At 37.9% G+C, this 57671-nt stretch carries 66 protein-coding genes, 2 tRNA genes and 3 rRNA genes (2 of these 71 running past the window's edge); 23 read left to right on the forward strand and 48 right to left on the reverse strand.

All coding sequences use genetic code 11. From position 1 onward, the window contains the following. From LS68_RS02920 to LS68_RS02980, 13 genes are all read left to right on the forward strand, one after another. On the forward strand, window positions 1-171 hold the end of the coding sequence (locus LS68_RS02920; protein WP_241993652.1) for a GTPase. 1218 nt of this gene lie to the left of the window's left edge; only the last 171 of its 1389 coding nucleotides appear in the window; its start codon lies off the left edge, out of view; the stop codon is at window positions 169-171. Next, window positions 168-482 (forward strand): hypothetical protein, encoded by a 315-nt coding sequence (locus LS68_RS02925; protein WP_034371477.1) that lies wholly within the window; start codon window positions 168-170, stop codon window positions 480-482. The genes LS68_RS02920 and LS68_RS02925 overlap by 4 nt, the downstream gene beginning before the upstream one ends. Beyond that, window positions 482-688 carry a hypothetical protein gene (locus tag LS68_RS02930; protein ID WP_034371472.1) on the forward strand — a complete coding sequence of 69 codons (207 nt, stop codon included), beginning with the start codon at window positions 482-484 and terminating at the stop codon, window positions 686-688. The genes LS68_RS02925 and LS68_RS02930 overlap by 1 nt, the downstream gene beginning before the upstream one ends. Then, on the forward strand, window positions 688-2037 hold the full coding sequence (locus tag LS68_RS02935) for an HP0729 family protein (protein WP_138090874.1): 1350 nt from the start codon (window positions 688-690) through the stop codon (window positions 2035-2037). Before LS68_RS02930 ends, LS68_RS02935 begins: the two co-directional genes overlap by 1 nt. A gap of 47 nt (window positions 2038-2084) precedes the next feature. After that, window positions 2085-2315: a hypothetical protein gene (locus tag LS68_RS02940; protein ID WP_034371815.1), complete on the forward strand. Its 231-nt coding sequence runs from the start codon at window positions 2085-2087 to the stop codon at window positions 2313-2315. Between the two features lie 180 nt (window positions 2316-2495). Then, a complete protein-coding gene (locus LS68_RS02945) occupies window positions 2496-2708 on the forward strand; it encodes a hypothetical protein (protein ID WP_034371813.1) in 213 nt (70 codons plus the stop codon). Window positions 2709-2779: 71 nt separating this feature from the next. Beyond that, window positions 2780-3277 carry a hypothetical protein gene (locus LS68_RS02950; protein WP_138090877.1) on the forward strand — a complete coding sequence of 166 codons (498 nt, stop codon included), beginning with the start codon at window positions 2780-2782 and terminating at the stop codon, window positions 3275-3277. Beyond that, window positions 3204-4019, forward strand: coding sequence for a DUF2972 domain-containing protein (locus LS68_RS02955; RefSeq protein ID WP_138090880.1), 816 nt, complete (start codon window positions 3204-3206; stop codon window positions 4017-4019). Before LS68_RS02950 ends, LS68_RS02955 begins: the two co-directional genes overlap by 74 nt. A 76-nt stretch (window positions 4020-4095) precedes the next feature. After that, the gene (flgB, locus tag LS68_RS02960) at window positions 4096-4533 is read left to right on the forward strand and encodes a flagellar basal body rod protein FlgB (RefSeq protein ID WP_034371455.1); all 438 of its coding nucleotides are present in this window, start codon (window positions 4096-4098) and stop codon (window positions 4531-4533) included. Between the two features lie 27 nt (window positions 4534-4560). After that, window positions 4561-5052, forward strand: coding sequence for a flagellar basal body rod protein FlgC (flgC, locus tag LS68_RS02965; RefSeq protein ID WP_034371452.1), 492 nt, complete (start codon window positions 4561-4563; stop codon window positions 5050-5052). 24 nt (window positions 5053-5076) lie between these two features. Continuing rightward, a complete protein-coding gene (gene fliE / locus LS68_RS02970) occupies window positions 5077-5385 on the forward strand; it encodes a flagellar hook-basal body complex protein FliE (protein ID WP_034371450.1) in 309 nt (102 codons plus the stop codon). A gap of 8 nt (window positions 5386-5393) precedes the next feature. Continuing rightward, window positions 5394-7205 (forward strand): penicillin-binding protein 2, encoded by a 1812-nt coding sequence (locus tag LS68_RS02975; RefSeq protein ID WP_138090883.1) that lies wholly within the window; start codon window positions 5394-5396, stop codon window positions 7203-7205. A 66-nt stretch (window positions 7206-7271) separates the two neighbouring features. After that, on the forward strand, window positions 7272-7964 hold the full coding sequence (locus LS68_RS02980; RefSeq protein ID WP_034371707.1) for a thioredoxin domain-containing protein: 693 nt from the start codon (window positions 7272-7274) through the stop codon (window positions 7962-7964). A gap of 32 nt (window positions 7965-7996) precedes the next feature. Here the strand turns inward: LS68_RS02980 and trpA are convergent, their stop codons facing one another. Continuing rightward, window positions 7997-8827, reverse strand: coding sequence for a tryptophan synthase subunit alpha (trpA, locus tag LS68_RS02985; protein ID WP_052100375.1), 831 nt, complete (start codon window positions 8825-8827; stop codon window positions 7997-7999). Window positions 8828-8950: 123 nt separating this feature from the next. Here trpA and trpB point away from each other — a divergent pair, with 123 nt between their 5' ends. Further along, complete coding sequence (gene trpB / locus LS68_RS02990) at window positions 8951-10240, forward strand: tryptophan synthase subunit beta (protein WP_034371703.1); 1290 nt, start codon at window positions 8951-8953, stop codon at window positions 10238-10240. 214 nt (window positions 10241-10454) lie between these two features. Here trpB and LS68_RS02995 read toward each other — a convergent pair whose 3' ends face one another. From LS68_RS02995 to panD, 8 genes are read right to left on the reverse strand one after another with little or no spacing between them, the layout of a single operon-like run. After that, complete coding sequence (locus LS68_RS02995; protein WP_199741476.1) at window positions 10455-11327, reverse strand: carbon-nitrogen hydrolase; 873 nt, start codon at window positions 11325-11327, stop codon at window positions 10455-10457. 18 nt (window positions 11328-11345) lie between these two features. Continuing rightward, window positions 11346-11495 carry a hypothetical protein gene (locus LS68_RS09650; RefSeq protein ID WP_199741464.1) on the reverse strand — a complete coding sequence of 50 codons (150 nt, stop codon included), beginning with the start codon at window positions 11493-11495 and terminating at the stop codon, window positions 11346-11348. Next, window positions 11496-12161 carry a ThiF family adenylyltransferase gene (locus tag LS68_RS03000; protein ID WP_034371696.1) on the reverse strand — a complete coding sequence of 222 codons (666 nt, stop codon included), beginning with the start codon at window positions 12159-12161 and terminating at the stop codon, window positions 11496-11498. Window position 12162: 1 nt separating this feature from the next. Further along, window positions 12163-12963, reverse strand: a complete 801-nt coding sequence (gene surE / locus LS68_RS03005; RefSeq protein ID WP_034371693.1) for a 5'/3'-nucleotidase SurE — start codon at window positions 12961-12963, stop codon at window positions 12163-12165. Further along, window positions 12960-13841 (reverse strand): polyprenyl synthetase family protein, encoded by an 882-nt coding sequence (locus tag LS68_RS03010; RefSeq protein WP_034371690.1) that lies wholly within the window; start codon window positions 13839-13841, stop codon window positions 12960-12962. The genes surE and LS68_RS03010 overlap by 4 nt, the downstream gene beginning before the upstream one ends. A 9-nt stretch (window positions 13842-13850) precedes the next feature. Then, entirely contained in the window at window positions 13851-14903 is a 1053-nt protein-coding gene (locus tag LS68_RS03015) for a PDZ domain-containing protein (RefSeq protein ID WP_138090886.1), read from the reverse strand. Further along, on the reverse strand, window positions 14896-15210 hold the full coding sequence (locus LS68_RS03020) for a YbaB/EbfC family nucleoid-associated protein (RefSeq protein WP_034371682.1): 315 nt from the start codon (window positions 15208-15210) through the stop codon (window positions 14896-14898). Before LS68_RS03020 ends, LS68_RS03015 begins: the two co-directional genes overlap by 8 nt. Window positions 15211-15212: 2 nt before the next feature. Further along, on the reverse strand, window positions 15213-15575 hold the full coding sequence (gene panD / locus LS68_RS03025; RefSeq protein ID WP_034371680.1) for an aspartate 1-decarboxylase: 363 nt from the start codon (window positions 15573-15575) through the stop codon (window positions 15213-15215). Between the two features lie 911 nt (window positions 15576-16486). Between panD and LS68_RS03030 the strand changes: the two genes are divergently transcribed. The 5 genes from LS68_RS03030 (at window position 16487) to rrf (ending at window position 21895) form a co-directional block, all read left to right on the forward strand. Next, window positions 16487-17980 (forward strand): 16S ribosomal RNA (locus LS68_RS03030). A gap of 131 nt (window positions 17981-18111) precedes the next feature. After that, window positions 18112-18188, forward strand: a tRNA-Ile gene (locus LS68_RS03035). Between the two features lie 11 nt (window positions 18189-18199). Then, window positions 18200-18275: transfer RNA gene (locus LS68_RS03040), tRNA-Ala, on the forward strand. A 408-nt stretch (window positions 18276-18683) separates the two neighbouring features. Next, window positions 18684-21565 (forward strand): 23S ribosomal RNA (locus tag LS68_RS03045). A gap of 214 nt (window positions 21566-21779) precedes the next feature. Beyond that, window positions 21780-21895: ribosomal RNA gene (gene rrf, locus LS68_RS03050) — 5S ribosomal RNA — on the forward strand. Together the 16S, 23S and 5S rRNA genes with 2 tRNA genes alongside form the textbook arrangement of a ribosomal RNA operon. Before the next feature lie 319 nt (window positions 21896-22214). On the opposite strand, the gene LS68_RS03055 is transcribed toward rrf, so the two are convergent. From LS68_RS03055 to LS68_RS03090, 8 genes are all read right to left on the reverse strand, one after another. Next, window positions 22215-22703 (reverse strand): hypothetical protein, encoded by a 489-nt coding sequence (locus tag LS68_RS03055; RefSeq protein WP_034369698.1) that lies wholly within the window; start codon window positions 22701-22703, stop codon window positions 22215-22217. A 144-nt stretch (window positions 22704-22847) separates the two neighbouring features. After that, window positions 22848-23861: an FkbM family methyltransferase gene (locus LS68_RS03060; protein WP_138090889.1), complete on the reverse strand. Its 1014-nt coding sequence runs from the start codon at window positions 23859-23861 to the stop codon at window positions 22848-22850. Then, window positions 23806-24018, reverse strand: a complete 213-nt coding sequence (locus LS68_RS03065) for a hypothetical protein (protein WP_138090892.1) — start codon at window positions 24016-24018, stop codon at window positions 23806-23808. Before LS68_RS03065 ends, LS68_RS03060 begins: the two co-directional genes overlap by 56 nt. A 65-nt stretch (window positions 24019-24083) precedes the next feature. Next, a complete protein-coding gene (locus LS68_RS03070; RefSeq protein WP_138090894.1) occupies window positions 24084-25169 on the reverse strand; it encodes a DegT/DnrJ/EryC1/StrS family aminotransferase in 1086 nt (361 codons plus the stop codon). Further along, complete coding sequence (locus LS68_RS03075) at window positions 25166-25540, reverse strand: hypothetical protein (protein WP_052100199.1); 375 nt, start codon at window positions 25538-25540, stop codon at window positions 25166-25168. Before LS68_RS03075 ends, LS68_RS03070 begins: the two co-directional genes overlap by 4 nt. 28 nt (window positions 25541-25568) lie before the next feature. Continuing rightward, window positions 25569-26132 carry a hypothetical protein gene (locus tag LS68_RS03080; RefSeq protein ID WP_052100201.1) on the reverse strand — a complete coding sequence of 188 codons (564 nt, stop codon included), beginning with the start codon at window positions 26130-26132 and terminating at the stop codon, window positions 25569-25571. Window positions 26133-26152: 20 nt separating this feature from the next. Then, the gene (locus LS68_RS03085; RefSeq protein WP_034370070.1) at window positions 26153-27247 is read right to left on the reverse strand and encodes a glycosyltransferase family A protein; all 1095 of its coding nucleotides are present in this window, start codon (window positions 27245-27247) and stop codon (window positions 26153-26155) included. After that, a complete protein-coding gene (locus LS68_RS03090) occupies window positions 27244-28257 on the reverse strand; it encodes a glycosyltransferase (RefSeq protein ID WP_034370073.1) in 1014 nt (337 codons plus the stop codon). Before LS68_RS03090 ends, LS68_RS03085 begins: the two co-directional genes overlap by 4 nt. Before the next feature lie 151 nt (window positions 28258-28408). Between LS68_RS03090 and ispD the strand changes: the two genes are divergently transcribed. From ispD to LS68_RS03105, 4 genes are read left to right on the forward strand one after another with little or no spacing between them, the layout of a single operon-like run. Then, complete coding sequence (gene ispD / locus LS68_RS09655; RefSeq protein ID WP_199741465.1) at window positions 28409-29233, forward strand: 2-C-methyl-D-erythritol 4-phosphate cytidylyltransferase; 825 nt, start codon at window positions 28409-28411, stop codon at window positions 29231-29233. Beyond that, window positions 29193-29765 (forward strand): SDR family oxidoreductase, encoded by a 573-nt coding sequence (locus LS68_RS09755; RefSeq protein ID WP_241993676.1) that lies wholly within the window; start codon window positions 29193-29195, stop codon window positions 29763-29765. The genes ispD and LS68_RS09755 overlap by 41 nt, the downstream gene beginning before the upstream one ends. 1 nt (window position 29766) lies before the next feature. Then, window positions 29767-31080 carry a CDP-glycerol glycerophosphotransferase family protein gene (locus LS68_RS03100; protein WP_138090898.1) on the forward strand — a complete coding sequence of 438 codons (1314 nt, stop codon included), beginning with the start codon at window positions 29767-29769 and terminating at the stop codon, window positions 31078-31080. 25 nt (window positions 31081-31105) lie between these two features. Next, complete coding sequence (locus LS68_RS03105) at window positions 31106-32050, forward strand: LicD family protein (RefSeq protein ID WP_034369161.1); 945 nt, start codon at window positions 31106-31108, stop codon at window positions 32048-32050. A 42-nt stretch (window positions 32051-32092) separates the two neighbouring features. Here the strand turns inward: LS68_RS03105 and eutH are convergent, their stop codons facing one another. From eutH to LS68_RS03250, 31 genes are all read right to left on the reverse strand, one after another. Next, entirely contained in the window at window positions 32093-33262 is a 1170-nt protein-coding gene (gene eutH, locus LS68_RS03110) for an ethanolamine utilization protein EutH (protein WP_052100097.1), read from the reverse strand. Window positions 33263-33286: 24 nt separating this feature from the next. Continuing rightward, a complete protein-coding gene (locus LS68_RS03115) occupies window positions 33287-34342 on the reverse strand; it encodes an asparagine synthase C-terminal domain-containing protein (protein ID WP_034369164.1) in 1056 nt (351 codons plus the stop codon). Then, entirely contained in the window at window positions 34339-35805 is a 1467-nt protein-coding gene (locus tag LS68_RS03120) for an asparagine synthase C-terminal domain-containing protein (RefSeq protein WP_158621813.1), read from the reverse strand. Before LS68_RS03120 ends, LS68_RS03115 begins: the two co-directional genes overlap by 4 nt. Window positions 35806-35843: 38 nt before the next feature. Beyond that, window positions 35844-36872, reverse strand: coding sequence for a radical SAM protein (locus tag LS68_RS03125; protein WP_138090904.1), 1029 nt, complete (start codon window positions 36870-36872; stop codon window positions 35844-35846). 11 nt (window positions 36873-36883) lie between these two features. Beyond that, complete coding sequence (locus LS68_RS03130) at window positions 36884-37312, reverse strand: adenylyltransferase/cytidyltransferase family protein (protein ID WP_199741467.1); 429 nt, start codon at window positions 37310-37312, stop codon at window positions 36884-36886. Continuing rightward, complete coding sequence (locus tag LS68_RS03135) at window positions 37302-37727, reverse strand: CDP-glycerol glycerophosphotransferase family protein (RefSeq protein ID WP_052100437.1); 426 nt, start codon at window positions 37725-37727, stop codon at window positions 37302-37304. The genes LS68_RS03130 and LS68_RS03135 overlap by 11 nt, the downstream gene beginning before the upstream one ends. Next, the gene (locus LS68_RS03140; RefSeq protein WP_052100436.1) at window positions 37657-38751 is read right to left on the reverse strand and encodes a hypothetical protein; all 1095 of its coding nucleotides are present in this window, start codon (window positions 38749-38751) and stop codon (window positions 37657-37659) included. The genes LS68_RS03135 and LS68_RS03140 overlap by 71 nt, the downstream gene beginning before the upstream one ends. Before the next feature lie 82 nt (window positions 38752-38833). Further along, complete coding sequence (locus LS68_RS03145) at window positions 38834-40051, reverse strand: hypothetical protein (RefSeq protein WP_034372042.1); 1218 nt, start codon at window positions 40049-40051, stop codon at window positions 38834-38836. 12 nt (window positions 40052-40063) lie between these two features. Then, window positions 40064-41002 carry a glycosyltransferase family 2 protein gene (locus LS68_RS03150; protein ID WP_138090907.1) on the reverse strand — a complete coding sequence of 313 codons (939 nt, stop codon included), beginning with the start codon at window positions 41000-41002 and terminating at the stop codon, window positions 40064-40066. Then, the gene (locus LS68_RS09880; RefSeq protein WP_347232417.1) at window positions 40995-41483 is read right to left on the reverse strand and encodes a UDP-N-acetylglucosamine 2-epimerase; all 489 of its coding nucleotides are present in this window, start codon (window positions 41481-41483) and stop codon (window positions 40995-40997) included. The genes LS68_RS03150 and LS68_RS09880 overlap by 8 nt, the downstream gene beginning before the upstream one ends. Beyond that, the gene (locus LS68_RS09885) at window positions 41470-42114 is read right to left on the reverse strand and encodes a UDP-N-acetylglucosamine 2-epimerase (protein WP_052100086.1); all 645 of its coding nucleotides are present in this window, start codon (window positions 42112-42114) and stop codon (window positions 41470-41472) included. Before LS68_RS09885 ends, LS68_RS09880 begins: the two co-directional genes overlap by 14 nt. Before the next feature lie 120 nt (window positions 42115-42234). After that, on the reverse strand, window positions 42235-43098 hold the full coding sequence (locus LS68_RS03160) for a formyltransferase family protein (RefSeq protein ID WP_052100088.1): 864 nt from the start codon (window positions 43096-43098) through the stop codon (window positions 42235-42237). A gap of 171 nt (window positions 43099-43269) precedes the next feature. Continuing rightward, on the reverse strand, window positions 43270-44601 hold the full coding sequence (locus LS68_RS03165; RefSeq protein WP_138090909.1) for a fatty acid--CoA ligase family protein: 1332 nt from the start codon (window positions 44599-44601) through the stop codon (window positions 43270-43272). After that, complete coding sequence (locus LS68_RS03170; protein ID WP_034369921.1) at window positions 44594-45325, reverse strand: SDR family oxidoreductase; 732 nt, start codon at window positions 45323-45325, stop codon at window positions 44594-44596. Before LS68_RS03170 ends, LS68_RS03165 begins: the two co-directional genes overlap by 8 nt. Beyond that, entirely contained in the window at window positions 45318-45614 is a 297-nt protein-coding gene (locus tag LS68_RS03175; RefSeq protein ID WP_034369919.1) for a hypothetical protein, read from the reverse strand. The genes LS68_RS03170 and LS68_RS03175 overlap by 8 nt, the downstream gene beginning before the upstream one ends. After that, on the reverse strand, window positions 45615-46196 hold the full coding sequence (locus LS68_RS03180) for a GNAT family N-acetyltransferase (RefSeq protein ID WP_241993653.1): 582 nt from the start codon (window positions 46194-46196) through the stop codon (window positions 45615-45617). It abuts the gene before it with no gap. Continuing rightward, window positions 46193-46408, reverse strand: a complete 216-nt coding sequence (locus LS68_RS03185) for a hypothetical protein (protein ID WP_138090912.1) — start codon at window positions 46406-46408, stop codon at window positions 46193-46195. The genes LS68_RS03180 and LS68_RS03185 overlap by 4 nt, the downstream gene beginning before the upstream one ends. Further along, window positions 46368-46850, reverse strand: coding sequence for an acyltransferase (locus LS68_RS03190; protein ID WP_138091092.1), 483 nt, complete (start codon window positions 46848-46850; stop codon window positions 46368-46370). Before LS68_RS03190 ends, LS68_RS03185 begins: the two co-directional genes overlap by 41 nt. A 138-nt stretch (window positions 46851-46988) precedes the next feature. Next, window positions 46989-47939 (reverse strand): GNAT family N-acetyltransferase, encoded by a 951-nt coding sequence (locus tag LS68_RS03195; protein ID WP_138090915.1) that lies wholly within the window; start codon window positions 47937-47939, stop codon window positions 46989-46991. Continuing rightward, window positions 47932-48954: a GNAT family N-acetyltransferase gene (locus LS68_RS03200; protein WP_241993654.1), complete on the reverse strand. Its 1023-nt coding sequence runs from the start codon at window positions 48952-48954 to the stop codon at window positions 47932-47934. Before LS68_RS03200 ends, LS68_RS03195 begins: the two co-directional genes overlap by 8 nt. A 109-nt stretch (window positions 48955-49063) precedes the next feature. Next, window positions 49064-49975 carry a hypothetical protein gene (locus LS68_RS03205; protein WP_138090921.1) on the reverse strand — a complete coding sequence of 304 codons (912 nt, stop codon included), beginning with the start codon at window positions 49973-49975 and terminating at the stop codon, window positions 49064-49066. Then, window positions 49935-50897 (reverse strand): hypothetical protein, encoded by a 963-nt coding sequence (locus LS68_RS03210; protein ID WP_138090924.1) that lies wholly within the window; start codon window positions 50895-50897, stop codon window positions 49935-49937. Before LS68_RS03210 ends, LS68_RS03205 begins: the two co-directional genes overlap by 41 nt. 14 nt (window positions 50898-50911) lie before the next feature. Further along, complete coding sequence (locus LS68_RS03215; RefSeq protein ID WP_241993655.1) at window positions 50912-51466, reverse strand: acetyltransferase; 555 nt, start codon at window positions 51464-51466, stop codon at window positions 50912-50914. Then, the gene (locus tag LS68_RS09760) at window positions 51432-51596 is read right to left on the reverse strand and encodes a hypothetical protein (RefSeq protein ID WP_241993656.1); all 165 of its coding nucleotides are present in this window, start codon (window positions 51594-51596) and stop codon (window positions 51432-51434) included. The genes LS68_RS03215 and LS68_RS09760 overlap by 35 nt, the downstream gene beginning before the upstream one ends. A 574-nt stretch (window positions 51597-52170) precedes the next feature. Further along, a complete protein-coding gene (locus LS68_RS03220; protein WP_138090927.1) occupies window positions 52171-52971 on the reverse strand; it encodes a formyltransferase family protein in 801 nt (266 codons plus the stop codon). Window positions 52972-53018: 47 nt separating this feature from the next. After that, window positions 53019-53780 (reverse strand): class I SAM-dependent methyltransferase, encoded by a 762-nt coding sequence (locus tag LS68_RS03225; RefSeq protein ID WP_241993657.1) that lies wholly within the window; start codon window positions 53778-53780, stop codon window positions 53019-53021. Window positions 53781-53989: 209 nt separating this feature from the next. Next, window positions 53990-55009, reverse strand: coding sequence for a glycosyltransferase (locus LS68_RS03230; protein ID WP_138090930.1), 1020 nt, complete (start codon window positions 55007-55009; stop codon window positions 53990-53992). Window positions 55010-55012: 3 nt separating this feature from the next. Continuing rightward, the gene (locus LS68_RS03235; RefSeq protein WP_034369592.1) at window positions 55013-56395 is read right to left on the reverse strand and encodes a hypothetical protein; all 1383 of its coding nucleotides are present in this window, start codon (window positions 56393-56395) and stop codon (window positions 55013-55015) included. A gap of 122 nt (window positions 56396-56517) precedes the next feature. After that, a complete protein-coding gene (locus LS68_RS03240; RefSeq protein WP_241993658.1) occupies window positions 56518-57042 on the reverse strand; it encodes an alpha-1,2-fucosyltransferase in 525 nt (174 codons plus the stop codon). Further along, window positions 56990-57418, reverse strand: coding sequence for an alpha-1,2-fucosyltransferase (locus tag LS68_RS03245; RefSeq protein ID WP_138090933.1), 429 nt, complete (start codon window positions 57416-57418; stop codon window positions 56990-56992). Before LS68_RS03245 ends, LS68_RS03240 begins: the two co-directional genes overlap by 53 nt. A 60-nt stretch (window positions 57419-57478) precedes the next feature. Next, window positions 57479-57671, reverse strand: partial view of a GT-D fold domain-containing glycosyltransferase gene (locus LS68_RS03250; protein ID WP_347232418.1) — the end only. 1229 nt of this gene lie beyond the right edge of the window; 193 of the gene's 1422 nt are visible here — the last part of the coding sequence; the start codon falls outside the window, past its right edge; it ends in the stop codon at window positions 57479-57481.

A 57671-nucleotide genomic window follows, 5' to 3' on the forward strand; every position in this document is an offset into this window, starting at 1 on the left:
GATAAACAATATAAAGCAATTAATGAGAGAAATTTTTTCAGTGACATCATAGACTGGGTTAAAGAAAATAAGGATGAGATACTTGGATTTGTAGCTACAGCAGCAGCCCCAATAATTAAAAAAATTAAAAAAAAGGGGGTGGTTGAGTGGATTACCGGAATATTTAAATGACACATTATCTTATTATACTCAAAAAGATCGGTGGAGTGATACTAAGATATTTTATTGCTCATCCGCTGACTTTTGCACGAATCGCGCAATGCGGGATTAAAATCAAAAATCCCGCATATAACCTTACTTCTGATGACTTAGAGGTAAAGCTTGATTCAAGTGTGGAGGTCATAGAGGCGTTGCTTGAATTTAAAGCGCAAAATCCCAAAGACTTCGAGCTTATCTTGGAGATAATCGCAGAGATTGTGCGTGATTATAAAAGCAATGCAGAGTTTAAAAAGGCTTTATTAAAAATTTTAAAGGAGCGATAATGGCAATACCAACCACTTATAAGTTTGTCTGCGAAAAATGCGGATATATCAGGATAAAAACAATAGGCTGTGTCCGGACACCAGAGCTATGTCCGAAGTGTCGCTCATCAATGAGGGAAACTAAGGCATCATCATTTGACAAAATGACTGCACCCGCACAAGAAGCTATAGGCACAATAAGCTCAATCCTTAAAGGTAAGAAATAATGCCAAAAGAGAATCTGCACCTTTTGATCCTCTATAATCCCTACTATCAAAGCGATGTGATTGAATCTCATTTGGAGATTTTAAAGCGTGAGGGTAAAGTCGCCTTTGGCAAGGTCAAATCTAAGCTTCGTCAAAATGTGCAATCCCCGCATATAGAGATGAAGTCTTTGGAGGTGAGAACTTCAGATTCTATAAACGCACAAAGCACAGAATCTGCAAGTTTGGATTCTCAATACATGGAAATCAGTAGAGAATCTAAACTTGTAGATTCTCAATCGCTAAGCCTAGAATCCCTTGAGAAAAGTATTTCTCCCATAAATCCTTTGCAACTTTTTTTGAGCGATTATGCGAATTTATTTGTGTGCAAGATTACGCATATTTCGCCTACACCTAGTGCCACTGCACCGATGTATTATGCCCAAAAGGGCTTAGATGTAGAGTGGTGGTTTTGTATTGAGGATATACGCGAACTCGTGCGCAATGACTTTGTGCGTTTGAGGGATTATTTTTTGCCAAATTTCACCACGCCACACAATGGAAATCGCACCTATGCGCTCTATGGCAATGACTACACCTATCCGCTGTTTGTGCGTATGAAAGATGAGAAAGACTATTTCGAGACTTGCGAGATTGCGCATTATCATCATATCTTTAAGAGCCAAGAGCAAATCAATATGCGACACACACTCACAAACTATGTCTTTGCAGAGCGTCTCACGCATAGTATGCACCCAGATACGATGGATAATCTCATCAGCGCAGAACTAGAATATCAAGCAAACAAAGACAATCCGCTCTATGATAGCACAGGGATTATTTTGTGGTATGCAAAGAGTATGGAGCAAGAGATTGAGGCATTTGTGAGGATTCTCTTAGGTGGGCTGACACATCAGAATCCAGAGATTTTGGACATTAATCTTAAAGAGACGACACTTAGCCAATGGCTCAAAAAAGAGTGCGATTATCATCTCAACATTGGGAGTTTGGGCTTTCTTTTAAGGCACATACTTGTAAGGAAAACCTTAGAATCATGGCGTAATGATATGCCTCACAAACGCGATGAGAATCCGCACAAAGCGACTAAAACTCGCCACGAGATTTATCAATTTGTATGCTTTACCTTGCCTAGCTTTATCGAGCGTATGCAGTCTATCCGCAATCCAGCCGCACATTTGTCAAAGCCAAAGATTGCTGAAGCAAATGTGCTGCGCAAGATGATACTAGGCATCGAGGGAAGTAATATCCTTGTGGATATGCTGATTGCAAAAGAAGTCTTGCAACAAAAGGATTTTAGCTTCTTTTTACCTTGCGACAAATCCTGTCGCAAGGGTAGGGTAGAATATAAATGATTCGAAAGAGAAATTCTTTGAATGATAATTCTACTAAGGAGCAAATGATGTTCAAAAAACTAATCATAGGTGCAGCTATTATAGGGGCTGCGGGATATGGGATCAAAAAATGGCTTGATTCTCAAGATGAAAGCCTTGATGATTATTCTTTTCTAAGACAAGAGCCAGTCAATCAGGTATCTACTGATACGGGTGAGACACAAGAGGCTTTAGATAGTGAAATAGAATCTAGCACTGAAGCAGAATCTAGTAGCAAATCAAAATCTGTAGAAGCATAAGAGAAACCATTCGGAGAGAAGCCAGTCGTAGATAGCTAAAACCATCATTGAAGTATCTCAAAAGCAATTCGATAGAGTGGGGGCTAGTAGAGGCTAATATAACATAGCTGAAGTGATTCAAGGTGAGCATGGATATTAATATGTTCGTGGGCGAGTGATTTGAAGGCAAAAAGGAGAGTTATGCCATTGTTTTTAATTATTGAGGCGGTTGTGATATTTATCGGGCAGTGTGTGTCGGCTTTTTTTGCAGTGGTTACTTTAGTGTTGGTGTTTGGCTTAAATCTTTTTCTTTCTTTGCCTCAACCAATCCGCTATACTATTATAGCCATTTGTGTATTGTGCTCGGTGAGATATGTATATCGCCGACTAAGTCATAGAAATATAAAGGAATGACTCGTATGCGATGAGAGCTTTAGATTCACGCATTTTTGTTATAATGCCAAATACTTTTCAAAGGATAATCAATGAGTAAAACAAAGAGTAAAACAAAAGAAATCTTTAAAAATCAAGGTTTGCTTCCTGCCTTAAAGTATCAATACCATAAAATCAAGTATAAAATTCAATACAAAATGGTCTCCATTTTGTATTTCACTAATCGGGCATTACCGCATAAGTATCATTTTGTTTATTTGAGTTCGCATGCCACAGGGCATAATGCAATGAAGATATTTTTGGAAAAATGTGGCGTTTCTACAAACTGGCACTTTAGGCAAACAGGATATGAACGATACGAATCAATTTATAATATGCTTATTAATTCTAGTTTATATCCTGCCATTATGCAAGCTGAATGCGATTTTGAAGATTATGAGAAATTTATGCGCACGATTGATGCTAAAGTCCCCGCATTGGTATTGGTGAGAGATCCTATTTCTATTTTAAAATCATGTGTTAATTTTCCTTATCAGAGGGAATGTAAAGAAGAAGTTATTCGGGGGGGGGGGGGGTATAGAATCCCTTAAAAGCTGCCTACAATACACTGCTTACAATCCTCACACAAAAGAATCTTATAAAACTTCCACGCCAAACCTCGATCGTATGATATTTGATATTGATTGGAGAAAAAACGGCACAGGAATGCACACACTTTTCATCACCCAGCGACTTGTTCAGTCTTTGCCTAATATCACAGAAGTGCATTATGTTGATATGAGCGAGATAAGCAAGGATAGAGCCTTTGACACGATGAAAGCACTAAGTGAAAAATTTGGTTTTGCACCACCTCAAGATAGGCATTATTTTGAGGGGAAAATGTATGGCGATTTGCAGCCTTTTATGCCTATTCGTTTTCATATCGAAGAATTGGACGCTACGATTTTGATTAATCTTAAACAATGGTTTCAACGAGGGGAAATTGATAAAACAGAAGAGTTGATGCCTTTAGCCTACCAAAATCACGAAGACTTTGGGCATTTGAAGATTTATGTTGATTGCAAAGATTCTGTAAAATTTTCTTCTTCAGAATCTATTGTTTTGGCACAAGCGCAAATCACAAGGATTTTTAAGACTTTGGAGCAAGAAATAAGACATAAAAATGACATTAAAGTGAGTGAAGAAGATGTATTGGAGTATTTGAGGGTAAATCCTCATTTGGCAAAGGATCTAAAAATAATCTTAGATGAAGAATTGCAGGATTTGAAAGTCAAGCGACCCGATATTATTGCATCTTGGAAATATTATCTAGCTTTTGAGAGTTTTTGTTAATTTTATTTTTCTTTAGTTTGGAATATATTTTGCTTGAGTTTGTCTTATATTTTTCATTGAAAAAGTGAGGTATAAAATGGCTATTGCAGATATATCCAAAGCCTATTCTGTAGTGTATAAAGCACTTGATTATCGCTCCATTCGTCAAGATATGATTGCATCAAACATTGCTAATGTCGATACGCCTTTTTATCGTCCTAAAGATGTCAATTTTGAGCAATATTTATCACGAGAAAATAAAAAAATCTTTGGCAATGCAGAGCGAAGTTATAAGCTTGATATAGCAAAAACTTCTCCAAGGCATTTGGATTCTAAGCTTTTTAACAAGCCTGATAGTGCGACATTTTTTTGGCGTGATGGGCATATGGCTAAAAATGATGCTAATAGTGTGGATTTAGATGTTGAAACAAGTGAAATGGGGAAAAATAGCACGATGTATCTTGCGCTTACAAGTGCATTGAAGCGACATAAGGGAATCTTTAGCTATGCGATAGATTCAGGTAGAAATATTTAAATTTAGTGATTAAAATAAGGAGTAAAGATGTTTTTATCAAGCTTTGATATTAGCGGTTATGGGCTTTCTGCTCAACGTGTGCGTGTCAATACAATCTCTTCTAATATTGCAAATGCAAACACCACTCGCACAGATGAGGGTGGTCCTTATCGAAGACGCGAAGTCGTGTTTAAGGCGTTTGATTTTAATAAGGTTTTAAATGATAAATTGGGAAAAAACAACAATTTATTAAAATATGAAGATCCTTTGAACGAGGGAGACTTGGGAAAAGAACCAAAACCTGCTATAATGAGCGTGTATATTCAAAAAATCGCTAGAGATGACAGAGAGCCTATTATGAAATACGATCCTAGCCACCCAGATGCAAATTCTGAAGGTTATGTCGCTTATCCTAATATTAATCCTGTTGTCGAAATGGCCGATTTAATAGAAGCAACACGAGCTTATCAAGCAAATGTTGCAGCATTTCAAAGTGCGAAGAATATGGCAAGTAATGCAATTACCATGTTTCAAGCATAAGTTTTAGGATTTTAGGAGAGATTTATGGCAAATCAATTTGGTGTTATTAGAAATGACATTCAACACATCGGCTCTTCTGCTAAAGTAGATGCGACTCAACCGAAGCAAGAAGGTTTAGATTTTGTCAAGGTTCTTAAAGATTCTGTGCAAGAAGTGAATCTTGAACAACAAACTTCAGAGAAAGCTCTTGCAGATATGGCAAGCGGACAAGTAAAAGATTTGCATCAAGCAGCAATTGCTATCAATCGTGCTGAAAATAGTATGAAAGTGATGCTAGAAGTAAGAAATAAAGCGATTAATGCCTACAAAGAAATTCTAAGAACCCAGATTTAAGGGTATTTGTGGCGTATTATCCTAAAAAAACAGGTGTGATTGTATCTGTTTTTTTTCTTATGATGCTCTGTTTTGTTGTGTTTTTGAGCATCGTTTATGTGAAAATGGTTACCCCTCGCAAACTCCCATCAATCACCGCCACAAAGACAGATACTTCAGTCAGGGGTAGCCTTTATACAAGTGATGGTTTTGAGATTGCTTATAGCGATAAGCTTTATAAAGCCAGCGTGAATACTCAAAGCATTGATCCAGAAAAAAAAGAATTATTTATTACATTATTTTCTATTTACAGCGGAATACCCCAAGAGCAAATCGCTCAAAAGCTTTCACAAAAAGGCTATGTGGTTTTATCTTATACGCTTAATTCTTCTGTCGCGACTAATTTAAAGAATCTCAATTTGATTTTTATCCGATACGATGTGTTTCGAGAATACGAAGATCAAAAAGGGCGTATTATCCAAAAAATGGGTTTAAGCATTGAAGTAAGCGGAAATAATAGAATCTATGCTTACAAAAATATTCTCGAACCACTCATTGGCTATACGCGTAAGATAGAAAGTAGTAATATCACGCGGGTAGATGGTGTCAAAGGCGCGGAAAAGTATTACAATAATATTTTATCAGGCAAACAAGATGGAAAGATCGTAGGCAAGCGTGATGTAAGCTTTAATGTCATTGCAAATAAATCCGCACAGATTCAAAGTCGTCAAGATGGATTTGATGTTACCTTAAGTATTCCGTTGGGATTGCAGAGAAAAATCGAGATGATACTTGATGATGCTAAAATGCGTTATAAAGTCCGAGAAATTGTCGCAGGTGTGATGGATTCTAAAACGGGGCGGATTCTCGTGCTTGCGACTTCAAATCGCTTTGATCCTAAAAATATCCAGCAAAAAGACTATCCGCATTTGAATCTCAATGCAATTGAATATTCCTATGAGCCGGGAAGCACGATTAAGCCAATCATCTATGCGATTTTACTTGAAAAGGGAATGATTGATCCTAGCGCAAGTATCGAGCTTGACAATGGCTATTATAAGCTTAAAAGTTACACGATTCGAGATACCTATCCGATGAAAACTGCCACGATTGAAGACATTATCTTGCGTTCAAGCAATATCGGAATGGTGAAGATTTCCAAAGATCTTAAGCCTAATGAGTATCATACTGCCTTGCGTGTTTTTGGCTTTGGAGAACCAAGCGGGATTGATTTGCCTTATGAAAAAACCGGCTTAGTGCCTACTCCTAAAACCTTTCAGAATGAAGTCTATCGCGCAAGTGTGAGTTATGGTTATGGAATGAGAGCGACTTTTATCCAGCTTTTGCGCTCTTATGCGATTTTTAGCAATGGCGGATATTTGGTAACACCACGCGTAGCAGATTATGTTACCTCGCCTAGCGGAGAAAAATATTTACCTAAAAGGCTAGAACCTATAGCGATTCTTTCATCACAAACCACCCAACAAGTCCAAGATACTTTGATTAAAGTCGTTCAAAAGGTGATTAAAGTCGCACAGGTCGAAGGTGTCATCACTGGTGGCAAAACAGGCACAGCTAAAATCGCCATTAATGGCAAGTATGACAATAAATACAACGGATCATTTTTTGGTTTTGCCAAAGATAAGAAAAATGCCTACACTATTGGTGTAGTCGCTTTTGAATCAGACATTAAGGATGATTATTATGGTGGGCGCACAGCCGCTCCAATTTTTAAGCAGATTGTAGAAACGATGCTTGAAGAAGGATATTTAGAGCGATTTAATCCTGAAGATGAAGATATCGAAGAGTCTCAAGATTCTGAAAGTCAAGCCAACGAATGAGGTTTGGTTAATGATTTTAAGCTTTAAGAATGCTAAAATATTGCAATGAAAGACAAGGAGCAACAAATGAAAACTAAAATATTTTTAGCAGGAATCTTATGTGCGTGTGCGATGAATGCTGCTGATATGGCATCATTACAAAAGACACTTGATGAGAATAAACTCAAAGCCAATATCCTCGAAGTGCAAGAGCTTGGGAGCGGTTTGGATATGGTGATTGTCAATATTAATGACCAGCAAGTGCCTTTTCTCGCGACACAAGATGGTAAGTTGATGTTTCAGCCAGAAACTTTACTCGTGCAGTCTCCCGCTTTAAGAACAAGTATTGATAGTTTTTATGAAAAACTTTACAAGAAAGAAAAGGCAAAGATTGATAATAAGCTCAAAAGCGTTTTTAAAAAACAATACGACAAAGTTTTTACCTTTAAGGCAAAAAAATCCACCAATAAAACCATTTATATTGTCTCCGATCCTAATTGCCCTTATTGCAAACAAGAATTTGCGATGCTTGATAAACGTCTTGAAGATGCTAATGTCGAGCTTTTAATCGTGGGATTTTTAAGTGAAGATTCTATGCTAAGAGCTGCAAATGCGCTGAAAGAAAAAACTGCAAGCCAAGTGAGTAATTTTAAAATGTTGCAAAAGATTTACTATGCTGATTACAAAGCTCCTAAGGTCGATACAGAGAGTGCGCGAGAGCTTACAGAATCTGTAATCCAAACAGGCGCAAGAAGTGTGCCTTACATTATTGAAGAATAGGTTTGCTCATTTTCTTATAGAATCTTAGTCAATTAAGATTCTTGTGATTTTTTGGATTCTGTAGATTTTTTAGAATCTAAAGTAGGCATTTGATTCCAACCCATTAATAAACGCGTATGTGCGACAAGCTCTTGCTTGATCATTGCAGGTGTTTGGTTTTTTAACTCGCCAATTTTTTTGACGAAATAACTCCCCGCGACAATAATCTCTACTTGTTCGTTAAGCATTTGCACTTGCTCATTTGAATTGATCCCAAATCCTAGTGCAATAGGCTTCTTGCAGTGTTTTTTGACGCATTTTATCCATTTGAAGATATTTTTATCAATCGGTGTTTTATCACCGGTGATCCCAGCCCTAGCGACAACATAAACGATTTTATCACTGATTTTAGAGAGTTTATGAATGCGTGAAATGCTTGCGTGTGGGGCAATAAGTGAAATGATGTTGATATGATATTTTTTGGCAAGTTTGCGGAGATTCTCATCATTTTCAATAGGCAAGTCAGGCACGATGATTCCCCATACTTTAGATTCTCGTGCATTTTTGAGAAATTTTTTCACACCATAGTGAAAGATAATATTCGCATAAGTCATAATGATGATATGTGTGCAAGTGTTTTGTGCAAGATAAGAGGCAAGCTCAAAGCCATCTTTGATCTTAAAGCCTTGTTGAATGCTTTGATCGCATGCTTGTTCGATGATTGGTCCATCGGCATTTGGGTCTGAAAAAGGAAACTGAATCTCCAGATATTTTGCCCCAGCTTCGCAGATTCCCAAAGCGGCATTAAGACTAGCCTCCTTGTCGGGATAACCCGCAATAATATGTCCCATAAGCTTTGGAGCGTTTTTGCTGTGTTTTTGCATACTTATTTCTCCCAATGTGTGATGTGATAATTGTAGCGCAATTTGTTTGAATTTTTTTCGTTTAAAGGTAAGGCTAATATATTTTTTTTTACAATCTCTCCATAAATCACACAAAGGCAGACAATGAGACAAAAAGACAAGATATTTTTAGAATCTAAAAATGGTTATTTTGGTGAGGATAAAAACGGCAAACACGCATTTGGGGGGCAATATATCCCAGAGATTCTCTTTCCTGCACTTAAAGAGCTTGAAAAGGCATATAAGGAAATCTTCCCAAGCAAAGCGTATCAAAAAGAGCTAAAAATGTTGCTTGATACTTTTGTGGGGCGTCCTACACCGCTCATTTACGCGGCAAATGCCTCAAAAATTTTAAAAAATGATATTTACTTGAAATTTGAGGGTTTAGCAAACACAGGTGCGCACAAGATTAATAACGCTTTAGGGCAGGTATTATTAGCTAAATATATGGGCAAGAAGCGCGTGATTGCCGAAACAGGAGCAGGGCAGCATGGTCTTGCTACAGCTGCAGCCTGCGCAAAACTCGGGCTTGAATGTGAAGTCTTTATGGGTGAGATTGATGTCGCTAGGCAGCGTCCTAATGTCTTTAATATGGAGCTTTTTGGTGCAAAAGTCAGCAGTGTGAGTAGCGGGAGTAAAACGCTCAAAGATGCGGTGAATGAGGCTTTACGAGAATGGAGCAAACGGAGCGAAGATAGCTTTTATGTGCTTGGAAGTGCGCTAGGACCTTATCCTTATCCAGATTTGGTGCGTGATCTTCAAAGCATTAACAGCAAAGAGCTTAAAACCCAAACCAAACTATTCTTCAAAGGTTTGCCCGATGTAATGATTGCATGTGTGGGCGGTGGCAGTAATGCGATTGGCTTTTTTGCGCATTATTTAGAAGAAAAGGTAAGATTGATAGGCATTGAGGCGGGAGGAATAGGCGAAGGGATTGGTGAAAATGCGATTCGCATTCATTCTAAAAACGCAAGTGAGGGCATCGCACAAGGATTTAAGAGTATTTTTTTGCAAGATTCAGAAGGGCAGCTAAGCCTCACGCATTCAATTTCTGCGGGGCTTGATTATGGTGGTATCAATCCGCAACTTGCGCATTTATATGAAGTAGGACGCGTGGAGTTTGGCAGTGCTACTGATAAAGAGGCATTGGAGGCGTTACAATTTTTTGCTTCAAATGAGGGCATTATCCCCGCTTTAGAATCTAGCCACGCTCTAGCAGGTGCGATTGCGCTTTGCAAACAAGGTATAAAGGGTAAAAAAATCATTGTCAATATTTCAGGGCGGGGTGATAAGGATATTTTTATCACTGCCAAAGCCCTTACACCTAAAGCTTGGAGCGCATTTTTACGAGAAGAAATTAAGCGGATTGAGAAAGATTTAGAATCTCCTAAATGAGGAGAATTGATGTTGTTGTGATTTTATCTAGCAGAGTGTCTGATACTCTTTGTGGGAGTTTCCTTTGGCAATTTGTTTATTAGTGAAAAGCTTTTTGCTTCTTTGCTACCGCTACTCCGCTGTGTTGTGATCATTTATTTGTGAGATTCTTATATCGCTATGCAAAGGGATTATAGAATCATAAACAGACAGAATCTCTTGCTTGGTATAAGACTTAATCACAGAATCTTCGCAAAATGTCTTGATAGGATTCTATGCGTCTATCACGCAAAAATGGCCACATTCGGCGCACTTCTTCGCTTCGTGCTAAATCAATCTCTGCTAAGATGAGTTCTTCTTTATTTTCACTCGCTAGAGCAATTTGCTCACCTTGTGCCCCAAAAATAAAGCTTGAACCCCAGAATCTTATGCCTTCACCCACACCGCTACTATCAGATTCAAAACCTACGCGATTAATCGCCATTGTGGGAATGCCATTTGCCACGCTATGCCCTCTTTGCACGGCAATCCACGCTTCTTTTTGTCGTTGCTTTTCTTCCGTGCTATCTTCATCAAACCAGCCAATCGCGGTTGGATAAATCAGCATTTGCGCACCTTTAAGAGCCATAAGCCGCGCTGCTTCGGGATACCACTGATCCCAGCAGATTAGCACCCCGAGCTTTCCTAAGCTCGTTTGAATAGGCTCAAATCCTAAATCACCGGGTGTAAAATAAAATTTCTCATAAAATTGCGGGTCATCGGGAATGTGCATTTTGCGGTATTTGCCAGCGATTGTGCCATCAGTATCAAAAACTACTGCGGTATTGTGATAAATCCCAGCAGTGCGCTTTTCAAAAAGTGAGGTGATAAGGACAATACGATGAGTTTTTGCGATATTGGCAAAATACTCAACATCAGAGTTAAAGTCATTGGCATAATCAAAAAACTTTGGATTCTCACTTTGGCAAAAGTATTCTCGCGTGTGCAACTCCTGCAATGCTACAAGCTGTGCGCCAGAATTGGCGGCTTTGGCAATCATAGTGCGAGTAGATTCTATCATCTCCTGCTTTGTGCCTTTGTAGGTTTGTTGTAAAAGGGCTATTTTGATTGTTTGCATATTCAAGCCTTATTCGTCATCGTATTCGCTGTCAGGATTCTGATAGTCATCATCGTCATATCCTCCATAAGATGAGTAGTCATCTTCTTCTTCGTAGTCTTCGTAATCATCGTTGTTTAGTTCTTGTTCGTCATCATTGTAATCGTAATCTTCTTGCATTTATATCTCCTTAAGTATATCTTGTATAATTTCACTTGCAATAGTTAGTCCAAAACTTGCTGTAACAGCACTGAAACTCCCTAATTCCTTACATTTTGGCACTTCCGGGCTAAAAACGACCTTAAAAGGTTTTTTGATTCCCGCTTTTTTTAAGCCATCGCGAAATTTTCGCGCAAATTTATCGCCATAACTTTTCCACACACTATCGACTTTGATGCACAAAGGATCAAGTTTTTTGGCACTTCCTGTGGCAACAATGTATTTTCCCATAGGCTTTGTGCTAGCGCGTCTAGCAATATGGATTTTTGCATCTATATCGTCTATGGCATCGACAATATAGTCAAATGTAAGAATATCAAAAGATTCTAAAAATAAAGGTGTAATAGAATCAGCAATAGGTGTAATGCCCGGATAAAGCTTTGAGAGGACTTGCACTTTTGATTCACCGATGTGTTCAGCTCCGATTTGGCGATTCTGATTGGTAACATCAAAATGATCCTTATCGACAATCGTTATTTGTGTCAAACCACTGCGATAAAGGCAATCCACGACAAAACTCCCCACACCGCCTACACCCATTATGAGTGCGGTTTTACTTTTGATGCGCTCAAAGTTTTCGCCAAAAAGCATACGGCTACGCGTGTAGCGATCAATCACAGAATCCATCTTATGCGTCAATCCATTGTGCTAAAGACGCACAATCTTCATAGCTTGTCATGTCAAGTTTTATGGGAGTTATTGAAATATATCCGTCATGTGTCGCAAGAAAATCCGAGCCTTCAAAAGGTGTACCAATGCGTTCTTGCCAACGCAATGGGTGTAATCCTAGCCAATAGTATTCTATCCCGCGTGGGTTGCGGTGCAAATGTGCGTCATCGCCGTAGATTCTGTATCCCATTTGTGTGATTTTGAATCCTTTACACGCATCAGTGGGGATATGGGGAATATTGACATTGAGAAATTTTCGTCCTTTGAGTGGGTATCCTTTCTCAAAGATTGATTGCACAAGGATTCTAATACTTTGCTTAGCAAGGGAAAAGTCAAAGTGTTCGGAGCGATTTTTATCGCTCATTATCTGTGAAATAGCTATAGAAGGGATACCTTGAATGCAGCCCTCCATTGCTCCTGCTGCTGTGCCAGAGTAGGTAATATCTTCGCCCATATTAGAGCCGAGATTGATGCCAGAAATGATTAAATCAGGCTTATAGTCGCCTTTGTAAAGGGCATTAAGCGCAAGATAGACGCAATCACTCGGTGTGCCATCTTCAAGCTTGTAAAAATCATCATCAATGCGCACAAAACTCAATGGTCGCGTGAGTGTGAGCCCATGTCCGCAGGCTGATTTTTCGCTTGCAGGGGCGACAATGAGAATCTGTGCAATATCTTTCAGTGCGTCCCTTAATGCAAGAATCCCGCTTGATTCAAAGCCATCGTCATTGGTCAGTAAAATATTTTTCTTTGGTTTCATTCAATATCCTTAAAATAATCCTGTAAAAGTGCGTTGAGATTTGTTTGGATTGCAAGAGGGAAGGATTCTAATGCACGTGTAATATCTTGCCGCATAGTTTGGAAAGTCTTTTGTGCATCTTGTAATCCTAAAAGATTGACATAGCTGTTTTTATCTGTGTCATTGTGCGTTGTTTTACCTGCTTGCGCACTTGTCGAGCATACATCAATAATATCATCACGCAATTGAAAAAAGACACCTAGATGAATGCCAAACTGATAGAGAGTTTCTTGAAATTGAGAATCTGTATCGGCGATAATCGCGCCACTTTGGAGAGATGCAGCAATGAGTTTGGCAGTTTTGTTTGTGTGGATTGTTTTGAGTTGCTCTAAGGAAAGCTTAGTGTCTTCAAATGCGCAGTCAAGCACTTGCCCCAGCACCATACCACCAATCCCTGCATTATGAGAAAGTGTTTCTATGAGAGCGATTTTTGTGTGCGGATCAAGCTTTGATTGAGCAAGTAAGGTAAAAGCGTGGGTGTTAAGTCCATCACCGATAAGCAAGGCAAGCGTTTCGTCATATTTGGTATGCAGAGTAGGGTGTCCTCGCCTTAAAGAGGCATTATCCATACAAGGCAGGTCATCATGGATAAGTGAATAAGTGTGGATACATTCAATACTTAGGGCAGGTAAAAACGCATTTTTGATGAGATGTGGAGAGAGTGCATCGACAATACAAAAGAGCAGAGCGGGACGAAAACGCTTACCACCATTAAGCATCATCTCCCATAAAGCTGTTTCATAATGCGTATGAAAACTTGGCACATTAGGGGCTTGGTCGGTTAGGAATGTTTCAAATTGTTGTAAAATTTCTTGAATCCTTGAAGATGTTTGAGACATTGTAAATCCTTAAAGTTTGACGAAGATTTCAAGCTGATCACGCACGATGAGTAACTGCATCTTGCCATCGTAAGTATCATCGTATGGTGTTTGGCTAAGCAAAAATTTTAGTCGGTTAAAACGTTGCGCGACACTTTGCGTTGCAGGTGTGATGATGGGTTGTTTATTAATCCATAAGATTCTATCCCCTTCCCGAAGAATGCTAAAACGTCCAGCAGTAGCGGGATTGATCTTTTGTATAACCATTTCATCATCAATATATATACCAAAACGTTCTAAAAATGTTTCATTCAGTAAAAATCCTCCATGCCGTTGCGCGACTTTGGCTTGCAAGGTCAATGTCTTGCCTTGTCGTTTGATGAGAACTTTTGCGATAGAATCTTTTTTGAGATTGCTTATTATCCATTCAAGGTCGTAGCTTGATTGGATTTTTGTGCCATTGACGGAGAGAATCTCATCTTGGATTCTGAAAGGATTGTTAGGAAAAAAGGGATCGACCGCATCGACTATTGCTTTTTTGGGGTTGGGTAAAAAGCGAATGCCTAAATCCCCGTAATAAGGAGTTTTTTGATTGAGGAAGCGATCAATATATTTTTTCTCGATAAAACGATTCCCGCCTATGCCGATACCATAAATTTGATAACAAATATTGCCTAGCACGCTGTTTTGTTGCACAGGAGCAGAAAAAGTTGCATAATCAACAAAACCATTTTGTCGTTTGGTAATATGTCCTTGTTGAGGTTTGTTGCGTGAGATAAAGGCGAGATTCTTATCAGTGAGTGTGCGTGCATCAAGAGAGAGAAGATTATAGCTTTGTTTTGTGTGTGGGGCTTCTATCAAGTAAAGCCCGACAAAAGGGTCAGCCTTGATGATTTTGACATTTTTAGGAGTCGAGGGAGAATACATAATATGAATCTGTTTTTTATTGTGTTCGATACTTATTGTGTTGCTTGAGCCAACAGGTGTGCTTGCAGCATTAAAATACTTTATACAATGAGAATAGTCGTATGCAAAAATAGGTGTAGCGCATAATAATATCCAAAAAATAGAGAATCTAAGCATTATTGCTCCCGCCGAAGAGATTGAGATTGCCTAGCATACTAAGTGCTGTTGATTGACGATTTTGCTCAAGATTCTTGTAAAGATCATTGATTGCGCTCATAAGTAGAATCTGTAAAGATTCTTTATCCTCCAAAAGGCTATCGTCAATACTAATATCGATTAATTCGCCATTGCCATTGCAACTGACACTGACTAATCCTCCGCCACTTTTGGCAGTCAGTGTAGTTTGTTTGTTTTGATTTTCCATATTTTTGAAAGTATCTTGCATATTATTAAGCATTTCCCCAAATTGTTTCGGATCAAACATTTTCATACCTCGTGTGTAATAGATAAAATAGCATTATGAGAATCTACTTGGACAATAGTCGGTGTATAGGATTCTAATTCATCTTGATGATAAAGTCCATAGGCGACAATAATAATAATATCGCCGACTTGAGCTTTTCTAGCAGCCGCACCATTGAGGCAAATTTCACCTTTTTTTTCACCATAAATGACATAAGTGCTGAAACGCTCACCATTATTGATATTGAGAATCTCCACTTTCATACCAGCCAAAAGATTTGCGCTTTGAGCAAGTGAGCGTTCAATGGTAATTGAACCGACATAATTGAGATTTGCATCACTGACTGTGGCGCGGTGAATTTTTGAGTATAGCATTTCTACTTGCATTGCAACTCCTTCAATATAAGATTCTTAAATTTATGAAAGCTTAGTAAGCTGTCTTTGTGATTTTGATAATATTATAATACAAATCTCTAATGTTTAAATTCTAACATAAAACTTTTTAAAATATTTAATCTTTTTGAGGTGTATCGAGATTTCTTCGAGAAGTAATTTATTGGGTAGATTCTCTAGTAGGAGTGCGGTGTTTATTGATTGATCAAAATAAAGATATATTATTTAAATTGTTTTGTGATTAATAAAAATAATTTAAATTCCCTCTACTCCTAAGCCCACTTTAAGCTTAAAGTATGTATTATTTCACTCCCTTACCGATTGAGCTTCTAGTCTCTCTTTTAGGTTTATCTGTATTATTACATAGGGATTGTTCCTTATCTTGAGGATTAAAGATAAGACAAGTTAATAGTTTTGTCTTCATCATTAAAGTCAAATATGGACAAACAGCTATGATATGTTAAAGATTATACTTAAAAATGTGTTTTAGAAGTGCATAAGTTTGGATTGTTCTTTATATCAGAGTAATATGGTGAAACCTTGAGTATAAATTGAACTCTTAAGGGTTATGCTTAATTATTTTGGTGTATGATCTTTGACATCTAAGCAAGAACATTAAGTTGATTTATCAATACTTGATATTCATAATTGATAAATTTTTAAAGACTTAATTTCTTAGTAATATTAAATATACAACTCAAATATAACTTTGAGCAGATTCTGAAACTATGATAAATGATACTTGATATTCTTTGTCATACAGAATCTACTCTAGTCTTTGTGATATATGAGATACACTAAGAGATAGGACAAATTCACTAAAGCTATAAATCAAGATAGAGTTTCTAAGATTTTCATCTTGAAATTATATATTGAGAATAGCAAGAGAAGTAAAACTTCTCATTTTTATGGAGAGTTTGATCCTGGCTCAGAGTGAACGCTGGCGGCGTGCCTAATACATGCAAGTCGAACGATGAAGCTCTAGCTTGCTAGAGTGGATTAGTGGCGCACGGGTGAGTAACGCATAGATAACATGCCCTTTAGTCTAGGATAGCCACTGGAAACGGTGATTAATACTGGATACTCCTTACGAGGGAAAGAATTTCGCTAAAGGATTGGTCTATGTCCTATCAGCTTGTTGGTGAGGTAATGGCTTACCAAGGCTATGACGGGTATCCGGCCTGAGAGGGTGAACGGACACACTGGAACTGAGACACGGTCCAGACTCCTACGGGAGGCAGCAGTAGGGAATATTGCTCAATGGGCGAAAGCCTGAAGCAGCAACGCCGCGTGGAGGATGAAGGTTTTCGGATTGTAAACTCCTTTTGTTAGAGAAGATAATGACGGTATCTAACGAATAAGCACCGGCTAACTCCGTGCCAGCAGCCGCGGTAATACGGAGGGTGCAAGCGTTACTCGGAATCACTGGGCGTAAAGAGTGCGTAGGCGGGGTTGCAAGTCAGATGTGAAAGGCTATGGCTTAACCATAGAACTGCATTTGAAACTGCAACTCTCGAGTATGGGAGAGGTAGGTGGAATTCTTGGTGTAGGGGTAAAATCCGTAGAGATCAAGAGGAATACTCATTGCGAAGGCGACCTACTGGAACATCACTGACGCTGATGCACGAAAGCGTGGGGAGCAAACAGGATTAGATACCCTGGTAGTCCACGCCCTAAACGATGAATGCTAGTTGTTGCCCTGCTTGTCAGGGCAGTAATGCAGCTAACGCATTAAGCATTCCGCCTGGGGAGTACGGTCGCAAGATTAAAACTCAAAGGAATAGACGGGGACCCGCACAAGCGGTGGAGCATGTGGTTTAATTCGAAGATACGCGAAGAACCTTACCTAGGCTTGACATTGATAGAATCTGCTAGAGATAGCGGAGTGCCCTTCGGGGAGCTTGAAAACAGGTGCTGCACGGCTGTCGTCAGCTCGTGTCGTGAGATGTTGGGTTAAGTCCCGCAACGAGCGCAACCCTCGTCCTTAGTTGCTAGCAGCTCGGCTGAGCACTCTAAGGAGACTGCCTTCGTAAGGAGGAGGAAGGTGAGGACGACGTCAAGTCATCATGGCCCTTACGCCTAGGGCTACACACGTGCTACAATGGGGTGCACAAAGAGACGCAATACCGCGAGGTGGAGCAAATCTTTAAAACATCTCTCAGTTCGGATTGTAGTCTGCAACTCGACTACATGAAGCTGGAATCGCTAGTAATCGCAAATCAGCCATGTTGCGGTGAATACGTTCCCGGGTCTTGTACTCACCGCCCGTCACACCATGGGAGTTGTATTCGCCTTAAGTCGGAATGCCAAACTGGCTACCGCCCACGGCGGATGCAGCGACTGGGGTGAAGTCGTAACAAGGTAACCGTAGGTGAACCTGCGGTTGGATCACCTCCTTTCTAGAGATTTTATCAGTATATTCATTTATGCTGATACAGATTAGAGATAGAGAGTAGAGATAAACACTTAATGAAATTGCTTAGTTTTCAGAGATCACCCAAGATAGCAGCTTAATTACAAGAGACTTTAGGGGCTTATAGCTCAGGTGGTTAGAGCGCACCCCTGATAAGGGTGAGGTCGGAGGTTCAAGTCCTCCTAAGCCCACCATCTTTTAGAATGGGGAATTAGCTCAGCTGGGAGAGCGCCTGCTTTGCACGCAGGAGGTCAGCGGTTCGATCCCGCTATTCTCCACCACTTTTGAGTTGATGAAGTTGTATGGAAGGTTTTTACATTTATAAGACTCTATAAAGTATTCAAGGATTAAAGTGATATGATGTCTTGATTCTGAAAGCAGTGTTTAGGCAGAATCTTTTTCTTTTTTCATATTGAGATTCGTTGATTTGAAAATAAAAGTCTGTATATGCAAAGAAGAAGTAGTATTTAGAGGATAAATAATATAAGCTTTAGTATTGAAGAATACGCACACAGCATTAAGTTTAATGTAAATTTTATCGATACAGAAAGATTTACATTAGACTTTATGTCTAAATGTTATTTGAAAATTTATTGTTAATAGCCTACAAAAATAGTAATTAACTACAATTACGCGATAGTGTTTTATTGTTTGTAATCATACATTCAATAAGGCAGTAACCTTAGAAGAAATAAGCTTTTAAGGGCAGATGGTGGATGCCTTGGGTGATAGAGGCGATGAAGGACGTACTAGACTGCGATAAGCTACGGGGAGCTGTCAAGAAGCTTTGATCCGTAGATTTCCGAATGGGGCAACCCAATGCGTAGCAATGCGCATTACCTTTAATGGAGCGAACCTAGCGAAGTGAAACATCTCAGTAGCTAGAGGAAAAGAAATCAAATGAGATTCCCTAAGTAGCGGCGAGCGAACGGGGAACAGGGCAAACCAGTAGCTTGCTACTGGGGTTGTGGACTGCAATATCCACTTGAATAATGAAGCAGAAGTATTTGGAAAGATACATCACAGAGGGTGATAGTCCCGTATGCGAAACATTATTTATAGGTAGCAGTATCCAGAGTAGGTCAGGACACGTGAAATCCGGACTGAAGCAGGGGAGACCACTCTCCAACCCTAAATACTACTATCACACCGATAGCGAACAAGTACCGTGAGGGAAAGGTGAAAAGAACCGCAGTGAGCGGAGTGAAATAGAACCTGAAACCATCTGCCTACAATCATTCAGAGCCCTATTGTTTACAAGGGTGATGGACTGCCTTTTGCATAATGATCCTGCGAGTTGTGGTATCTGGCAAGGTTAAGCACATGCGAAGCCGTAGCGAAAGCGAGTCTGAAAGGGCGTTAAGTCAGATGCTGCAGACCCGAAGCGAAGTGATCTATCCATGGCCAAGTTGAAAGTGGGGTAACACCCACCGGAGGACTGAACTCGTGCCCATTGAAACGGGCTGGGATGAGCTGTGGATAGGGGTGAAAGGCCAAACAAACTTCGTGATAGCTGGTTCTCTTCGAAATATATTTAGGTATAGCCTCAAGTGATAGTCATAGGGGGTAGAGCTCTGATTGGGCTAGGGCTGCTCACCGCGGTACCAACCCCTGTCAAACTGCGAATACCTATGACCGTATCTTGGGAGTCAGGCGGTGGGTGATAAAATCAATCGTCAAGAGGGAAACAACCCAGACTACCAACTAAGGTCCCAAAGTTCTATTCTAAGTGGAAAATGATGTGGAGTTACTCAGACAACCAGGAGGTTGGCTTAGAAGCAGCCATCCTTTAAAGAAAGCGTAACAGCTCACTGGTCTAGTGATTCTGCGCAGAAAATATAACGGGGCTAAGATAGACACCGAAGTTGTAGATTGTGCTGATGCACAGTGGTAGAAGAGCGTTCGTATTGCGTTGAAGGTATACCGGTAAGGAGTGCTGGAGCGATGCGAAGTGAGCATGCAGGAATGAGTAGCGATAAAAGTGGTGAGAATCCACTTCGCCGAAAATCTAAGGTTTCCTACGCGATGCTCGTCATCGTAGGGTTAGTCGGGTCCTAAGACAAGTCCGAAAGGGGTAGTCGATGGAAAATGGGTTAATATTCCCATACCAATGCAAGTGTGCGATGGAAGGACGCATAGGGCTAAATGGTGTTAGCGGATGGAAGTGCTAATTTAAGAGTGTAGATTGGAGGATTGGCAAATCCGCCTCTGTATTCGAAACTCCAATAGCTTCAAGCGAGCTTCGGCTCAATTGGAGTACCATTGATGCCGTCGTGCCAAGAAAAGTTTCTAAGTTTAGCTTGCATTGCCCGTACCGCAAACCGACACAGGTAGATGAGATGAGTATTCTAAGGCGCGTGAAAGAACTCTGGTTAAGGAACTCTGCAAACTAGCACCGTAAGTTCGCGATAAGGTGTGCCTACGCAAGTAGGTCTCAGCAAAGAGTCCCTCCCGACTGTTTACCAAAAACACAGCACTTTGCAAACTCGTAAGAGGAAGTATAAGGTGTGACGCCTGCCCGGTGCTCGAAGGTTAAGAGGATAAGTTAGTAGCAATACGAAGCTTTGAATTGAAGCCCGAGTAAACGGCGGCCGTAACTATAACGGTCCTAAGGTAGCGAAATTCCTTGTCGGTTAAATACCGACCTGCATGAATGGCGTAACGAGATGGGAGCTGTCTCAACCAGGGATTCAGTGAAATTGTAGTGGAGGTGAAAATTCCTCCTACCCGCGGCAAGACGGAAAGACCCCGTGGACCTTTACTACAGCTTGGCACTGCCGATGGGAACATTATGCGCAGGATAGGTGGGAGGCTTTGAAATCTTCACTCCGGTGGAGATGGAGCCATCGTTGAGATACCACCCTTAATGTTTCTGTCTGCTAACTGGCTCGAGTTATCCTCGAGCAGGACAATGCCTGGTGGGTAGTTTGACTGGGGCGGTCGCCTCCTAAAAAGTAACGGAGGCTTACAAAGGTTGGCTCAAGATGGTTGGAAATCATCTGTAGAGTGTAATGGCATAAGCCAGCCTGACTGCAAGACAAACAAGTCAAGCAGAGACGAAAGTCGGTCATAGTGATCCGGTGATTCTGTGTGGAAGGGTCATCGCTCAAAGGATAAAAGGTACCCCGGGGATAACAGGCTGATCTCCCCCAAGAGCTCACATCGACGGGGAGGTTTGGCACCTCGATGTCGGCTCATCGCATCCTGGGGCTGGAGCAGGTCCCAAGGGTATGGCTGTTCGCCATTTAAAGCGGTACGCGAGCTGGGTTCAGAACGTCGTGAGACAGTTCGGTCCCTATCTGCCGTGGGCGTAGGATTGTTGAGGAGAGCTGTCCCTAGTACGAGAGGACCGGGATGGACATGCCACTGGTGTACCAGTTGTTCTGCCAAGAGCATCGCTGGGTAGCTACGCATGGATGTGATAACCGCTGAAAGCATCTAAGCGGGAAGCCAACTCCAAGATGAACAATCCCCGAAGGTCGCAGCAAGACTAGCTGCTTGATAGGGTAGATGTGTAAGCATAGTAATGTGTTTAGCTGACTACTACTAATAGACCGTTTGGCTTATTTTTTAAGGATTACTGCCTTATTGAGTGTATGGATAAAATTCTTTATTAAGAGTATCTGTATCAAGAGAAAGATAAAATATCTGCAGTGATTGTGGTTTTACTACTTTACAAGGCTTTTAACACAATGATCATGACATTTTATGAAAAATGGAAATAAGAGCAAATACTTGTTTATAAAAATAGATAAATGTATAAAAATTGCTTTTATTTCCCTTTTTCTTGTGTCTATAGAGAGAAGGCAACACCCAGCTCCATTCCGAACCTGGCAGTTAAGCTTCTCTTCGCCGATGATACTGCACTTTTCAAGTGTGGGAATGTAGGTCGATGCAGGGATAGGGGAAATTCCTCTTAAGTCTTTCTGGTATTCTTTCAATGTTTAATTGAATCTAATAATTATTTTATGCTTCTTTTAGGGCTTTAATGTAACTATACATTTTAGCATTGTTCCAATGATATTAACCATACTCGTATTCTTGTATGTATGATGGTAAGATTCTAAAGAGATATGCTAAATAGAGAATCTACAATCAATGCAATAGTTTAATTAATGAGGGTTGATTGGTATTTTGAATGATGAGATAAAAGTATTTATATTAACCTTAAGACTTAATGGGTAACTATACAAATAAGAGTCTGTAGAATATCATTCATTTTACTCAATGCTTAACATTTGTTTGTCGAAGAGTTCAAGCCGTTTGTTGAGTAAATCGCAAATGTCTATTTGGTCGCAAATCAAGCTACTATTCAATGTCTTTGGGAATCTACCATCGAGAAAATGGACATTGATAATCTTCACACCTGAAATTTTCATTATAGTGAAGATTTCGATTTCCTCAAAGGGATATACCACCCAATGTCTGAAGCAATAACGACTTTCTACGCGATCTTTGTAGATTCTCAATATGGGTTTATGTAATAAACAAAGTATCATAATATAAAGACTGATTAATAGAGCTGTGGTAGATCCTAATACACAGATTCCAAGCAATATGCGATCAAAATTTGTTTGAGCCTTGTTGAAAAAAAGCCAAATGCTCCCAACGACAAAAGCCACACTTAGGACAAGTATAATTAGGCTTTGGAGACAACTCGGACAGATGCTGATTTGCTCTTCATTTATTTTGTCTGCATTCTCACTCATTACCAAATCCTTACCTAAAATCAGACATATTTTACATCATATTTTGTCTAAATGTCTTTCTACTCTCTGAATCAATACTTTATTATATACAATTAGCCTTTGAAGCAAATAAAGGACTTAGTCTCTTTGGTTAGCCGTGCAAGGCTAATCTAACACCTCGCAAAAAAGTGCGCACTCCCGACTGATGTATTCATCAATAGGCTTATAAATTTTAAATTGATAGCCGAGATTCCATGATTCGATCATTGGCTTGATATACAAAAAATGCTCGGGATTATGATAAATGCTAATAAGCATTGCGGGTTTTTGCTCTTTAATCGTCTTTTCCGCACCCTTTAAAAACTCTAGCTCAAAGCCTTCAATATCGACTTTAATAAAACCTACTTCAAGATTATGCTCTTTTATATAAGAATCTAAAGTGATAATTTCCACTTCTTCTGTTTGCGTTGCATTTCTTTGAGATATAAGGCTAGATCCGCCTCCATAAAGGTGGATTGTCATTGTTGAATGGGTAGAGCCTAAAGCCTTTTGGACAGGAATAATGGATTTTGTGTGATTAAGCTCTAAGGTTTTTAAGAGATGTTTAAAGTTTGTCGCTGTTGCCTCAAAAGTATGAATATTTTTGTATGTAAATTCTTGAAAAATAATTGCACTATCACCGATAAAACCACCCACATCGATAATGTCTTTTGTTTTGATTTTTTCAAGTGTTTTGGGGTCAAATATTTCAAGACTATGCTTGTAGTAGAATATTGCTTCAAATTGTTTGATAGGGAGAAAGTAGCCTTTGTATTGATAAATATCATCAGTAAGTTGTGTGATATGGGGAATAAAGTCTATTTGGAGATTTTTTAGTGTGTCAAGTTCTTCTTGCGTAAGATTAAAGATTGCATTATGTCCATTTTCGTATGATTCTCTTTCGCGAGAAATGATTTGATAAACGCATTCAGTGCTTTGAGGATCAAGATTTGAGACAAGTTTTTGAATGTCGTGAAATAATTTTTCTTGGTCGGTGTTTGCAAAATATTCTCCAAATTTGAATACGCTACCAAATAGGCAGGGAAGAGTTTGTCGAGTTTTGGTCGTTTTCCTTAGAAAGGTTTTATTGAAGATTCTGTATTCTTTTCTTATCCCCCCCCCCCGTATATGTGCCTTCATAGCTAAAATAATCTGAAGATGCAGGTAGTGATGCAATGATTTTTGAAAAAAGAGGAATGTGTAGAATCTTTAAAGTGTATTTGGTGCTAGAGGGAGTTTTATCTTCGATGAGAGCTGTTCCTAAGCATTTTTTAAGTGATGTTTTTAGAGATGGCATAAGCTGTCCTTTCGATTTTGATTGAATAACTAGCACTTTACCACTCTTAGGTTAATGTCAATATCTTAAAAGGCATTTAGAATCTTGATAACCTCTTGCACTTCTTTATCACTCATGACAGGACTCATTGGTAAAGAGAGGATTTCCTCGTGGATTCTCTCTGTGATAGGCAAAGAAAAATGATGATACATAGGATAGCATTCTTGCTTGTGTGGCGGGATAGGGTAGTGTATGAGTGTTTGGATTTGATGTTGGCTTAAAAACTCTTGGAGCTTTGTGCGATTTTTGGTAAGAATAGGGAAAATATGCCACACATTGCCTTTTTCATCGTCAATATGTGGGAGTGTGATTCGTGGATTTGTGATGTGTTGAGTATAGTATTTTGCGATTTCTTTGCGTCTTTGGTTATCTGCATCAAGGGCTTTTAGCTTGATGCGTAAGATTGCAGCTTGAATCTCATCAAGTCGTGAATTTAATCCCGCATAGATATTTTCGTATTTTTTGTGTGAGCCATAGTTTGCCAAAGCACGAATCTTATGGGCTAAATTTTCATCATTGGTCGTTACACAGCCTGCATCACCTAAAGCTCCAAGATTCTTTCCCGGATAAAATGAGAATCCGCTCGCATCGCCTAGATTCCCTGCTCTTTTGTCTTGATATATCGCACCATGTGCTTGTGCGCTATCTTCAATAACTTTGAGCTGATATTTTTGCGCAAGCTCCCAAACTTTGTGCATTTCTACCGCTCTACCATACAAATGTACGACCATAATCGCCTTAGTTTTGGGGGTGATATGAGATTCTATCTTTTCGACATCAATATTATAAGTCTCTAAATTAGGTTCGACAAGCACCGGCGTGCAACCATTATCAGTAATCGCTAAAATACTTGCGATATAAGTATTTGCTGGCGCGATGATTTCATCACCTGCACCAAAACCATAAGCTTTGATAATCAGCCTTAATGCGTCCAAACCATTAGCACAGCCTACAGCGTATTTGGTGCCGCAATAAGCCGCAAATTCGCGCTCAAATGCCTTGCCTTGCTCACCCATGACATACCAACCGCTTTCAAATACTGCTTTGATAGCATTTTCAAACTCTTTATCGAATCGTTGATTGATTTTTTTTAAATCAAGGAAAGGGATCATTGGGCAAGTCCTTTTTTGAGTAATTTTTTTCTTAGGTAATTATAGCAAGATAAATAGATTTTATATCGTAAATTTACTTTGTTTGGTGTTTCTTTTGGAGGAGGAGCAGTGCGGATTTCATTCCCACAGCTAAATAGGATCGCATTATCGAATTTAAACATCAAAGGATTATAGCGAGAGAGAATCCACCAAGGATTATAAAAAGACAAGAGTTTTCCCTTCATTCCCATAGAGCCTTGCGATCCAATGATATTTTTTGCATAAGTCATAAGATACAAATCCAAATACCCCTCACTAGGTTTGTGAAAGTCGCATATTGTAAAATCTTTATCCATCATCTGCGGCACTAAATATTTTCGCACCCAATCCATATCATCACTAAAGAGATAAAATTTCAGATTATCCCCCCCCCCCGTTAATGGATTCTATAAGTTTGATTGACTGTGTGAAGTATTGTATTTGAGGTGGGATTCCATAAGCAATATGCTCATTACTCAAATCGCCCCTGCGGATATGAATCACGCAACTATTGTTATTTTTGATTTCATCTAAAATCATCTTTGCTTTTTGTCCTAGTCCCGTGGGGGTGAAGTGCTTTTTTAATACCTCGCGGAATCTATAAGTGTGATGCCTCCCCTTGTATCCACCAATGTATAAAGGCGGAGTTTTATCAATGACATTATCATCATCAATAAAGTAATTTTCTCGGTATCTTCGCGATTCTTCTTTAGTGGCAACTTTATAGGGGAGATCGGGAAAAGCTTTGGGAATATCCCAAGTAATATCGTAGGCATCATTATAGCCATTGTCGGCATTGTAGAATCCTGTGCCATGTTTTTCAAACCAGCTTAAGTCATATTTGACTTCATAGCCTTTTTCTTCAAACGCCAATCCCAGCGTGAAAAAAGCAATTTGACTGCCGATTCCTCCATCGGGATAAATGATCACAGCGTTATCTTTCATTGTAGATTCTCCATATATTTCTATAAAGCATAAATAGCAAGACTGATTGTGGAGATTAATGATACGACACAAATACCAAGAGTAATATTAAATAGCTTTTTGTATTTCTTGTATTTAGCGCGTGTTTTATCATTATGAACGCACAATAAAGCTAATTGTAAATAGTCCTTAAAGACAAAATTATAAGTATCGTGGAGCTTTTGCGCTTTTTGTGGTGTGTTGTAAGAGTGCATAATCTGCCTGTATCCCCACGATTGTCTATCCCAATCTTGTGAATAAAGAGCCATTCTTCCTAAGAAAAAGGGAATCAATCCCTCCTTAGGCTCTACACCACTTTTTTGTATTTCTTCAGCAAAGATTTTTTTGAGTAGCTCTGTATCTGTGATATTCAAAAAAGTATCTAATAATGCACTAACTTCTAGCTGAACTCTTGTAAAAAAGACAGGAGTAGGGAAGCTGATATTTGTCGCATTTTCATCAAAGCGATACCAAATCAACGCTTCTTGAAGGACAAAAATATCTCCAGCTGCTAGAATCTTCGTGTGCATCTGTGTGTCTTGATGGACGCACATTGCATTATCAAGAGGATAGAGAATCTTAGCAAATTTTTCTCTACTCATTGACATTCCGGGCGAGGTAAGGCAATTGCCCGACATAAAGATTTGATGGAGCATTTCTTCTTGACTTCTGTTTTGATTTAACCAAACAAAAACCTGCTCTTTTTCATTGTTGGCATTATCTACCATAGTAAGTAAAGGATAAATTGCGATGGCTTGAGGATTTTTTTGATGCACATCATAAAGTCTCTCTAAGGCATTAGGCTTTAGCATATCATCACCCGCGATAAAGACGATGTATTCACCCTTTGCATTTTCAAAAGCCGTATTGATAGTGGCGTTTATACCCTTGTTGAATTCATGTTTGATGAGCTTGATTCGAGAATCTTGAAATTTTTTAATCTCTTCTATATTTCTATCACTTGAGCAGTCATCGACAAGGATAAGCTCAAAATCCCTAAAAGTCTGATTTAGGCAAGATTCTATAAGAAATTTTACATATTTTTCGTGATTAAAGGTCGGGGAGAGGATGGAAAATTTAGGCTTTTCTTCTGTCATAATAATCCTTTTTTTGCTAGTTTTTTGCCTATTTTGTGATAGAGTTTGAAATAGATTCTGTATTTGAGTTTGGCTTTTTTCAGTAATCTCGTTTGTATGTCGCATTTGCTTGATTCTAATATCTGGCTTGTCTCTTGGAGTTGATATATCGGCTCTAGGTTTAGCTCATTAAGCAGCATTTGGGTTTGTGAAATAATAGAGCGATGATAAAGGATATATGCCCTTTGCAGGAGTTCAGAATATGCCTTGTCAAAAAATAACCACATATCCTTATGAAAATTACAATTCATAATGTTTTGTTTGAGAGGGCTATTTGAAGTCCAAATCCCTGTGGTAGTCAGACGATACACGCTATCGACTTCATTTTGAAAATACCCTTTGCCTTTTTGCAAAGCACAAATATTCCTAAAAGAATCTCCACGGAAAGAAGCTTCTTTGGTTGGGGGCTCGAAGTTTGCCATTTTTTCTAAAAAGGTTGGCGTAAAGATATTACGAAATATACTGCTCGAAGTATGTCCAAGAATAAAACCTTTACCTTTTAGAAAATGCGAAAAATCATAGCTCATATTCTTTTTATCAGTTGCAATATACAATTGCCCCCCCCCCATTGTATTATTTTCATCTTTTAAAAGCGTATTGGCACAATACATCGTATAATCCCGATGAGATTCTAAAAAATCCAAAGCCTTTTGAATCTTGTGTTTGTCTGTCCAAAAATCATCAGGATCTAAGACACAAAAATAATCCGTCTTCAAATCTGCATAAGCCCTTAGGATATTTTTATAGAGTTTTTGGTTGGTTTGCGAGGGGAGAATCCTAATGATTTGGGGGTGTTTTGTTTGATACTCTTGTGCGATGATAAGGGAATTATCTGTAGAGCAATCATCGGCAATGACAATCTCATAGGGATAATTTGTCTCTTGCATCAAAACAGAATCTAAAGCTTCTCTGATATAAGATTCTCTATTATAGGTAGGCATAATAATCGTGAGTTTTCTTTGATTTTCCATAGTCGGGATTATAACACAAAAAATTGTAGATTTTATTAAGATTCAAATGAGTGTAATTGATATTAAGTGATTTTAATTTTGCAGAATCTTTAATAATTTTTTAGATATAATCAATGCTATTTTTTGATAACAAAATTTAAGAGAAGAACATATGAAGAATTATGCAATTATTTTAGCTAGTGGAGTGGGTAGTAGGTATGGGGGTTCTGTTCCGAAGCAATTTAGCAAGATTGCAGGGAAAAGTATCCTAGAGCATACGATTGAAGTCTTTGAAAAAGCCACGCAAATCAATGAAATTATTCTTGTGATTTTACCAGAATCTCGATTGTTGGTTGAAGAAATCTTACTCAAAAATCATTACAAAAAAATCACTAAAATCCTTAACGGTGGGGAGACAAGAAAGGAAAGTTCATATATAGGCGTGATGTCTATTGATGATGAAGAAGCAAATGTGTTGATTCATGATTGTGCTAGACCTTTTCTTTCTCAAGATGTCATATCAAGATGTATTCAAAGTTTGGACGCACACAACGCAATAGATGTTGCTATTCCTACTGCAGATACGATTATAGAGATTTCTTCTTTGGGATTTATCCATAATATTCCCAAAAGAGATACATTAATGCGTGGGCAAACTCCCCAGTGTTTTAAGCTTTCTTTGATTAAAAAAGCACATCAAATGGCGATTAATGATGATGATTTTACTGATGATTGTGGGCTTATTCTAAAATACAATTTGGGGGAAGTTTTTGTAGTAGAGGGTGAAAGTGAGAATATCAAAATCACTTACGCTCAAGATATTGTTTTAGCCGATAAACTTTTCCAAACTAAAACTATTTTCGCGCCTGAGACAGACCTTTCCAAACTTTCGTTGGGGGGGGGGGGTATTAGTCGTTTTTGGTGGCACGAGTGGAATAGGCAAATCCATTGTCGAAATCGCTCAAAGCTACCAAACTCGTGTCTTTGCTCTTTCTAGACGTAATGGCTGCGATGTTACTTCATTAGAATCTATACAAACTTCCTTAGCAAATATTTTTCAACAATATGGCAGAATTGATTATATTGTAAATTGTGCAGGGATACTTCATTTTGGTGCGTTAGCTAATCGTGATTATTGTGATATAAGGCATGAGATTGAAGTTAATTACTTCGGTTCTATTAATATCATCAAAGCAAGCCTCCCTTATTTGCTTCGCAATCCCAAGGGAGCAAGTATAGCACTTTTCACTTCAAGCTCTTACACGAGAGGGAGAGCTTTGTATTCGATATACTCTTCTACAAAAGCCGCTATTACAAATCTTGGACAAGCTTTAGCGGAAGAATTAAGCAACGAAAATATACGTGTTAATATTATAAACCCCGCTCGCACAGCTACTCCAATGAGAACTTCTAACTTCGGCAAAGAACCTGTGGAAAGTTTATTAGACCCTGACATAGTCGCTCAAACCACGCTTTATGCTTTATTGTCTGACTTAAGCGGGCAAGTGATTGATGTGAGGAAAAATTAATATGTCAAGTTTAAGAGGTTTGGGGTTTAGTAAAGATTCTTTCCTTCGGGTGAAATGGCGAAGACTTAGGCAAAAGAAAAAAGAGATTTTGTTAATAACCAAAATAAGACTAAGATACTATTGGATTACAAGAAAAACTACAATAAAAATCAAGCAGCTTCAATCAAAAGATACAATCAAAGTCGCCTTTTTGCAAATGTATGCGGGGGAGTGCCAGAATCATATACTTTTTGAAAAACTATTAGGCGATCAATGTTTTGAACCTTATTTTATTATAAATCCAGATATTTCAAGGAGTGATGAAAATTTTAGAGTGCAATATGAACGCGCCTATAATGAGATTGCTCTTAAATACGGAAAAGAGAGAGTCTTGCATGGGTATGATTTTGTCAGTCAAACTTTTTATGATTATGTTGATAGGTTTGATTTGATGACAACAGCTAATCCCTATGATAGTATGGCTCATCAATTTTTTAAGATAAAGTATTGGGTGAAAAAATCTATCCCTGTATTTTATATTAGCTACTTCTATATGGGACGATGTATAGTAACTATAGACAATTTAAAGCTAGAAACATCAAATTATTTTTGGAAATTTTTTGTAGAGAATCAGGGCGTGATTGCATTAGCTAAAAAATGTCAAGTAATCAAGGGTAAAAATATGATATTAAGCGGGTATCCAAAGATGGATTCTTTAGCAAGCATTCCTTCTTGTCCTCAAAAAAAGCGTAAGCTTATTATTATCGCTCCACACCATTCCATTTATGAGGCTCAATCAGCTATCGGTTCATTTCTCCAATACTATGATATTTTATGGCAATGTATGCAAACACATCACGATATAGATTTTGTGTTTAGACCTCACCCATTGCTTTATCAACAGCTTGCTAGAGATGATTTTTGGGGCGAGCAAAAGACGAAAGAATACTATGATAAAGTCTGTGCTTTGAATAATGTTACTTACTCTACGCAAGGTGATTATACTGAGCTTTTTGCTCAATCTGATGGGTTAATCCATGATTGTGGCTCTTTTATGGCTGAATACCTCTATACTGGAAAACCTTGTGCGTTTCTTTATAGGGATACATTGAATCCGCAAGAAGCTTGGACAGAATTTGGGCGAAAGTGTGTAGGGGTTCATTATCCTATACACAAGAGTGATGATATTGATTGGTTTATCCAAAATGTCATTATATCAGGTAATGATTCTAAAAAAGCCCAAAGAGAATCTTTTGCTCAAAATGAAGTGATGATTAATTATCCTCACGCGACACAGACGATTTATGAGCTTTTAAAACAAACATTCTCTAAGTAGAATCTATCAAAGTAAGGAGGGGGCTATGAATCTCATGCAAGCAGAACTTTTGCAAATCTCAAAAGCGTTTAAAAAGGCATGTGAAGAGCATCAATTGCGATATTTTATGATAGGGGGGACATTACTTGGAGCAGTGCGGCATCAAGGATTTATCCCATGGGACGATGATATGGATTTTGTAATGCCAAGGGCTGATTATGAGAAACTCATAGGGCTTTTTGAACAAGGGGATTTGGGATTAGAATCCCAATATAATCTGTGTTATATCAAACCCAATGATACTTATTATTTTCCGTTTATAAAACTTGAAGATATGAATACGACTTTAATTGACAAATACGAATCTCCCACAGCAAAAGTTATCAAATTCCCCTTTTGTAAGTGTGATGATAAAGAGCCTCGTGGAAATATTGTCTATCAAACAATGGGTGTAAATATTGATATATTTCCTCTTGATTATATGAAAGGCAATTATAAAGATCATCTTACACATTATGGCATTTTTCGTTTGATGATGCAGTTTCCACATTGTGATATTGCGCGTTTAAGTAGAGGTCTGCTAAAGAAGATTTTACTTAAAGGTATTAAGGCATTACCTAGAGAGTATGTGCTAAAGAAAGTGGGTCATACCATGAGATTTGGTCCTCAAAAAGATAGTGGCAAGTATCTCTCATATTGGTATGCAATTTGGGGTTATCGTGTGCATTTTGATAAAAAAGATTTTGAAGAAAGCGTGAGTTTAGCATTTGAAGATACTTCATTTCTAGCCCCTAAAAATTTTGACAGAATCTTAAAGCTAACATTTGGGGATTATATGTCTCTTCCTCCCGAAGAGGAGAGATTTACCCATGCTAATGATGATACGATTATAGACTTGAATTCACCTTATAAAGATGCAAAATACAAAGGTTTTCTTCATCCTCGCAATGACAAAAGGAACACCCAAACAGATTCTTTGTATCATTATTAGAGCCTTTAGCCTCGTGGCACACTAATATATAAAACTACAAATCTATCGATTGTTTGTCATAAAAAAACGAGTCAAGTAGATACTTAAAATCCCACCTACTATTTTTCCAACACTCACAGCCACAATCAAACTCGGTTGAAAATTTGCACTAAACGAGAGGTGGTCTCCAAGTAAGAATCCCCCACAAACGCTAAAAGCAATCACCTTGATTCTAATATCGCTTGCCATTTGTGCAAGCATTGGATAACCCACCAAAACATTACTCGAGCATGCCATGATTCCACTGATTAATGTAACATCGATTCTAAAATGCGTGAATAATTCTCGTTTAGATTCCAAAAAGAGATTAAGAAGATAACACATCACAAATGCACCAGAAAGCATTAAGCCGGTATAGCCCGCAATTTCTAGCGCGCGCACTTGGTCTGTTGAATCTGCAAAAACCGCATCAAAAGGAAAACCACCAAAATAATGGCTAAAAAATCCACTAAAATGTTCGATGAGAAATAATGCTAGAAAAACTTTGCACCACACATCAATTATATATCCAAATCCACGAAATATTTTAATCATTATCTCTCGTGCAAAATAAAGCCCCAAAGAGATAGCAAGGGAAAAAATAAAAAGTGGCAAGAGATTATAAAGCACAAAAAGTATATCCAAAGTGAGCATGTGTGTTCCGACACCTTGTGTAGAGATTGTCTCTCGTATAGACACAGGAGACAAAATAGCAATAAGACAGCTCACAAAAACACCAAAAGGAATACTTAGAAATCCTATCATAATCCCCAATGCAAAATCTTTATGCAGTGAAACATCTAAGATTCTCAAACCCACAGGAATACTAAAAACAATTGTTGCGCCCGACATATACCCAACAAACATTGCCATTGCCAAACCTTCATAGCTTTCACATACTTGCATAGCAACTTGATAACCACCCATATCTACCGCAAGTATGCTTGTAATAGCAAGGCTAGGTTCAAGAAGTGTGCTTTTATAAAATGGCACAATAAGCTTTTCAAGCATTCCTACAAGATGAGGAATAATTGCAAAAATTCCAGCGATTGCAACAAAGATATGCCCGATAGTATATAATCCATTGAGATATTGCGTTGCCAAAGGTGAATAGGGCTTAAAAATGGACGCAACACAACCAATAATGCTACAAAAAATCATGAGATATAAAATCATCTGTCCTAAGTGTTCCAAGATTATTCCTTATTTGTGTGTTTCTTAAGAATCAAAAAGATTTAAGAATGTTTCCAAACAAAAAAGTTGCCATTTTTGGTCTCCACTAAGTTCAAGATGTGAATCTTTGATAAACTCTTTGCGGCTTGGTCCTTTCCAATCTTTTAGCCAAAAATCGACTTCACGTGGCATTGGAATCTTGTTTGGGATAGGAAGTTCTGGATAACGTCTGGCAAAGAGTTCGCGAACGATATATTTAGAATCCCCGCTTCTTATTCGTTGCAAATCAAGCGGTGTTGCTAACTTTGCTTTTTGTGAAGGGTCGAGACAACCCATATTGTGTTTTTGAAAGATATGCCAATATGAAGTGCTGGATTCTATGGCAAAGATTTCATCAAGAAAGCGTAAAAAGTCAATCTTGTTTTGATTGATTCGATAGGGTTCAAAAACTTCACGCGTATCCACCCATTCTTTTAAAACAAGCTTGGGGTCTAAGAAAGTATAGAAATTGACAAACTCATCAAACTCCCAATCTTTAGAAAGAATCTTATCCATTCCACCAAACACCAAGTCAAAGCTTTCACCCAAACACATCGTTGTAATGCCTAGATTCTTTGCTTTGTCTAAAAGAATATCGATGAGAACCTCGATAGAATGAAATGGCACACCATCAAATTGGCAAATACTTGGTATGCGTCTTAGAATCTCGTCCCAATGCACCTCGACAATGATATGTTCTAGGTGATATGCCTTTGCATAAATTTGCGCTTGAATCGTTTCATCAATGCCCGATTCGGAACCAATACATTTGAGCGTAAAAGCCTTTGCACCTTTGGGGAGATAAGACGCAACAATTGCTGAATCCATTCCACCGCTTAGCATAACTCCTGTGGTGTTTGGGTTGAGATTTTTCATCTTATCGGCAATATAATAATCCAAATGTTCCACATCAGTAATCAAATCGCTTTGCCAATTGGGCTTAAAAACTTGATGGTGGAGATTTGGAAAAAAGTTTTTGTCCTCTCTTGCAATATAACGAAAGGCAAGATAATGACTCATGCAATAGATTTTATCGGCATGGTGTAATGTACAAGATTTCATTGTCGCTCCTTAGGTAAAATGGTATGAGTGAGAATTTGTAGTGTAGATAGAAAGAGAATCAAAAAGAGGAAAGAGCGAAAAAGAAAGGCGATAAGGCACGCAATTAAACTATTCTGCCCCCCCCCCCGCAGGCGATAAGAATCAAATACATTGATAAATGTATTCAGATTATACACCATAAATTTTTCCCATGCGTTGAGTGTGCTTAAGGAATTATCTTTAAAAATATGTGCATTAAGGTTTGGCATGATTGGAGATTGTTTATCCCACAATGCAAAAGGCACAGGAAAACCCTTTTTGACACGATAGATAATCGATTCTGGGAGATACGATTTAGCAATTTCTTTGAGCAAAAATTTTGCAATACAATGCGAATCGCTAAATGCCTTGTAATCACCCTTTAAAGAGCTGATGTGTTTTTGGGCATTTTCAACTTGCAAAATATGCAGCTTAAAATCAAAAGGTAAAGAATTGACAAAAGTAAGTAAAGCAGAATCTAAAAAGACAAATCCCTCTGCAAAACCATTATAACGCAAAGCATTCATACCGCGTTCAATCAGCCCGCGAGTATGAAGCATTTGAATAAAATATAACATCACATCTTGCAAATGATGTGGCAATGTATCTTGCTCAAAAAGAGGTGCAATCATTTCACAATCATCAACAAGATATTTTTCATGAACGAGCGAGCGGATTTTATCCATAGAAAAATAGCGATATTCTTGCAGAATATGCCGAAAAAATGATTGCTTATCATTTTGATAACTTAAATACATCGCAAGATTATGCGAATATCCACCAAACACATCATCAGCCCCTTCACCACAGAGTATAATATCGCAACAATCTTTGCGCGCTTTAGTTTCTGCGATTGCTAATGGAAGCTCGTTTGGGTGCAGTGGGGCAGCCTTTTGTTTGATAAGAGAAGGCAATAACGAGTTTGTTCCAAAATAATCATCAGCATTAAGAATCTGCTTAGAATGTTTGCTTGAAAAAAGTTTTGCAACTTCGTCAGAATATTCAAATTCATCATCACCATAAAACCCCATACTATAAGTATAAATGTCTCGATTTGGAAAGATTCTTTTGCACATTGCCACAAGTAAAGAGCTATCAAGCCCACCACTTAGCAATATTCCTATACGCGCTGCATTGCCAACTTTGGAATCTAGGGATTCTAATAAGAGATATTCGGCAATATCCACCGCCTTTTGCAAAGAGAGATTGCGTGTGCTAAAGGTTAAGTGATTGTTTGGAGATTTTGCAAAATCAACCTTACGAAAAAACCCTTCAAACATTGTATATTGCAAGATAGGATAGCGAAAAACAAAAAAGCTTGTAATGCCATATTTGCTATAATCACTAAATCCATTTTGCACAATAGCTTGCGATAAATCGTTAAATGGATTATCCAAAGATTGATAAAAAGTATTATGGATTCCAAAAAATGTTTGTGTGTCCAAAAGCATTCCTTGTCTTGAATTGATGTTAGCCATTGCATTCATGATTGGTTTGCATTGGCGATTGATTTAACCTCTTCAGGGGTGAGTTGCACACCCGGGGGTATGGTTTTACCACTTGTGCCATAGCAATAATAACAAGCCTCTATAGGGGCAGGGGATTCTAAAAACCTTTTCAGTGTGGGGAAATCAAAAGAAGGCAGATAATTTTTATTCATATCCCCCCCCCCGCTGCTATAATGAGCGTAAGTTTGTGCATTATAAGTTGCAAATGCTCTTTTAGCATTAGGACGCACAAGGATTCCATCGTTTGCACCTAGGCTAAAGCCTTGAACAAGGTGCGCAATAACACCTCTTGAGCATCGTGAGATAAAACCATTTTCCATACTTAAACAATATTTTCCAAAAATACATTCTTCAAAGATTTTTTGGACAACCTTATCTTTTAATCGTGTTAATTCTTTACCTCCGCAATCCCTCCATTGGCTATCCCCATGCGCATAGCGATGCGTATAGTGCGAAATATCGTGCGCAATAAGCACAGATTCTAGCTTTTGTGCACTTTTATAATTCACCTCTCCATAATCTGAAAGTCTCACAGCAATCTTGTTGCTTTGTTTGATAATAGCCAGCAGAGAATCTTTAGGGATAATCGTTGCGTTAGTCGCAATCGTAACTTGTTGAATGCGTGGATTATTCGCAATATATTCTAGAATCTGCAAGGCGTTCGGGTGGAGAAAAAACTCACCCCCTTGTATCCCTAAGTGTAAAATGCGGCATTCTTCTGTGATAGCTTGCAAGTCCTGACAAATTTCCTCATAGGGATAAAAAGGCATCGTCTTTGCAAGATAGGGAGAAAAGTTCGCACAATTCTTACACTTAAGACTGCAATTTTGCCCGGTAATAAGAACGAGATTCGAAAGCTCATTGAGATAGGCTCTTGACAAAGGCATTTTTGAGTGTTGATGGTAAGAATTGAAAAATATTCGCAGCAATGTGAGCGCATATCTTTTGCATCTTTTTTTGAATCTTTGGCATTCTTTGTAAGCTTTTTGTAATACATTTGGCATAAGTATCCTTTTTAATTATTTCGTAGTTTCATCAGCGTTTCATTCAGCAAAGTTGAGCTTGTGCCTTTGGTATAGGGGAAATAGACCACGCGCACACCGACTGCTTTAAACTTAGCTTCCATCTCGTTCCAGCTTGGCGAGTTATACCAATCATCACCCACAAACAGCATATCAAAATGCAGCTTCTCCCACATTTTATATTTATCAATCTCTTCTTGGGCAATCGCCGCATCAACCACCTTGATATTGCGCACAATCTCAATGCGCTCACTAAAAGGAATCACCGCTCTTTTGTTTTTATAAGAAACAAGCTCATCAATCGTTACACCAACAATCAGCTTGTCGCAAAGTCCTTTAGCGTTTTTGAGCAGGTTGAGATGCCCAATATGAAACAAGTCATAGACACCGCTTGTGTAGCCTACAATTATTTTACTTGACATTGTGTCTCCTTTGGATATTTCCTAAAATGCTTTCTTTCAGCTCATCAATACAGCATTGCGTAGCGTGGGGATAGTTGATTTTGATCTTTGAGTGTGCAAAAGCAAGACGAGATTCTTTCATAGAATCTTGTTCGTTAAGGACAACAGAATCAATAAAATGAATAATGTCTTGTTGCGTAGAAACAAGATAGAGATGTTCTAGGATTTCTTTACCAAAATCTGTGAATTCTGTTGTGATGGTTTCTTGGTCTTGGATAATAAAGGCTTGAGGTTTGTCAGTGTAAAGGTATTCAGCGAGGAATGAGCCGCAGTCGTGGATTAGCGCATCAGAAGTCGCAAAGGTCTCAAAGTATTCCCCGCCTTCTTGATAGATCATATTGGGGATTTGGGCAATGGCAGAGAGATAATTTTTCACAAATTCTTCCCCCCCCCCCGTTAGATTCTATAACTTGATGCTTAATAATAGTAAGGAAAAGCAAAGGATGCGGTCGGAAGATGAAATCAATTTGAGGATAGAGACGAGGGAGTTGTAAGAAAAACTCACTCAAGCGTAAAAAGTTTGAAATATGAAGGGGAGATTCTTTAAGCACAGTGTGATGAGGGGCGATAATGATCTTTTTTCTTTTTTGCTTTTGTGCTAGATTCTCTAAAGTCGCATAAAGAGCATCCATTTTAGGATAGCCTACGATAGATAGATTATTAATATCTTTAGCTTTTTGATGCTGTTTGATAAGCGCATAGGTGCTAGGATTTTCGACATAGATTTTCCATAGTAAGCTATATTCTTGTGAAGCGTAAATATTAAGATTGTATTTTAGACCTCCTGTATAAGAATAAGGAGCGTGGATTGTCAATGTGGATTTCGACAAATGAGCAATCGTATAAAAAGTATGTGTCATACTATCATAGGGGGAGGCAAAGAAGGCAATATCTAATTTATTGGAAAAATCAATAAATGTCTTCTTATCAGCATCATAGGATTGCAAGACATTGGAATAAGAAGAGAAAGTTTGAGTAGTTTTTGCCATTTGTTGATACATATTCTCTTCACCTCTTGAAGTATCAGGAACTACAATGATAAAAGGCTCAAAAGCCGAATCTTCAAGCATACGAGTATAGATATTTTGATATGACCAAACGCTATCGTAGATGATTAAGAATCCTACCCTAATAGGCTTATTTTGCTTGGAGCGAGATTTGATTCTTTGAATAATGTTTTGATAGTGTTGATGTGTATGGGCAAAAAACAATTGATGCGCATCGCCTTTGTCTTTGATACGCAAAAAAGGTAAAACAAAGAACAATCGATATTCGACAAAATCTTTCTTGTGTCGTTTGAGCAATACAGGCAGTTTGAATCCACATAAGGAGAGATAATATTTTTCTCTGATATTGTTCTTATAAATATCTACTATATTATGGATTATTTTATTTGTCAAAGGACGACTCCCAATGGAAATATTTTATTTTGGATTAGGATTATAGATATAAATTGCTAAATTATACATTAAAGATATGTGCTTAAGTTGTTTGGTTTTTTATGGGTGAGATTAGAGTAGATATTTTTAAGAATCTTTTCCTTATTGAGTTCGTCCATTTTGCTTTTAGTTTTCCTATTTTTAACAAGACTTTTTCTTTGCGATAAGTTTTAATAGAGTAAGTGGTGGTGTTAGTGCAATCAAGAAAACTACTTATGTGCCTATTGATTAAAAAACTTTCAAAGTGTTCTCGTGCTTGTTTGGAATGCAAGGGAATATTGGTCAAAAAATCATTGAGAATCTGCCCTAAAGTCATCTTTTCATCATCGGAGATTAATCCCATTTTTTCTTCGTAACCCAAAATATAATTTTTCAGTTTGAATGTCCATAAGAAACTATTTTGAGTAGAATCTTTCAGCGTATAAAATACCATTACAGCGGGAATAGCACTTTTTTCTGCTTCTAGCATAGAAGTCCCCATTGCAAAAACCAAATCCAAATTATTTTCGATATAGGGGTTTAATTTTTTATTTTCAATCGTCCCTAGCATTATTGTTTCAAAATTTTTATATGATTTGAGAAGATGCTTAGAATCCCCCTCTCCAATGATATGTAGTTTTATTTTTTTGTCGATATGAATTTTTTCCAAATTGTCCATTAAGTTTATGAGCGCATAGATTTTATCACTGCTTAATCTCCCTACCCAGCCGATATTAATGTATTCTTCATTGATTAATTTTTGTTTTAATGGTGGAGATGGATAGTCTTCTAACATTACGGGAATGATATGCTTGTCATCTAAATCATAAGAACAGGAATTTTTACAAGCGATTTTGGTAGCTTCGTCCATAGCAATTAAAGCATCAGAATCTATCATTATTTGCCAATTTTGTGATACTTCTTTTCTAGCTCTTTGTGTTTTCCCATAGATCATCTCTTTTGTGTATATAGAACATTCAAATTCTTCTATATGCAATATCCAAAATAGAAAAAAGATATTTTTGGATTTTATCTTGGGCATTTTATAGAGACAGAATGGAGGTGCGATTATAGTTGAGTTTGCTGGCAATGTGATGGTATCACTAGCAACAATTCTTTTGCATTTACTATCTAGTATTTTATTAAGAAAGCTCTCTTCAAAGTTGATATAACCGACATCAAAGTCTTTATAATGCTGCGCGAGATAATTTAATATCCTGACAAACAGCATTTCAGCTCCACCCCAAACATTACTCGGATAATAAAAATAAATATTTCGCATTACGATTTACTTTTAGGATATGTTGCGTGATTTACAATATATCCAAAATTTTATGCGATATATTATTCCTAATTGCATGATAGAATCTAATATTTTAGTATCTTTTGTCGCAATATACATAAATCTTAAAGTTCTGTAAATATATCTTTTTTGTTTTGTTTCTTGGCATAATTTATTGAGTTCAGAGTAAGAGTTTGTTATGGCTAATGCTCGTGCTTTTAGCCTTATATCTGTATCTATATTGAGATTGTGATATTTATCCAAATACAATGGAAGGTATTCTCTCAACAGCTGTTCTGTTTTTATCGCAACCTCATTTTTTGCTTGCGTCCCTGAGAGGCTGTCTTTATGAGAGCGATAAGTGTAGAGTATTTGATGAATCGTCCCAAATTCACCTTTTAGTCCCATTTTTAAGAAATAATCATAATCTTCTACTTTGAATTTTTCTTCAGAATATCCCCCTAATGCTTTGGCTATTTCCGCTCTATACAAAAAACATGCTCCAATGCAATCATAAGAAATAATATCTTCTATTTTTTCACTGACTAATGTTCTTTTTGTTTTGCCTTCTTCTGTGAATATTCGCATATAATCCGAGCAGACTAAAATTTTATGGGTATTCTTTTCAAGATAACTCACCATTTCTTCAATGGCATTGAGTTCATAATAGTTATCATCTGAAGTCCAAGTATAATAATCCCCACGAGCAACATCAAATCCAATATTAAGAGATTTTGGGAGTTTTTGATTGGTAGCATTATGGATAATCTTCACTCTTGAATCCACTTTAGCAAATGATTCTATGATTGTCGGTGTATTATCGCTAGAACAATCATTAACAATAATCAATTCTAGGTTTTTATATGTTTGATTTAGCACACTTTCGATACTTTGCGCAAGCCATTTTTCTCCATTATAGGTAGGTAATACCACACTTACTAATTTATCCATTGAATACCTTTCTTATGATTTTTTCAATTCTTTGACTAGCTTTGCCATCTCCATAGGGATTAGCACCTGATGTTTTGATTGCGTTTTGTAGGATAAGTGAAGATTCTTGGATAATCTTATCTGTATCTGCCCCGACAAGCTTTGCAAACCCCTTTTCTACACCCTCCATTCTTTCGGTTTTGTAACGCAAGACGAGAATAGGGACATTAAAAGTAGGTGCTTCTTCTTGTATGCCCCCGCTATCTGTTAAAATAAGTTTTGCTTTTGATAAGAGTAAGACAAGTTGGGGATAATCTAAAGATTCTGTGAGGATAATATTGGATTGCTTGGATAGTCTTTGACAAACTTTAAGTTTTACATTTGGGTTAGGGTGAATGGGGAGGATAAATTGATGAGACGGGAATGCGGAAGATAATGTCTCTATAGCGTCTAAAATATGTTCTAATCTCTGTCCGTGATTTTCTCTCCTATGGACAGTAATTAATACTGTATCCCCCCCCCCCGTTAATCATATCTATGTTTTTTGTTTTCCAAAACTCTGCTGCATCTTGCAATGCTTTTTTGTCCAATAAAGAAAGCGCATCAATCCCTGTATTGCCTACTTGATAGATTTTATCTTCCTCTAAACCTTCGTTTTTTAAAGACTCGGCAGATTCTGTTGTCGGTGCAAAGTGCAGTGTCGCAATCCTGCTCACCATTTGTCTAATGGCTTCTTCTGGAAAAGGTTCAAATAAATCATAGGAGCGCAATCCCGCCTCTATATGAAAGATTTTAGTTTTAAAATAAAAAGCGACCAAGCTACCCGCAAAGACGCTCATCGTATCACCCTGAACGAACACCGCATCAATATGATGCGTGCAAAAAACCTCTTGCAATTTTACTAAGATTCTCGCATTCAACTCTGATAGAGTTTGGTTTTCTACCATTACATCTAGGCAAATATCTGCTTTTAGCCCAAAAAAGCTCAATGCTTGATGGGATAACTCTTTTTGTTGTTCTGTATTGCATACGATTACATTGTATTCTGCAGGATATTTTTTGAATTCTAAAATCAAAGGAGCTAACTTTATAGCTTCTGGTCTAGTTCCCAAGATGAATAATAAAGTTTTCAATTAATTTCCCACCATGACTTTATATTTTCTCAAACTTGTCATTTTATTATTCTTCCTTTTCTTTCGCAATGCCATCATTTGCACCTATTTTTGATATATGATAAATAAATTTAGCTTAAATTAAAATATAGAATCTTTCCTTGCTTTCCTCCCTACCACCTTAAACCCATCAATGCCCGAGAGAATGAAGCAATCACCCTTGTCTTCAAACACATTTCTCCCGATGTATTCCTCACTTAGGATACTTTGAGTAATTTGCACACCATTAAGTCTAGGCAATTGGTATTCTTTAAAAATAAAAGCGCGTAACTGATTGTGAATCTCAAAGCTCGTTTTCTTGAGATTAATCACGATATTTTTGACATCAATGTCCGTGCGTGAGAAGTAGCTACTTTGCAAAAATGATTGCTTGTAAGTGCTAAAATCCCCTCTCAACAATCTTTCAAACGCTGTCTTAAAGAGTATCAAGCCCTCTTTTAAATACTTAAAATACAAATCCCGTGCGCACGATTGAATCCCTATCTCAAAGATTCTCTGTTCGATGATTTCTCCGGTGTCGATGCCATTATTAATCGTGTGCAAGGTTACCCCGCTTGTGCGCTCACCATTAAGAATCGGCGTGATAGAAGTAAATACGCCCTTATACTTAGGCAAGGCAGAAAAATGGATATTATACAGCCGCTTACTAGCGAATCGCTCCACTCTCACAAGCCTGTCAAATTCTAAAGATATGAAAAGCACATTGGGTATTTGCTGCACTTGCTCCAAAGTGCAGATAGGGATTTTGTTTTGCATCGCATACAAGCGGAGCGAGGGTTGCCACGAATCTAGTCCATTATCATTTTGATTGGGAACGATACAGATTTCATTATGCTTAAAGCGTGTCAGCACATATTGCAAGGCATTAACCGCAATGCTATTTTTACCTGCGATACAAATTTTGATAGGGCTAGTGTCAAGGGTATGCGAGGATTCTAAGCGCATTGCTTATCTCCTACAAATGACACCTCCATAGAGGATAGGTAATGCAGATAAAGGGACGAAACGAAAGATTTCGCGCATTGTTTGGACGATACGCAAGAAAGAGAAGCAAAATCACCGCAAGAAACATAAGAAGAAGCGCAAGAAGCGTAAGAGCGAGAGTATAGATTCTTTCTACTTACCCCCCCCCCCGCTAATATTTCTTAGTTTTTTAAATCGCTCACTTACTGCTAGAGATTCTACAACTTCTACTTTTGTAGGGATTTTAAAAAGAGCGAGTTTGTCTTTACAAAAAGCACGAATAGCTTTTTTAAGCTCAATATTTGAAAGTGGCACTTCAGAATCTAGCACGACTTTCACACTCACGCTTTGTCCTGTAATAGCATTAGATTCTCCATAGACAAGGCAATCTTTAATATGTGGCATTGTCAAAAGAATATTTTCTATTTCTTGAGGCAAGACTTTCTCACCTCCGACATTAATCACCTCTTTGGTGCGTCCGATGATTTTAAGGTATTGCTCTCCATCAGATTCGATAATCTCTACCAAATCCCCTGTGGCAAAATACCCCTCTTCATCAAAGACGCTATTATCGGCGTTAAGGTAGCCTATCGCTTGTGTGGGGGATTTGATAAACAACTCATTATTTATCACTTTATAAGAAGCATTCACGATTTTAAAAAAGTCTTGCAGGTTTTTTGTTTTCATCGCATTGGTTTCACTCGTGCCAAAGCCTTGCTTGAATCGTGTGTGAGGCAATGCTTGACATAGAGATTCTAAAAGTGTCTCACTCATCGGCTCACTGCCATAAATGACTAATTTTAGGGATTTTAGTCCATAACTGCCTATATCTGCTAGGAGTAAAAGCCTAAGTAAGGTCGGTGAAGCGGGTAAAATCTCGACATTATATTGTTTGAGTGCATTTAAAATATTTTGCGGCTGCCTTTGCTTGGGGATTACCAAAGTCCCACCCCCGCTCAAAGCATTGCACATCACATCAACTCCTGCAATATGATCGGGCAAATACACACTTAAGATTCTCAAAGGATTTGGTTTTTTCTCACAATATGAGGCAAGAAAAGTATCTAAATGATGCACGATAGCCTTTGGTTTGCCTGTGCTGCCACTTGAAGATAAAATCAATCCACTTTGATGAGAATCTTTTAAAGATTGAAGCAAATCGTATTTTTTAGAATCTACGCGTTTGATTGCTCCATTGTGTGATTCTAAAATATATTCAACACCAAACTCACGCAAGTCAAAATCCATATTTCTAGGGAGCAAAGGCATAATGATACATTTTTGGCTATAAAGGGCAAAAAAGTAAGCGATTTGCTCAAAGCTAGAATCTCCCACTAATGCTACCACTGCACCTTTTGGTATGGCTAGGGCTTTACCCTTAGATTCTATACTTTGCAGTAAAGCCTCATAGGTGTAAAGAATCTCATCATCAATAATGGCGATATTATCTCTAAATCGTGTGATTTGTGCTAAAAAATCAGCCATTTACGCCCCCTAGATAAATCACTTGCCCCGTGATAAAATCGCTTTTTTTATCTAAGAAAAATTCAATGACATTAAGCACATCTTCAAAACTCCCAAATCGCTTAATGGCTTGTTGATTAAGCAAAGAATCCATCTTTGCCTTTGGGACATTTTTAATCAAATCCGTTGGCACAGGCGTGGGACCTACTGCATTGAGCGTAATGCCAAACTCGCTTAATTCCTTTGCACATACTTGCGTGAGATTGACTAATGCCGCCTTTGAAGCCGCATAAATCGCTTCTCCCTCTAGCCTTAGAGGTGTTGCCACAGTGGCAAAATTAACAATGCGATAAGGCATAGTTTTAGAATCTTTATGGTGCTTTTTGTAGTTTTGCATCATGACCTTAGCCACTTCACGCAGAAATAAAAAGCTCCCAAAAACATTTGTGCCAAAGATATTCTGCATCGTGCTAAAAGGTGTCGTAAGGATATGATTCATAGAGGCAATGCCTGCATTATTAAGCAATACATTGATTGTGCCAAATTCCTTTTTTATCGTTCGAATCATCGCTACAACCGACATTTCATCACTCACATCAAGCTCAAAATGCCGATAGTTTTGATGCTCTATGCTTCCCTTACCGCGAGAACAGCCGCAGACTATATCGCCGCATCGCAAATAATACTCGCTCAAATCCTTACCAATACCTTTTCTAGTGCCTGTTATGATAATGATTTTATTCATTGCTTTGTGCTTTTGTAAGGATATAAGAAGTGAGCGTTGAGACATCTTTAAAGGGTGAGTTTCTCCCGCTCATTGTTTTTTCGTCAGCAAGGATTACTTCAAGCTTTAAAGCCTCACTTAGCATTTCTTCTAAATCCGCGATAAAACTCACAAGTGCTAAAGAATCTAGATTCCCCCCTATGCCATAGATTTTAGTTTGTGATGTGGGGGCTTTTAGCTCATTATTTTCTAACTCATCAGCGAGATTTGCTAATGCTTCAAAAATCACACTTTGTATTTTTTCTTTCATTTATTCTCCTTTTGATAGATTTGTGAAGTATGAGAGATTTGCAGGTAAGAATCCCGCAAACACTTTTGGTATAGCCTTGAAGTCTTCTAAAGAAAGATTAAAATAATAATTGAGAGTGTCTTCATTGATGATTCTTGCGCCGAATCGTTTGTGAAATGCTACTACTTGCACATTTGCCTTTCTCACATCAAAACGCGCCATTTTAAACCCTAAGGTATAGAATCCAAAGACATACAAGCAAAGCGCAGATTCTATAGCGACATAGCTAGGTGCATCATCTTGGATAATCCAACTCCCCCAGCAGAAACTATCCTCTTGAAAGTCATAGATTCTTATCGTCCCAAAAGGTTGTCCCTCTAGGGATTGGATAATAAAATAATATTCTTTTCCCGCAGATTCTCGCTTTTTGTAGGATTCAATCCATTGTTCTTGTGCGGGGATTCCACCTGAAGTTTGCGTCAAGAATTTTGCTTTTTTATCACTGCGTAGAGTGTAGATAAACTCCGCATCACTTACTCCCACCAAGCGCAAAGAAATATGTTTGCCAATGATTGGACTTGATAAAATAGGGGCTTTTTTCACGATACTGCCTCCTGTAAAAAGAGAGATTGACAATCAAAAGTAGCAGAATAAGAGGCAGATTCAAAGGCGACATAGGGAAAAATAGGAGTGATATGAGATTTGAGATAAGATTTAGAATCTATAAGGCGATGATAGGCGCAAAAAGCGTAAGGGTGAGAGTGTAGATTCTTTCTACTTACCCCCCCCCCCGCTAGATTCTTGATTATTTGCACTCAAGATGACTTGGGATTTGCAAATCACTTTCGTATGAGGCGGGACATCTTTGACTATCACCGCTCCCGCGCCAATCATTGCGTTTTCACCAATCGTAACGCCGGGCAGAATCGTAGCATTTGCCCCGATACTCGCACCTTTTTTGATAATAGTGCTTAAAAACTCGCTCGGATAGGCTTTTGAGCGTGGGTATTTGTCATTGCAAAAGCTCACATTAGGACCGATAAAGACATTATCTTCAATCGTGATTCCGTCCCACACTTGCACACCGCATTTGATTGTTACATTATCGCCGATTTTCACATCATTTTCGATAAAGCAATGAGAGCAGATATTGCAATTCTCACCGATTTTTGCAAGTGGTAGCACCACGCAAAACTGCCAGATTCTAGTTCCTTGCCCGATATTTTGGCTTTGCACATCAGAGAGAGGGTGTATCATCATTTTATTCATACGCACCCCTTGCCATATTGCGAAAGTTTGCGCAAATAAAATGATAGAAAATAAAAAGTTGGAAAAATCGTGAGAGGGGAGTGAATCTTGCCGATAAAGACAAGAGGATAAAGGGCAAGAAAAAAGCTACATATTCCCCCCCCCCGCAGCTAATTCGTAAAAACTATGCACGATTGTGCGTCCGCCAAATCCTTCTTTTTGGGCTATCAAGCCTTGATTAAGAAATAAGCCATTGTTTTCAGTAGAGATACCAAAGTCAAAGTAGGTTTTACTTGTCGCGTAAGATTCTATCAAGGTTTTAAGGAGCAAGTCTAATGCGCCGATTTCGCGCCCTTGTTCATTGACTGCCAAATATTGCGTATGCACAAGATGAGGGTAAATAAAAAGCAAAGTCCCAGCAAGGATTGTATCTGCTTTTGTGGCGATAAAAAGCTTGATTTCATCAGGGAAAGAAGAGCGCAGTAGGGATAATTCCTCTGCATTATGCACTGCATTAGCATTGTGCCGCTGCCGCAAGACTTCATTGACAAGTGCGATAAAGCTTGTCATATCTTCACTTTCTTGCACGACCACATCGTGCTTGAGTGCTTTTTTCGCCCCGCGTTTTCTTAGTTCGCCCATTTTGAATGGATTTCTAAACTCTATCGCAGCCGAACAATCTACACGATAGAGCTTAGCCTCATTCACAAAGAGGGCATATAAATCCTCTTGCGCAGGATTTTGATGATAAATATAAGGGATTGCTTTGTAATATAGCTTAGCAAATCCGTTTTGGCGCATATACTCTCGCAAACACTCAAAACACTCACACATTTTGCCTTGTCGCATAGAATCTGTGGTGATAAATCCGCCAAAAGTAAGCCCTTGATGCGAATAAAGACTATCATCTTGCGTGTTGAGAGGCAAAAGTGCTAAAAGTTTGTCATTATCATAAAATAGCAAAGAATGATCACTAAATCTGTCTGAATGATAGTCCATATAGTTTCTATCAAACATAAAAAGCCCATTTTTAGCATTGCGATTAAAATCATTCCAAGTAGATTTGAGAGTAGGAGAGTAGGGCTTGATACTAATCATCTAGCCCCCTTTTGCTCATACGATAGGCAAGGGCAACAAAAAGCAAGAAAGAGGAGAAAATTACATAATATTCCCCCCCCCCCGCAGCTAATTCGTAAAAGCTATGCACGATAGTGCGTCCGCCAAATCCTTCTTTTTGGGCTATCAAGCCTTGATTGAGAATCCAGCCATTGTTTTCAGTAGAGATACCAAAGTCAAAGTAGGTTTTACTTGTCGCGTAAGATTCTATCAAGGTTTTAAGGAGCAAATCCAACGCGCCGATTTCGCGCCCTTGTTCATTAGTAGCAAGGTATTGTGTGTGAATGAGATTCTCATAAACAAACAACAATGCAGCCGCAAGCATTTCACCTGATTTTTGTGCGATAAAAAGTTGGATAGATTCGGGGAATCTCGCGCTTAAAAGCTCTAGTTCTTGCGCACTATGCACGGCTTTTGTATGGTGTCGGCTTGATAAGACGCTATTAAGCAATGTGATAAAATGTGAAAAATTATGCGAAGATTCTATCTGCACATTCTCTCTTTTGGCGCGTGAGATTTGTGCCTTGCGCCCTTTGGGCAAAGCAATCCTATCGTTTAAAGCAATCGTTGAGGAGCAATCCACGCGATAAAGATGCGCATTGTGCGTGAAAAGTGCGTATAAGTCTTCTTGTGCGGGGAGTTTGTGATAAATGTATGGGATAGGCTTATAAATGAGACGCGCAATATGGTGTGCGGACATATATTCGCGTAAGATTCTGAAGCATTCGCACATTTTTTCTTGCTTCATCGTGGTGCTTGTGATAAACCCGCCAAAGGTTAGCCCCTGATGAGAATACAAGACATCATCTTTGAGATTGAGCGGAAGCAAGGCAAGGAGCTTTTCGTCCTCATAAAATAGCAAAGAATGGTCTTTGAATCGGTCTGAATGATAGTCCATATAGTTTCTATCAAACATAAAAAGCCCATTTTTGGCTGACGCATTAAAGTCATTCCATAGGGTTTTAGAATCTTTGCAATATTGCCGGATATGAATCACTCTTTGTTCCTTGTAAAATTTCATTATCATTTGTGAATCTCTCTACTTTTAGCCACAATTCTGTCGCGATAATACCCAATTAAAATTTAAAGTTTAATTTATAAAGTTATCACTGCACAAGCTCTGCATACCCAAATCCGCCCTTGCCCATACCATTGCCACCATAGAAGCAATAAGTCTTCTCGCCCACTTCTAAAAGCGTAGGATAGCAAGCCATTTGAGAATCAAATCCATTTTGTGAGGGCTCTAAACCACATTGCTTATCTTTGCGCTCCCAAGTGATTCCATCTAGGCTTGTCGCATAGCCCGACTTGTATTCTTTGGCGGTGCTATCCGAAGTATAAAACATAGCATAGCCTCCCTTGCTTTTATAGACTTTTGGGCGTCCGATTCTGTATTCACTCCCCACACATTGCACACAAGTTTTCCCCTCATTTCCAAAAGTAATGCCATCTTTGGATTCTATATATTTGATAAAATAAGTCGGATAAGGGATATTCTCAATCCAAGTCCATTGGTGAATCACCGAATACCATACCCTAAAAATCCCATTTTCATATATCACACTATGGATACACCGCCCGAAAATCCCCTCATTGCTCCTATCAAGCACAGGCGTTTTTTGAATCCTCGCAAAAGATTCTCCATTATCTTCGCTCACCGCCAAGCCGGAAAAAGCAAAGAATTTCGCCTTTTGTGGAATCTGAAAAGCGACATAATACATATAGATTTTATCCTTGATGCGCAACACATCGCCGAGTATGATTCCATTATCATCAAAGCAGCCATTTTCCCCGATGTCTAGCACAGGGCTTTGTGAGATTTTTAAAATATTTTTGGGATTCTTAGCGTCCAAATCCACATAACCAATCCGACCTACGCCCTTTGCGTCTCGAAAAGAAGCGTAGATTCTGATTGTATCAGCATTAAGCAAAAAGGGTTGAGGAGTAAGTGCGGTATTGTCTATCCAGTGGTTTTCTTTATTGGGGCAATAGATGAGCCCCTTTTTCTCCCATTTCATGATGCTTTAGCTCCGCGTAGCCAAAGCCGCTCTTGCCGCAACCATTGCCATTGTAAAGCATATAATGCCCCCCCCCCGCTGCATTTATCAGATAGGGATAACTTAGATTCTCACTATCCCAGCCTGTTTGCGAGAGTTCTATCCCAGCTTTTTCGTCTTGTCTGTCCCAATGAATACCATCATCTGACTCTGCATAGCCGATATAATAGCCACGCGAATAGGTGCGAATGGAGTAATACATTTTGTATTTGTCTTGTTCTTTCCACACAAAGGGTCGCCCAAACCCATGTTCATCGTCATTTTTGTATTGAAGACACACGATAGATTCATTATTCCAATGGATTCCGTCATTGGATTCTGTCGTTTTCATTATGTAGTAAGGCTTTAATTTACCTTGAGCCATTGTCCAGCCTTGTTTATGGCTTGCGACATACCACATTCTGAATCTGTCTTTATCTTTTATCACATTTACGCCACATCGCGCATAGACTTCATCGTGGATTCTGTCTAAAATAGGTGATTTTGAATAGCGCGTGAAGCTCTCTCCATTATTTTTGCTGATAGCAAGTCCGCAAAACATATAATAAGGCACTTTGACGCCTAATTGAAAGCCAATATAATACAAATAAATCTCTTTGCCTTTGCGTAGAATCGAGATAGGCACAACGCCATTATCATCAAAGCAGCCATTCTCGCCAATGTCCAATACAGGCTCTTTAGAGATACTTAGAATCTTGCTAGGATTATTTGCTTCTACATCGACATAGCCGATTCTCCCTATCATATTTTCATCACAAAATCCCACATAAACGCGCAATATGCCAGAATCTAGCAAGAGCGGTGTGGGCAACATCGCGCATTGTTTTTGCCATTTGATACTTCCATCAGGACAATAAATCAATCCTTTTTTCTCCCATTTCATCAGCTTATCCTTTGTTAATTTTTGACCTTACAGAATTTTTTGGCAGGGATTTTGGCAGCCTCTGCAGGATTCCCACGATAAATGGTGTTTTCTTCTGTGTTTTTGTTTATCACGCTTCCAAGTGCTATGAAATTATCCCTAGCGATTTTGACATTATCAGCAATGCAAGAATTAACACCGATAAAGGTATTCTCTCCAATCTCGCAGAATCCAGAAATGACGCAATGCGAAGTGATAAAGCAATTATCTCGCACGATAGAGCGGTGTCCTAGATGATTCCCACTCCATAGTGTTACATTATTGCCAATTTCCGTAAAAGGTTGCAAGGTATTGTCCTCTAAGATGAAGCAATTTTCACCAATTTTGACATCACGCCATACAAAGGCACGAGAGGAGACATAACTTGCGAGTTGGTAGCCTTTAGATTTGATTTGTTGATAAAGCCTTGCCCTTGCGTAGTTTAGCTCTCCGCTTGATAGGGCGACAAAGGCTTGATATTGGGTAGGAGGGTGTGAAGATTCTAGATTCTCAATTTCAACAAGAGGTAATTCTATCCCCCCCCCCCGCACAAAATACTTCACCTTTTTTGTATTCTTTACTTACAGCAAAGGCACAAACTTCTAAATCCGAATCGAAGCTAAAATATTCATAAGCAAGCAAGGCAGTTTCCCCTGTGCCTATAATGACTAAGTTTTTCATCATTCACCCCTTGATTAAGATTCTGTATTTTAGCACATTAAAATACAGAATCTTAATAAAAGTTAGAATATAATTGCAGAGAGAACCACAGGTTAAACTCATCTTGGACCCAGCCAAAGCCGGGCTCAAGCTTACACTAATAAGCCTTGACAACGATGATACAAAGTAGTATAATCGCAACCAAGATGAATCTAGTGAACATCATCTTAGCTCCTTTTGGGGCATAGATTTTGCCACAGGGTAACGACCTGTGGCAATTACCCTGCATAATGATACTTTAAAATCCCAAAAATAACCTTTAGTCTCCTTTTATTTTCCCTTAAAATAGGTATTTTTTACATTTTATCTTTTATTTTATTCCACTTTAAAGGTTATAGGTAGTTTCAATATGTTTCTTGAAAAAGATGACAAGTAAAGCAGTCAAACAAAAGGTAGATTATGCCCGAAAATACAAAATTTCACTTGATTAAGATTCTAGTTTTCTAAACAATTCCCAATGCAAAAAACTTTAGGAATCTCTATTTCTTCTCCCTCACAGCGAATTTTTGTGATTTTGACATACATATCGCGGACTTTAACCCACATTGTATTTTGATAAATATTGACAATTGCCCCTAGTGTGCAAATATACTTCTCTCCATTTTGCCCCCCCCCCCGCATAACTGCTAGGTGATTGCATACTGCAAATCTCATAGTTTTTGCCCTTGTATGTGAAAAACAATCCTTTGCCATAAGGTGCGGCGACTACTCTAAAGCGATTGTATAGCTCTTTTGCTTCGAGATTCCAAGTTTTGATAAAGTTTTCATTTTTTCCGATTTTTTTGCAAAAATATTCTACGCGCGTATCTTGCGGGATTGGCTTTAATGCTCTCGTATGGATTTTGAGTAAAATTTCTGCGATTTCTGCCTTGAAGCGCGTTTTGATGCGCCCAACTACTTGCGCGTAAAACTCGTATTCTCCTACTTCTTCAATCCATTGATGATAAATATCTCCGCCGTCCATTTTGTCAGTCAGCTGATGCAGGGAATATCCGATTTGTTTCTCTCCATTGATGATTGCCCAAGCATTCGCATTAAAGCCTTTCCATTTGGGCAGAATCCCCGCGTGAATATTGAGGCTCAAAAGATTCTCAAAGTATTTCATATCTATGAGAGTAAAAAACGAAATGATAAGGCACATATCAGGCTTTAATGCGGCGATTTTGTCTAAGGTTATCTCTGTGATTTTGTGTTTTTGCAAAAACGCACTTTGGAAGATTTGTGTTTCTTTGGAGTAGCTATCCACCACACCGCCGATAATGTCAATCTCATTACATTCTAAAAGTGCCTTTGCAATGTCCCCATCGCTTGTATTACCAAGTATCACTAATCGCATTTGTTATCCTTAAGCCAAGTTACTTGTATTATAGCAAAAAGAGATGATTATGAAGTGATTTTGCGTGTGTTGATAAAGATTTCTGCTCCCAAAGTGGGGCAATACTTTGTCATCTTGTCCAAGCCTTGTAAGAGATTCTCATCAAGGATTTGATTTTCAAGTGCTAAGGACATTTTGGTATGATTGAAAGGCTTGATAAAATAGCTTCCCTTATCGATAATCTCTAAATGTGCAAGATTAGCAAGTGCGCTTAAGGATTCTAAATCAAAAGTGGTGTTTTGCTGCAAATCTTGCGCAGTTTGGGTGAGTTTGCCAAGGGCAGGGATAAGACCGGATTCAAAAGCCCATAGAAGATGAAAAGAGCGGGAGTTTGGGACATTGATATGTAAAATGCTTGTTTTGCTCATCAAAGCAACGACAGATTCTAAAAAGCTAAGCGGATTTTGGACTTCGTGGAGTAAGGAGCTTAAAAGGATAAAATCAAAAGAGTAGGATTTTAAGAGATTTGTTTGATTTTCGACAAAATCATTAATCACTTCTATTTTTCGGGGGGGGGGGGCAAAAATAGTATCTTCTTTTGCCTTATTTGCAAAGACTTGTGAAGGCTCGATAATGACGCATTGCTCAAAGGCAGTGTAATGATTAGCGATGCTGTCCATTCCGCAACCGATTTCTAGCAATTTCAAAGGGCGGTAAGATTCTAAAATCTCTAGCACTTTGGCACGGCGAAATCCCACCATATAGGTTTCAAAATCATTAAAATTACTATCTAAATACTTTTGCGTGTAGTTTTCGATGTCTCGTTGCATTGGTTACCTCATTCAATTTTCTCGTATTATTTGATTTATCGGTTATTTGCACTTGCTAGACACTTAATCCACTTATGCTCAAGCCCTACCTCCTCAAGCATTTTTGTATTTTTAAAGTGTCATTTTTGTCTTTCTATATACAATCCCTCTTAAAATTATAATATAAAATTATACTAAAAGAAACAAATGTTATAAAATTATGCCTCATATTAGCTCACATAGCCTTTTCGCTTCAACTTTCTATGGAGAGAATTGTATAGTTTAAAATAAAACTGATATTTTTTAGACATAGCCTCATTTTGTGTAGGTTTAATGTATGTATTTTTATTTATACATTCTCTTACAACACTTTTTAGATATTCTTCGAACGAAGCATAGTCTAACATAGATGATGTCTCTATAGCTTGTATCGATTCTTTTAAAGATATATATGCCTTATTTATAAAAAAATGCTGATAAACATAATCAAAATATTCATTGTAATCTATGTAAGCTTGCGCGCTAATCATTGCTGCCTCTGCCTTACTAAGTTTATTCCAAATACCTGTTGATAAGATTCTATACACGCCTGAATACTCATTAGCAAAATATATATCTCCAAATTTTAAGTGCATTATAAGTCTATCAACATCTCCTTCAAATGAACGCTCGTGAATTGTCCCTACTGACTTAAGCATTATCTCTGGTATTGCATTTTGGAAAATGACATTACGGAAAACCTGCCCAGTAGTTTGAGTAATTGGCATTCTATCCGTAAAATAATCTTCTATATTGTATTTTTTACTCTCTTTCTTTTTGCCTATAAAAGGAAATTTATCCCCATTCTCCTTGATACACAATACATTTTGAGTATAAGCAACAACATCTAAATTTTCATTGAGATAATCAACTGCTTTTTGCAAATAATCACAATCCGTCCAATAATCATCTGCATCTAATAGTGTGAAATATGTAGTTTTTGCGATGCTTTTTGCTCTTAGGATATTTGATAAATATCCTGTATTTTTATCACTAAAAATACACAAGATTCTATCTGGGTGCTGCTTTTGATACTCTTTGATAATATCCTTGCTATTATCTTTGGTTGAATTGTCATCAGTGATGATTAATTGCCAAGGGAATGTTGTCTTTTGCGATAAAACAGAATCTATAGCTTGTCTAATAAAATGACCCTGATTATAATTAGACATTATGATTGATATAATCGGGGGGGGGGGGGTAGTAATCATCTCTTATCCTTTATTTTTGTTTTTAGTATAACAGAATTTTAAAACCCCAAATAATATAATTTCTCTTTTGTTACCAATTTTATTTTTTTGTATGAGTTTAAAATCACCTCGCAATCTTCGATTCTTTTTAGCATGCTGAATTAGTTTGCAATCTTTAATGTCTTTTGGCTTTTCATTTCTTTTTTTCTTCATTTGGTATAAAATATCTAGGCTAATAAATTTCATTCCTTTGTAATAAAAGTGAAATTTTGGATTATTGATTATCTCATCTTTGGGATATGGATAGTAGATTAATTCACTATCGTGATTAGAGAGATCTTCTTCCTGTATATTAAAATTATCATTATTTTCATCGCAGCACAAAAAGTCTAAATCACTACTTTCTCGCAAACCATAAACATTTAGCGGTGTGCTACCACTTCCACATATATTATCAATATTTATTGTTTTCTCTTTCGCAAGAGACATTAGTCTCTGTATTAAACTATCAATCTTGCTTGATTCGTATTTAAATGATCTGTAATTTATCATATCTAAGGAATTTTGATTAAAATATATTTGAGCTAGTGCAATAGCCTCTTCTTTTGTATCATTGATATGCACGCTATAATTGCCTATGCCAAATAAATTTCTAATTTCTTGTTTTGCTTTTACAACTTTCTCAAACTCATCGCATACAAAAATATATACTCTCATTGGATTCTGACCCATAGAAAGTCTAGCGTGTTCTTGAGCTCCAGCAAATTTATTATGAGTATCACCTATCCAAGATTCTTGATTCCAAAAAGAGCCATAAGAAATTTTTTTCAAATTGACATAACCATTAAAACTAAGTTGAACATCTTTTTGGTAAAAAACAAAACCATAGGTTTCAAGTAGCCTATACACTTCCTCGTCTTTATCCCTATCAGTAATTGAGTGTAGATTTACAATATATGCGTGAGGATGTAGCTTGACATATTCTAAAGCACCATAATCCATAATATCTTTGCTCATATTATTTTTTCTAAAAAATATAAAGTCATATAATTCATCAGAGTCATCTTCTTTTGTTTCTATATTTAAATCTAAAAATGCACAAATCGCTAATCTATGTGCCCCATCTGAAATTTCATTGTTTTTGCCAATTGGAATTTGATTATTTGTTGCAATAAAATTATTGTCTTTTATAGATAGAATCAATTTATCAAAACTATTCAAAAAATCTTGTGGAGATTCTTTTGGACATTTATAGCTAGGATCATCTTCATAAAAATCATTAAAGGCTCTAATATTTTCTAAATAAGCTTGTTTTATAAAGTTATTATGAGGATATTTAACATATAAATATTTAAAAATTAGATCAAATCTCTTTTGTCTAAGAAATAAATCCAAAGCTTTTTGCATAAGTTTCCTTTTATATTTTTTGTAATTTTATCATAAAAGTATAATGCCATTGCTTAAAGTGAGGTTTGGGAAAGTCTGAATCGTCGTTGATTTGGGGGATTTGATTAGAGGCGAAATTTGCCTCATTTATCATTAGGGTTTTTCTTAGTTGCTGATTCCACCTTTACCCATTCCTTAGGGATAATTTGAGGGCTTTCTTTGTAGAGGGAAATCCACTTTGCTGGTGCAATCACAATATCCTTTTGTCTGCCTAGATAAGCACCCCACCAGCTATAAGTGCTATTTGCGATAATGCCATATTTACACGCACTCATAAGAAACATATCATAATAGTGATTATCCTGCGTTACATCTTTTTGTCCAAGATTCTCAAAATGCACACCTAAGTCTAGTTTTTCTACAAAATCAGCATCTGTCGCTCCAAAGACAAAAAATGTCGGATTCTCTACACGCTCTTGTATATAGGCTATTGCCTTTTGATAATAATCTATTTCTAATTGCCATGAGAGACTACAATAATCACCTCTTCTTATATGGATAAAAACGCTGTTTTTGGTTTTGTGGATTTTCTCTAAACGCTCTTTGACAAAGTCATCATTTAAATAATCGGGGGGGGGGGGTAAATATTTGTTTAATCTCTGCTTCAATGCCTTCTAGATATTTTGGGTGTTGGAAAAAACCGATAAAATATTTATGGGCATTGGATTTAAGGTATTCTTCATAAAAAACCCAAGTTTCGCTTTTTGCAATAGCGTTTTTTCTTTTTTTAAATAATTTCCGAAAAAATCCGGGCAGTCTCGTCAGTCTTTTTTTGGCGTTTTGGATTTGCTCTTTTGTCGCAAAATCTAAATCAATATTAAAAATATTCAAAGCATACAATCTTTTAGTATGCTGTTCTTCAAAGAATGTCTTATCAAGCAAGATTGTAGAATCTAAATGTTTGCTTAGGCTTTTAGCAAAGGCGTATTGAAACATTTGATTGCCTAGTCCGCCTCTAAGTTGCACGATTTTATAGTCTTTCACTGCTTTTCCTTTTCGTTGATTTTGCGCATTTTAGCATAAAAAGTAATAGGTTGTATAGGATTAATCCGGAGCAAAAAATTTCACCATTTCTTCATTTGTCATCGGGATATTGCGTTTATACGCGTCATAATCCTTAATCGCATGTCCCAAATCCAGCACCCTATAACCCTTTTTAAACATTTCATAAGCTAAAGCCTTACCTGCAGGACCCAAAGCAAAAATTAATATACAATCTTTGCTTTTCTTGAGGCAT

Origin of the sequence: Helicobacter sp. MIT 05-5293 (assembly GCF_000765665.2) — a bacterium.
Lineage (GTDB): Bacteria > Campylobacterota > Campylobacteria > Campylobacterales > Helicobacteraceae > Helicobacter_C.

Bases quoted from the DNA above. Each gene is read 5' to 3' on its own strand.
- LS68_RS02925 (WP_034371477.1), top strand. From the start codon at position 168: ATGACACATTATCTTATTATACTCAAAAAGATCGGTGGAGTGATACTA.
- flgC (WP_034371452.1), top strand. From the start codon at position 4,561: ATGTTTTTATCAAGCTTTGATATTAGCGGTTATGGGCTTTCTGCTCAA.
- LS68_RS03145 (WP_034372042.1), bottom strand. From the start codon at position 40,051: ATGCGAAATATTTATTTTTATTATCCGAGTAATGTTTGGGGTGGAGCT.
- LS68_RS03220 (WP_138090927.1), bottom strand. From the start codon at position 52,971: ATGCGATTAGTGATACTTGGTAATACAAGCGATGGGGACATTGCAAAG.
- LS68_RS03125 (WP_138090904.1), bottom strand. From the start codon at position 36,872: ATGCCAAATGTATTACAAAAAGCTTACAAAGAATGCCAAAGATTCAAA.
- trpA (WP_052100375.1), bottom strand. From the start codon at position 8,827: ATGCAAAAACACAGCAAAAACGCTCCAAAGCTTATGGGACATATTATT.
- LS68_RS03075 (WP_052100199.1), bottom strand. From the start codon at position 25,540: ATGGATTGGGTGCGAAAATATTTAGTGCCGCAGATGATGGATAAAGAT.
- LS68_RS03230 (WP_138090930.1), bottom strand. From the start codon at position 55,009: ATGATTACTACCCCCCCCCCCCCGATTATATCAATCATAATGTCTAAT.
- LS68_RS03105 (WP_034369161.1), top strand. From the start codon at position 31,106: ATGAATCTCATGCAAGCAGAACTTTTGCAAATCTCAAAAGCGTTTAAA.
- LS68_RS03235 (WP_034369592.1), bottom strand. From the start codon at position 56,395: ATGCAAAAAGCTTTGGATTTATTTCTTAGACAAAAGAGATTTGATCTA.
- LS68_RS03010 (WP_034371690.1), bottom strand. From the start codon at position 13,841: ATGTCTCAAACATCTTCAAGGATTCAAGAAATTTTACAACAATTTGAA.
- LS68_RS03150 (WP_138090907.1), bottom strand. From the start codon at position 41,002: ATGGATAAATTAGTAAGTGTGGTATTACCTACCTATAATGGAGAAAAA.
- LS68_RS03085 (WP_034370070.1), bottom strand. From the start codon at position 27,247: ATGACAGAAGAAAAGCCTAAATTTTCCATCCTCTCCCCGACCTTTAAT.
- LS68_RS03205 (WP_138090921.1), bottom strand. From the start codon at position 49,975: ATGAAATGGGAGAAAAAGGGGCTCATCTATTGCCCCAATAAAGAAAAC.
- LS68_RS03115 (WP_034369164.1), bottom strand. From the start codon at position 34,342: ATGAAATCTTGTACATTACACCATGCCGATAAAATCTATTGCATGAGT.
- LS68_RS03170 (WP_034369921.1), bottom strand. From the start codon at position 45,325: ATGAATAAAATCATTATCATAACAGGCACTAGAAAAGGTATTGGTAAG.
- LS68_RS03165 (WP_138090909.1), bottom strand. From the start codon at position 44,601: ATGGCTGATTTTTTAGCACAAATCACACGATTTAGAGATAATATCGCC.
- LS68_RS03130 (WP_199741467.1), bottom strand. From the start codon at position 37,312: ATGTCAAGTAAAATAATTGTAGGCTACACAAGCGGTGTCTATGACTTG.
- LS68_RS03090 (WP_034370073.1), bottom strand. From the start codon at position 28,257: ATGGAAAATCAAAGAAAACTCACGATTATTATGCCTACCTATAATAGA.
- LS68_RS03015 (WP_138090886.1), bottom strand. From the start codon at position 14,903: ATGCTTAGATTCTCTATTTTTTGGATATTATTATGCGCTACACCTATT.
- LS68_RS02940 (WP_034371815.1), top strand. From the start codon at position 2,085: ATGTTCAAAAAACTAATCATAGGTGCAGCTATTATAGGGGCTGCGGGA.
- LS68_RS09760 (WP_241993656.1), bottom strand. From the start codon at position 51,596: ATGAAAAACTTAGTCATTATAGGCACAGGGGAAACTGCCTTGCTTGCT.
- LS68_RS02945 (WP_034371813.1), top strand. From the start codon at position 2,496: ATGCCATTGTTTTTAATTATTGAGGCGGTTGTGATATTTATCGGGCAG.
- fliE (WP_034371450.1), top strand. From the start codon at position 5,077: ATGGCAAATCAATTTGGTGTTATTAGAAATGACATTCAACACATCGGC.
- LS68_RS09650 (WP_199741464.1), bottom strand. From the start codon at position 11,495: ATGCAAGAAGATTACGATTACAATGATGACGAACAAGAACTAAACAAC.
- LS68_RS02980 (WP_034371707.1), top strand. From the start codon at position 7,272: ATGAAAACTAAAATATTTTTAGCAGGAATCTTATGTGCGTGTGCGATG.
- ispD (WP_199741465.1), top strand. From the start codon at position 28,409: ATGAAGAATTATGCAATTATTTTAGCTAGTGGAGTGGGTAGTAGGTAT.
- LS68_RS03225 (WP_241993657.1), bottom strand. From the start codon at position 53,780: ATGCAACGAGACATCGAAAACTACACGCAAAAGTATTTAGATAGTAAT.
- trpB (WP_034371703.1), top strand. From the start codon at position 8,951: ATGAGACAAAAAGACAAGATATTTTTAGAATCTAAAAATGGTTATTTT.
- flgB (WP_034371455.1), top strand. From the start codon at position 4,096: ATGGCTATTGCAGATATATCCAAAGCCTATTCTGTAGTGTATAAAGCA.
- panD (WP_034371680.1), bottom strand. From the start codon at position 15,575: ATGCAAGTAGAAATGCTATACTCAAAAATTCACCGCGCCACAGTCAGT.
- LS68_RS03065 (WP_138090892.1), bottom strand. From the start codon at position 24,018: ATGCCATCTCTAAAAACATCACTTAAAAAATGCTTAGGAACAGCTCTC.
- LS68_RS03160 (WP_052100088.1), bottom strand. From the start codon at position 43,098: ATGCGCTTAGAATCCTCGCATACCCTTGACACTAGCCCTATCAAAATT.
- LS68_RS03210 (WP_138090924.1), bottom strand. From the start codon at position 50,897: ATGAAATGGGAGAAAAAAGGATTGATTTATTGTCCTGATGGAAGTATC.
- LS68_RS03175 (WP_034369919.1), bottom strand. From the start codon at position 45,614: ATGAAAGAAAAAATACAAAGTGTGATTTTTGAAGCATTAGCAAATCTC.
- LS68_RS03000 (WP_034371696.1), bottom strand. From the start codon at position 12,161: ATGGATTCTGTGATTGATCGCTACACGCGTAGCCGTATGCTTTTTGGC.
- LS68_RS03020 (WP_034371682.1), bottom strand. From the start codon at position 15,210: ATGTTTGATCCGAAACAATTTGGGGAAATGCTTAATAATATGCAAGAT.
- LS68_RS02950 (WP_138090877.1), top strand. From the start codon at position 2,780: ATGAGTAAAACAAAGAGTAAAACAAAAGAAATCTTTAAAAATCAAGGT.
- LS68_RS03070 (WP_138090894.1), bottom strand. From the start codon at position 25,169: ATGATCCCTTTCCTTGATTTAAAAAAAATCAATCAACGATTCGATAAA.
- LS68_RS03080 (WP_052100201.1), bottom strand. From the start codon at position 26,132: ATGAAAGATAACGCTGTGATCATTTATCCCGATGGAGGAATCGGCAGT.
- LS68_RS02930 (WP_034371472.1), top strand. From the start codon at position 482: ATGGCAATACCAACCACTTATAAGTTTGTCTGCGAAAAATGCGGATAT.
- LS68_RS02935 (WP_138090874.1), top strand. From the start codon at position 688: ATGCCAAAAGAGAATCTGCACCTTTTGATCCTCTATAATCCCTACTAT.
- LS68_RS03195 (WP_138090915.1), bottom strand. From the start codon at position 47,939: ATGATTAGTATCAAGCCCTACTCTCCTACTCTCAAATCTACTTGGAAT.
- LS68_RS03055 (WP_034369698.1), bottom strand. From the start codon at position 22,703: ATGAGTGAGAATGCAGACAAAATAAATGAAGAGCAAATCAGCATCTGT.
- LS68_RS03060 (WP_138090889.1), bottom strand. From the start codon at position 23,861: ATGAAGGCACATATACGGGGGGGGGGGATAAGAAAAGAATACAGAATC.
- LS68_RS03190 (WP_138091092.1), bottom strand. From the start codon at position 46,850: ATGATACACCCTCTCTCTGATGTGCAAAGCCAAAATATCGGGCAAGGA.
- surE (WP_034371693.1), bottom strand. From the start codon at position 12,963: ATGAAACCAAAGAAAAATATTTTACTGACCAATGACGATGGCTTTGAA.
- LS68_RS03100 (WP_138090898.1), top strand. From the start codon at position 29,767: ATGTCAAGTTTAAGAGGTTTGGGGTTTAGTAAAGATTCTTTCCTTCGG.